Annotated in this window: 50 protein-coding genes, 1 tRNA gene and 1 pseudogene (1 of these 52 cut by a window edge); 22 read left to right on the top strand and 30 right to left on the bottom strand. The window is 70.2% G+C overall.

What is annotated here, in order from left to right:
• On the bottom strand, window positions 1-560 hold the 5' portion of the coding sequence (locus tag AC060L_RS33190; protein ID WP_483802694.1) for a TetR/AcrR family transcriptional regulator. Its footprint begins 25 nt before the window's first position; 560 of the gene's 585 nt are visible here — the first part of the coding sequence; the start codon lies at window positions 558-560; its stop codon lies off the left edge, out of view.
• Window positions 561-676: 116 nt separating this feature from the next.
• Between AC060L_RS33190 and AC060L_RS33185 the strand changes: the two genes are divergently transcribed.
• Window positions 677-1,120: a hypothetical protein gene (locus AC060L_RS33185; protein ID WP_483802693.1), complete on the top strand. Its 444-nt coding sequence runs from the start codon at window positions 677-679 to the stop codon at window positions 1,118-1,120.
• 85 nt (window positions 1,121-1,205) lie between these two features.
• On the opposite strand, the gene AC060L_RS33180 is transcribed toward AC060L_RS33185, so the two are convergent.
• A complete protein-coding gene (locus AC060L_RS33180; RefSeq protein ID WP_483802692.1) occupies window positions 1,206-1,850 on the bottom strand; it encodes a response regulator transcription factor in 645 nt (214 codons plus the stop codon).
• Complete coding sequence (locus tag AC060L_RS33175) at window positions 1,814-3,169, bottom strand: sensor histidine kinase (protein ID WP_483802691.1); 1,356 nt, start codon at window positions 3,167-3,169, stop codon at window positions 1,814-1,816. Before AC060L_RS33175 ends, AC060L_RS33180 begins: the two co-directional genes overlap by 37 nt.
• Window positions 3,170-3,391: 222 nt before the next feature.
• On the opposite strand from AC060L_RS33175, the gene AC060L_RS33170 reads away from it, so the two are divergent.
• Together AC060L_RS33170 and AC060L_RS33165 are read left to right on the top strand one after the other, a co-directional pair.
• Complete coding sequence (locus tag AC060L_RS33170; protein WP_483802690.1) at window positions 3,392-4,084, top strand: ABC transporter ATP-binding protein; 693 nt, start codon at window positions 3,392-3,394, stop codon at window positions 4,082-4,084.
• Window positions 4,081-6,456, top strand: a complete 2,376-nt coding sequence (locus AC060L_RS33165) for an ABC transporter permease (protein ID WP_483802689.1) — start codon at window positions 4,081-4,083, stop codon at window positions 6,454-6,456. Before AC060L_RS33170 ends, AC060L_RS33165 begins: the two co-directional genes overlap by 4 nt.
• Window positions 6,457-6,464: 8 nt before the next feature.
• On the opposite strand, the gene AC060L_RS33160 is transcribed toward AC060L_RS33165, so the two are convergent.
• Complete coding sequence (locus AC060L_RS33160; RefSeq protein WP_483802688.1) at window positions 6,465-7,553, bottom strand: alpha/beta fold hydrolase; 1,089 nt, start codon at window positions 7,551-7,553, stop codon at window positions 6,465-6,467.
• Between the two features lie 109 nt (window positions 7,554-7,662).
• On the opposite strand from AC060L_RS33160, the gene AC060L_RS33155 reads away from it, so the two are divergent.
• Window positions 7,663-8,397 carry a TetR/AcrR family transcriptional regulator gene (locus tag AC060L_RS33155; protein WP_483802687.1) on the top strand — a complete coding sequence of 245 codons (735 nt, stop codon included), beginning with the start codon at window positions 7,663-7,665 and terminating at the stop codon, window positions 8,395-8,397.
• A 56-nt stretch (window positions 8,398-8,453) separates the two neighbouring features.
• Here AC060L_RS33155 and AC060L_RS33150 read toward each other — a convergent pair whose 3' ends face one another.
• Window positions 8,454-9,713: an MFS transporter gene (locus AC060L_RS33150; RefSeq protein ID WP_483802686.1), complete on the bottom strand. Its 1,260-nt coding sequence runs from the start codon at window positions 9,711-9,713 to the stop codon at window positions 8,454-8,456.
• Window positions 9,714-9,852: 139 nt separating this feature from the next.
• On the opposite strand from AC060L_RS33150, the gene AC060L_RS33145 reads away from it, so the two are divergent.
• A complete protein-coding gene (locus tag AC060L_RS33145; protein WP_483802685.1) occupies window positions 9,853-10,788 on the top strand; it encodes a LysR family transcriptional regulator in 936 nt (311 codons plus the stop codon).
• A 34-nt stretch (window positions 10,789-10,822) separates the two neighbouring features.
• Here AC060L_RS33145 and AC060L_RS33140 read toward each other — a convergent pair whose 3' ends face one another.
• The 3 genes from AC060L_RS33140 to AC060L_RS33130 all read right to left on the bottom strand — a co-directional run bounded on the left by AC060L_RS33140 (window position 10,823) and on the right by AC060L_RS33130 (window position 15,721).
• Entirely contained in the window at window positions 10,823-11,953 is a 1,131-nt protein-coding gene (locus tag AC060L_RS33140) for a metallophosphoesterase (RefSeq protein WP_483802684.1), read from the bottom strand.
• 317 nt (window positions 11,954-12,270) lie between these two features.
• Window positions 12,271-14,523, bottom strand: a complete 2,253-nt coding sequence (locus AC060L_RS33135; protein WP_483802683.1) for a multicopper oxidase family protein — start codon at window positions 14,521-14,523, stop codon at window positions 12,271-12,273.
• Between the two features lie 355 nt (window positions 14,524-14,878).
• Window positions 14,879-15,721: an isocitrate lyase/PEP mutase family protein gene (locus AC060L_RS33130; protein WP_483802682.1), complete on the bottom strand. Its 843-nt coding sequence runs from the start codon at window positions 15,719-15,721 to the stop codon at window positions 14,879-14,881.
• Between the two features lie 180 nt (window positions 15,722-15,901).
• On the opposite strand from AC060L_RS33130, the gene AC060L_RS33125 reads away from it, so the two are divergent.
• The gene (locus AC060L_RS33125) at window positions 15,902-16,915 is read left to right on the top strand and encodes an ArsR/SmtB family transcription factor (RefSeq protein ID WP_483802681.1); all 1,014 of its coding nucleotides are present in this window, start codon (window positions 15,902-15,904) and stop codon (window positions 16,913-16,915) included.
• A gap of 63 nt (window positions 16,916-16,978) precedes the next feature.
• Here the strand turns inward: AC060L_RS33125 and AC060L_RS33120 are convergent, their stop codons facing one another.
• A complete protein-coding gene (locus AC060L_RS33120; RefSeq protein ID WP_483802680.1) occupies window positions 16,979-17,395 on the bottom strand; it encodes an SRPBCC family protein in 417 nt (138 codons plus the stop codon).
• Between the two features lie 153 nt (window positions 17,396-17,548).
• On the opposite strand from AC060L_RS33120, the gene AC060L_RS33115 reads away from it, so the two are divergent.
• A complete protein-coding gene (locus tag AC060L_RS33115; protein ID WP_483802679.1) occupies window positions 17,549-18,364 on the top strand; it encodes a helix-turn-helix domain-containing protein in 816 nt (271 codons plus the stop codon).
• A gap of 63 nt (window positions 18,365-18,427) precedes the next feature.
• On the opposite strand, the gene AC060L_RS33110 is transcribed toward AC060L_RS33115, so the two are convergent.
• Together AC060L_RS33110 and AC060L_RS33105 are read right to left on the bottom strand one after the other, a co-directional pair.
• A complete protein-coding gene (locus tag AC060L_RS33110) occupies window positions 18,428-19,534 on the bottom strand; it encodes a winged helix DNA-binding domain-containing protein (protein WP_483802678.1) in 1,107 nt (368 codons plus the stop codon).
• Between the two features lie 53 nt (window positions 19,535-19,587).
• Entirely contained in the window at window positions 19,588-20,745 is a 1,158-nt protein-coding gene (locus AC060L_RS33105; RefSeq protein WP_483802677.1) for an epoxide hydrolase family protein, read from the bottom strand.
• Between the two features lie 371 nt (window positions 20,746-21,116).
• Here AC060L_RS33105 and AC060L_RS33100 point away from each other — a divergent pair, with 371 nt between their 5' ends.
• On the top strand, window positions 21,117-22,478 hold the full coding sequence (locus AC060L_RS33100) for an erythromycin esterase family protein (RefSeq protein WP_483802676.1): 1,362 nt from the start codon (window positions 21,117-21,119) through the stop codon (window positions 22,476-22,478).
• 56 nt (window positions 22,479-22,534) lie between these two features.
• Here the strand turns inward: AC060L_RS33100 and AC060L_RS33095 are convergent, their stop codons facing one another.
• Window positions 22,535-24,067 carry an MFS transporter gene (locus AC060L_RS33095; RefSeq protein ID WP_483802675.1) on the bottom strand — a complete coding sequence of 511 codons (1,533 nt, stop codon included), beginning with the start codon at window positions 24,065-24,067 and terminating at the stop codon, window positions 22,535-22,537.
• Window positions 24,068-24,230: 163 nt separating this feature from the next.
• Between AC060L_RS33095 and AC060L_RS33090 the strand changes: the two genes are divergently transcribed.
• Window positions 24,231-27,140 carry a helix-turn-helix transcriptional regulator gene (locus AC060L_RS33090; protein ID WP_483802674.1) on the top strand — a complete coding sequence of 970 codons (2,910 nt, stop codon included), beginning with the start codon at window positions 24,231-24,233 and terminating at the stop codon, window positions 27,138-27,140.
• A 21-nt stretch (window positions 27,141-27,161) separates the two neighbouring features.
• Here AC060L_RS33090 and AC060L_RS33085 read toward each other — a convergent pair whose 3' ends face one another.
• Window positions 27,162-28,700 (bottom strand): FAD-dependent monooxygenase, encoded by a 1,539-nt coding sequence (locus AC060L_RS33085; RefSeq protein WP_483802673.1) that lies wholly within the window; start codon window positions 28,698-28,700, stop codon window positions 27,162-27,164.
• Between the two features lie 279 nt (window positions 28,701-28,979).
• Between AC060L_RS33085 and AC060L_RS33080 the strand changes: the two genes are divergently transcribed.
• The gene (locus tag AC060L_RS33080) at window positions 28,980-29,441 is read left to right on the top strand and encodes an SRPBCC family protein (RefSeq protein ID WP_483802672.1); all 462 of its coding nucleotides are present in this window, start codon (window positions 28,980-28,982) and stop codon (window positions 29,439-29,441) included.
• A gap of 280 nt (window positions 29,442-29,721) precedes the next feature.
• Here the strand turns inward: AC060L_RS33080 and AC060L_RS33075 are convergent, their stop codons facing one another.
• The 4 genes and pseudogenes from AC060L_RS33075 to AC060L_RS33060 form a co-directional block, all read right to left on the bottom strand.
• On the bottom strand, window positions 29,722-30,990 hold the full coding sequence (locus AC060L_RS33075; protein WP_483802671.1) for an ATP-binding protein: 1,269 nt from the start codon (window positions 30,988-30,990) through the stop codon (window positions 29,722-29,724).
• A 144-nt stretch (window positions 30,991-31,134) separates the two neighbouring features.
• Window positions 31,135-31,360 (bottom strand): annotated as a pseudogene (locus AC060L_RS33070) (PIN domain-containing protein); the annotation flags it as partial.
• A gap of 52 nt (window positions 31,361-31,412) precedes the next feature.
• Window positions 31,413-31,826 carry a MarR family winged helix-turn-helix transcriptional regulator gene (locus tag AC060L_RS33065; RefSeq protein WP_483802670.1) on the bottom strand — a complete coding sequence of 138 codons (414 nt, stop codon included), beginning with the start codon at window positions 31,824-31,826 and terminating at the stop codon, window positions 31,413-31,415.
• A gap of 62 nt (window positions 31,827-31,888) precedes the next feature.
• A complete protein-coding gene (locus AC060L_RS33060; protein ID WP_483802669.1) occupies window positions 31,889-32,731 on the bottom strand; it encodes an NAD(P)H-binding protein in 843 nt (280 codons plus the stop codon).
• A gap of 104 nt (window positions 32,732-32,835) precedes the next feature.
• On the opposite strand from AC060L_RS33060, the gene AC060L_RS33055 reads away from it, so the two are divergent.
• Window positions 32,836-33,360, top strand: coding sequence for a MarR family winged helix-turn-helix transcriptional regulator (locus AC060L_RS33055; RefSeq protein WP_483802668.1), 525 nt, complete (start codon window positions 32,836-32,838; stop codon window positions 33,358-33,360).
• Between the two features lie 1,858 nt (window positions 33,361-35,218).
• Here AC060L_RS33055 and AC060L_RS33050 read toward each other — a convergent pair.
• The 5 genes from AC060L_RS33050 to AC060L_RS33030 form a co-directional block, all read right to left on the bottom strand.
• A complete protein-coding gene (locus tag AC060L_RS33050; protein WP_483802667.1) occupies window positions 35,219-35,359 on the bottom strand; it encodes a hypothetical protein in 141 nt (46 codons plus the stop codon).
• 44 nt (window positions 35,360-35,403) lie between these two features.
• Entirely contained in the window at window positions 35,404-35,586 is a 183-nt protein-coding gene (locus AC060L_RS33045) for a hypothetical protein (RefSeq protein WP_483802666.1), read from the bottom strand.
• Between the two features lie 211 nt (window positions 35,587-35,797).
• Window positions 35,798-36,631, bottom strand: coding sequence for a hypothetical protein (locus AC060L_RS33040; RefSeq protein WP_483802665.1), 834 nt, complete (start codon window positions 36,629-36,631; stop codon window positions 35,798-35,800).
• Window positions 36,632-37,152: 521 nt separating this feature from the next.
• Window positions 37,153-37,267: transfer RNA gene (locus AC060L_RS33035), tRNA-OTHER, on the bottom strand.
• Window positions 37,268-37,362: 95 nt separating this feature from the next.
• Window positions 37,363-37,713: a DoxX family protein gene (locus tag AC060L_RS33030; protein WP_483802664.1), complete on the bottom strand. Its 351-nt coding sequence runs from the start codon at window positions 37,711-37,713 to the stop codon at window positions 37,363-37,365.
• A 95-nt stretch (window positions 37,714-37,808) separates the two neighbouring features.
• Between AC060L_RS33030 and AC060L_RS33025 the strand changes: the two genes are divergently transcribed.
• The 3 genes from AC060L_RS33025 to AC060L_RS33015 all read left to right on the top strand — a co-directional run bounded on the left by AC060L_RS33025 (window position 37,809) and on the right by AC060L_RS33015 (window position 41,339).
• Window positions 37,809-38,240 (top strand): winged helix-turn-helix transcriptional regulator, encoded by a 432-nt coding sequence (locus AC060L_RS33025; protein ID WP_483802663.1) that lies wholly within the window; start codon window positions 37,809-37,811, stop codon window positions 38,238-38,240.
• A gap of 743 nt (window positions 38,241-38,983) precedes the next feature.
• Window positions 38,984-39,391: a hypothetical protein gene (locus AC060L_RS33020; RefSeq protein ID WP_483802662.1), complete on the top strand. Its 408-nt coding sequence runs from the start codon at window positions 38,984-38,986 to the stop codon at window positions 39,389-39,391.
• Entirely contained in the window at window positions 39,384-41,339 is a 1,956-nt protein-coding gene (locus AC060L_RS33015) for a hypothetical protein (protein ID WP_483802661.1), read from the top strand. Before AC060L_RS33020 ends, AC060L_RS33015 begins: the two co-directional genes overlap by 8 nt.
• A gap of 109 nt (window positions 41,340-41,448) precedes the next feature.
• Here AC060L_RS33015 and AC060L_RS33010 read toward each other — a convergent pair whose 3' ends face one another.
• The 3 genes from AC060L_RS33010 to AC060L_RS33000 form a co-directional block, all read right to left on the bottom strand.
• Window positions 41,449-42,087, bottom strand: coding sequence for a peptide deformylase (locus tag AC060L_RS33010; RefSeq protein ID WP_483802660.1), 639 nt, complete (start codon window positions 42,085-42,087; stop codon window positions 41,449-41,451).
• Window positions 42,088-42,180: 93 nt separating this feature from the next.
• The gene (locus AC060L_RS33005) at window positions 42,181-43,539 is read right to left on the bottom strand and encodes a hypothetical protein (protein ID WP_483802659.1); all 1,359 of its coding nucleotides are present in this window, start codon (window positions 43,537-43,539) and stop codon (window positions 42,181-42,183) included.
• An 11-nt stretch (window positions 43,540-43,550) separates the two neighbouring features.
• Window positions 43,551-44,351 (bottom strand): hypothetical protein, encoded by an 801-nt coding sequence (locus tag AC060L_RS33000; RefSeq protein ID WP_483802658.1) that lies wholly within the window; start codon window positions 44,349-44,351, stop codon window positions 43,551-43,553.
• 22 nt (window positions 44,352-44,373) lie between these two features.
• Between AC060L_RS33000 and AC060L_RS32995 the strand changes: the two genes are divergently transcribed.
• Complete coding sequence (locus AC060L_RS32995) at window positions 44,374-45,204, top strand: glycosyltransferase family 2 protein (protein WP_483802704.1); 831 nt, start codon at window positions 44,374-44,376, stop codon at window positions 45,202-45,204.
• Here AC060L_RS32995 and AC060L_RS32990 read toward each other — a convergent pair.
• From AC060L_RS32990 to AC060L_RS32975, 4 genes are all read right to left on the bottom strand, one after another.
• Window positions 45,201-46,223, bottom strand: coding sequence for an NAD-dependent epimerase/dehydratase family protein (locus tag AC060L_RS32990; protein ID WP_483802657.1), 1,023 nt, complete (start codon window positions 46,221-46,223; stop codon window positions 45,201-45,203). The genes AC060L_RS32995 and AC060L_RS32990 overlap by 4 nt on opposite strands.
• Before the next feature lie 85 nt (window positions 46,224-46,308).
• On the bottom strand, window positions 46,309-46,512 hold the full coding sequence (locus tag AC060L_RS32985) for a hypothetical protein (RefSeq protein WP_483802656.1): 204 nt from the start codon (window positions 46,510-46,512) through the stop codon (window positions 46,309-46,311).
• Window positions 46,509-46,658, bottom strand: a complete 150-nt coding sequence (locus AC060L_RS32980; RefSeq protein WP_483802655.1) for a hypothetical protein — start codon at window positions 46,656-46,658, stop codon at window positions 46,509-46,511. The genes AC060L_RS32985 and AC060L_RS32980 overlap by 4 nt, the downstream gene beginning before the upstream one ends.
• Window positions 46,655-46,891 (bottom strand): hypothetical protein, encoded by a 237-nt coding sequence (locus AC060L_RS32975; protein WP_483802654.1) that lies wholly within the window; start codon window positions 46,889-46,891, stop codon window positions 46,655-46,657. Before AC060L_RS32975 ends, AC060L_RS32980 begins: the two co-directional genes overlap by 4 nt.
• A gap of 217 nt (window positions 46,892-47,108) precedes the next feature.
• On the opposite strand from AC060L_RS32975, the gene AC060L_RS32970 reads away from it, so the two are divergent.
• Together AC060L_RS32970 and AC060L_RS32965 are read left to right on the top strand one after the other, a co-directional pair.
• The gene (locus AC060L_RS32970; RefSeq protein ID WP_483802653.1) at window positions 47,109-48,491 is read left to right on the top strand and encodes an NsdA family TPR-like regulatory protein; all 1,383 of its coding nucleotides are present in this window, start codon (window positions 47,109-47,111) and stop codon (window positions 48,489-48,491) included.
• A 13-nt stretch (window positions 48,492-48,504) separates the two neighbouring features.
• Window positions 48,505-48,996: a TrmO family methyltransferase domain-containing protein gene (locus tag AC060L_RS32965; protein ID WP_483802652.1), complete on the top strand. Its 492-nt coding sequence runs from the start codon at window positions 48,505-48,507 to the stop codon at window positions 48,994-48,996.
• Between the two features lie 743 nt (window positions 48,997-49,739).
• Here AC060L_RS32965 and AC060L_RS32960 read toward each other — a convergent pair.
• Window positions 49,740-51,302, bottom strand: a complete 1,563-nt coding sequence (locus tag AC060L_RS32960) for a DnaB-like helicase N-terminal domain-containing protein (protein ID WP_483802651.1) — start codon at window positions 51,300-51,302, stop codon at window positions 49,740-49,742.
• Window positions 51,303-51,507: 205 nt separating this feature from the next.
• Here AC060L_RS32960 and AC060L_RS32955 point away from each other — a divergent pair, with 205 nt between their 5' ends.
• From AC060L_RS32955 to istB, 5 genes are all read left to right on the top strand, one after another.
• A complete protein-coding gene (locus tag AC060L_RS32955) occupies window positions 51,508-52,080 on the top strand; it encodes a helix-turn-helix domain-containing protein (protein WP_483802650.1) in 573 nt (190 codons plus the stop codon).
• A 315-nt stretch (window positions 52,081-52,395) separates the two neighbouring features.
• Entirely contained in the window at window positions 52,396-52,695 is a 300-nt protein-coding gene (locus AC060L_RS32950; protein WP_483802649.1) for a helix-turn-helix domain-containing protein, read from the top strand.
• 11 nt (window positions 52,696-52,706) lie between these two features.
• Window positions 52,707-53,930 (top strand): tyrosine-type recombinase/integrase, encoded by a 1,224-nt coding sequence (locus AC060L_RS32945; RefSeq protein ID WP_483802648.1) that lies wholly within the window; start codon window positions 52,707-52,709, stop codon window positions 53,928-53,930.
• Window positions 53,931-54,453: 523 nt separating this feature from the next.
• Window positions 54,454-55,929 (top strand): IS21 family transposase, encoded by a 1,476-nt coding sequence (istA, locus tag AC060L_RS32940; protein ID WP_483799923.1) that lies wholly within the window; start codon window positions 54,454-54,456, stop codon window positions 55,927-55,929.
• Window positions 55,930-55,989: 60 nt separating this feature from the next.
• Window positions 55,990-56,763, top strand: a complete 774-nt coding sequence (gene istB / locus AC060L_RS32935) for an IS21-like element helper ATPase IstB (protein ID WP_483799922.1) — start codon at window positions 55,990-55,992, stop codon at window positions 56,761-56,763.
• Window positions 56,764-56,866 lie beyond the last annotated feature (103 nt).

Here is a 56,866-nt window from a genome sequence, read left to right as displayed (position 1 = left end):
TAGCGGCCGCGCAGGAGTTGGACGGCCATCCGCGCGGCCTGGTCGAAAGGCTCGATGCTGCCTGCGGCGCGGCACAGCACATGGGCGCCCTGCAGCAGTGTGATCAGCGTCGTGGCCAGGTCCGCGGCCTCGTCGGGTGCGAGGCCGCCGGTGCCGAGCCGCTCGGCGAGCTGCTCGTTCCAGGAGGCGAACGCGGTGGCGACGACCTGCTTGAGCGTCTCGTCCGCCTCGTCGGTGCCGACGGTCGCGGCCGCGACGGCGCAGCCGCCACCACCGGCCGACTCCTCGACGACGGGCCGCACGCCCGCCAGGAAGGCCTCGACGACGCGCTGCGGGCTCCCGTCCGGCAGTTCGGCGAGCCGGGCGCGGACGTCGTGCCCGTAGCGCTCGGCGGCTTCCGCGACCAGCTGGGCCTTGCCGCCGGGGAAGTGGTGGTAGATCGCCCCGCGCGCGGCGCCGCTGTTGCGCAGCACCTCGGTGAACGACATGCCGGCGACGCCGTGGTGGCGCAGTGCCTCCACCGTCGCCTCGATCATCCGGGTCCGCGTGTCGCCCGACATTCCGAAGCCTCCCACCTTGACTAGTACGGGCATCCTACTGCACGCTGGAGTCAGCACTAGTACGGACGTACTAGCTAGTTGTTGACCGCAGCATCGCTCGCTGAAGGGAAACTCCCATGCCGATCACCGTCACCGCCCCGCGTGGCGTCCTCACCGCCACCGGAGAGCGCGAGATCCTGCCGCAGCTGACCGCAGCGCTGATCGAGGCCGGCGGACTCACCGGCAACAGCTTCTTCACCGCGGCCGTCGGCGGCACCGTCCACGTCCTGGCGCCCGAGGACGTCTACGCCGGCGGGGTGAAGCGACCCGTCGTCATGGTCGAACTGAAGCTGCCCAACATCGGCCTGAACACGATCCAGGCCCGCGCCGCCTTCATCGCCGCCGCGACCGACATCGTCGACGCGCTGACCGTCGCCGGACACGACCGGCAGAACACCTGGGTCAACATCTTCAACGCACCGGACGGCGGCTGGGGCCTCGGCGGCATCGCCTACACCGGCGAGGACCTGATCGCCGCGATCACCGCCGCGGCCGGAAGCGCGGCCGGAACCGGGGCTTGAGCCGAGGCCGAGGCCGGAGTCGGGGCCGGAGTCGGAGCTGGGGCCGACGCCCGCGGCCCGCGGTCGTAGGCCCCGCCCGGCCCGCTCAGCGGTTGAGGTAGGCGAGCACCGCGAGCACCCGCCGGTTGTCGTCGTCCGAGGGCTGCAGGCCCAGCCGCAGGAAGATCGAGGCGGTGTGCTTCGCCACCGCCCGCTCGGTGATCACCAGTTGCTGGGCTACCGCGGCATTGGAACGGCCCTCCGCCATCAGCCCGAGCACCTCGCGCTCCCGCGGGCTGAGCGAAGTCACCGCGCCGTTGCCGGAGTTGTGGGTGAGCAAGCGGGCGATCACCTCCGGGTCCATCGCGGTGCCGCCGGCCGCCACCCGGCGCACGGCGTCGACGAACTGCGTGCTGTCCATCACCCGGTCCTTCAGCAGGTACCCGATCCCGCCGCTGCCGTCGGCCAGCAACTCCCGTGCGTACAGCTGCTCCACGTACTGCGAGAGGACCAGGACCGGCAGGCCGGGCACGCTCCGGCGGGCCTCCAGCGCAGCTCGCAGGCCCTCGTCCGTGAAGGTCGGCGGCAGCCGGACGTCCACGATCAGGACGTCCGGCTGCCCGGTGGCCACCGCGTCGAGCAACTCCGCTCCGGTCTCGACGGCCTGAATCACCGTCATGCCGTGGGCCTGGAGCAGTCGGGTCAGGCCGTCCCTCAGGAGGAAGAGGTCTTCGGCGATGACAACGCGCACGGGATCTCCAGTGAGGTGATGGTCGGACCGCCGGGCGGGCTGCTGAGGGCGAGTACGCCGTCGAACGGGGCGAGCCGCCGGTCGATGCCGCGCAGTCCGGTGCCGCGGGAGGGGTCGGCGCCACCGCGGCCGTCGTCGGTGACACTGACCCTGAGCACCTCGCCAGTATGGCGGATCTCGATCCAGACCCTCGCGGCGCCCGCGTGCTTGGAGACGTTGGTCAGCAGCTCGCTGACGGCGAAGTAGGCCGCCGACTCCACCGGCATCGGCGGGCGGGCCGGCAGGGTGCCGTCCACCTGGGTGGGCAGCGGCAGGTCCAGCGCCAGCGCGCGCACCGCGTCTACCAGGCCGCGGTCGGCCAGCACGGGCGGATGGATTCCGCGGACCAGGTCGCGTAGTTCGGCCAGTGCCTTGACCGAGGACTCCTTGGCCTCGGTCAGCAGCGCCAGGGCCGCCTGCGGGCTGGAGTCGAAGAGCTGCTCGGCGGCGTTCAGCGTCATGCCCATCGCCACCAGCCGGGCCTGGGCGCCGTCGTGCAGGTCGCGTTCGATCCGGCGCATCTCGGCCGCGCCGCTGTCGATGGTGGCGGACCGCGTCTCCGCCAGGTGATTGACTCGCCAGGCGAGTTGGGCCTCCCGCGTGGGCCCGAGCAGGAGGCCTGCCAGTCGGCCGTAGCCCGTCAGCAGCCGCGGCGCGGCCCACAGCACTGTGGCCGATGCCAGCAGGAGCAGCAGGACGGTCACGCTGAACACCACCCGGTCCGAGTGCAACAGGCCGTACATCGGCCCGATCGACGGACCGCCCGAGCGCGTGAGCAACAGGTAGCCGCGGGCGTGGACCGCCAGCATCCCGACGGGCACCAGCACCAGGAGGAACCCGCCGACCGCGTTGAGCCCGGTCCACAGCAGGTCCCGCCACGTCGCCGGATCACCCAGCACCCAGCCGGCCCGCCGCCACCGGCTGACCTGATCACCCGTCGGCGCGGGTCGGTACGGTTCGGCGATCGCCACTGCGCACCACCTCCCGACCAACCGCCTCGTGTGCCGCATCAACCACCGCGTGCGCCCCAGCGTCAGGCTGAGCATGACCAGGGCCAGCACGCCCCAGATGTGGTACGGCCCGTGCATGGTGACGCTTCTGGTGCCGTCGTTCAGGAGGGCGTGCACCGCGCTGAGCATCGCCGCCAGGGGGATGGTGCCCGCCGACGCCAGCGCGCAGAGCGCCGACCCGCGCCCGAGCGCGGACACCCCCGCGCCGACCCAGCCGAACGGCCGCTGCCGTCGGGCCCGGCCGGCCAGTGCCGTCCTGCTACCGCTCACCGCTGGTTCTCCTCCCTTGGGTTTCCATCGCTGCCGGTGCCAGTCTTCCGGGTCGCCCGGCGGACGCACAGGGCGCTGGACCCCGTTTCCGGGGGTGTACGTAGATACACCCCGAGACACCGCCCAGCCATCTGTCCCCGCGCACCGCTCGCTACCTAGCGTGATCACTGTTCGTCAGACCGATTCCCAGACTGATTCCCAGGCCGATCCGTGGAGGACACCGTGACCGCGCCGATCATCGAGATCCGCGATGTGAGCAAGACCTACGACAGTGGCCGCCCGGCGCTGTCCGCGCTGAATCTCGAGGTCCGGGCCGGTGAGGCGCTGGCGGTGCTCGGCCGCTCGGGCAGCGGCAAGTCCACGCTGCTCAACCTGATCGCGGGGCTGGACCGGCCGACCGAGGGCACGGTCACGGTGGACGGCCTGCGGATCGATCGGCTGACCGAGGCCGGCTCCGCGAAGTACCGGCGGGAGCGGATCGGCATGGTCTTCCAGTTCTTCAACCTGCTGGACGACCTGACGGTCCAGGACAACGTGCTGCTTCCCGCCCAGCTCGCCGGGATGCCGGCCGGCCAGGCCCGCAGCCGGGCGGCCGAACTGCTGGAGCAGCTCGGGATCGCCCGGCACGCCCGCGCCTTCCCCGGCCGGCTCTCCGGTGGCGAGCGCCAACGCGTGGCGGTGGCGAGGGCGTTGATGAACCGCCCGCCCCTGCTGCTGGCCGACGAGCCGACCGGCGCGCTGGACACCGCCTCGGCGGCAGACGTGCGCGAGCTGCTCATCGAGCTCAATGCCGCCGGCCAGACCATCCTGCTGGTCACCCATGACACCTCGCTCGCCGAGGCCTGCGCCGGCCGCGTCATCGAGCTCGCCGACGGCCGGATCGCCCGCGATGTCACCGTGGCGGTGGCCCGATGAGCAGTCTCGGCAAGGTGGTTCGGGCCGGCGTCGGCCGTCGCCGGGTGCAGAGCCTGGTCATGATGCTCACCACGATGATGGCCGTCACCGCCGCACTGCTGGGCGGCGGGCTGCTGGTGTCCGCGCACGCCTCCTTCGATCAGGGCTTCGCCGCACAGCGCGGCGCCCAGCTGACCGGCCGCTTCGACTCCACGCGGGTCGGTGCCGCTCAACTGGCCGATACCGCCCACGTCTCCGGCGTCACGGCGGTGGCCGGCCCGTACCCGATCGCCTCGCTCGGCTCCGCGATCGAGTCCGACAGCGCCGGACTGCCGGCCGGCCTGGCGAATCCGCCGCTCGACGTCGTCGGCCGGACCGATCCCGGCGGCCCGGTGGACGATCTGACGGTCACCGCCGGCCACTGGTCCACCCGGCCGGGAGAGATCGTGTTGAGCGACTTCAACACTCCGCTGGGCGTGGGTGACAAGCTTCGCTTCCCGGCCGCGCCGGGGCAGCCGGTGCTCACCGTCGTCGGCCTGGCGCGGTCCGCGGGGCACAGCGCCGACGCCTGGGTCTCCCCCGAGCAACTGGCCGCGCTGACCACCCCGGCCACCGCGGCCGGCTACCAGGAGCTGTACCGCTTCGCCCGCGCCGGTGACGACGCCCAGCTGAACGCGGACCGCACCGCGCTGGCCGCCGCCGTCCCACCGGGGTCGATGATCGGCGCCGCCTCCTACCTGACGATCAAGGTGGCCGCGGACAAGAACACCGCCACCTTCGTACCGTTCGTGGTCGCCTTCGCGGTGATCGGCCTGGTCATGTCGGTGCTGATCATCGGCATCGTGGTGAGCGGATCGGTCGGCGCCGCGACCCGGCGGATCGGCATCCTCAAGGCGGTCGGTTTCACCCCGGCTCAGGTGGTCCGCGCGTATCTCGGGCAGGCGCTGATCCCGGCCGGCGTCGGCATCGCGCTCGGCGTGCTGCTCGGCAACCTGGCCGCGGTGCCGGTGCTGGCGAAGGCGGGCCGGGCGTTCGGCAACGGTGCGGGGCAACTGATCGCGCCCTGGCTCGACCTCGTCGTCGCCGTCGGCGGGCTGGCCGTGGTGGCCGTCGCCGCGCTGGTGCCGGCGCTGCGGGCCGGCCGGCTGCAGACCGTCGAGGCGCTCGCGGTCGGCCGCACGCCGAGCGCGGGGCGTGGTCGCGGGGTCCGCCGGGTGCTCGGTCGGCTCCCGCTGCCACGGCCGGTCAGTCTGGGTCTGGCCACTCCCTTCGCCAAGCCGGGGCGGTCCGCCGTCATGGTCGCCGCCGTGGTGCTCGGCACCGTCGGGGTGACCTTCGGGCTGGGCCTGGCGATCTCGTTGAACTCCATCACGGACGGCATGGGCCGGGAACGGCCCGGCGCGGTCGCGGCCATGCCGCTGCCGGACTTCGGCCCCGCCGCTACCAGTCATCAGCCGCAGGCCGCCGAACTGCCCGCCATCGCGGCGGCGATCGCCGGCTGCCCCGGCACCCAGCGGTACTTCCGCACCGACCGGGCCACCCTCACCGTGGTCGGCCTGGCCGGCCCGACCACGGTCGTCCGCTACGACGGCGACGCCTCCTGGGGCGCCTACCAGATGGTCACCGGCAGCTGGTTCCACCACCCGGGCGAGGCCGTCGTCCCCTCCGCCTTCCTGCAGGCCACCGGGACGAAGGTCGGCGACACGCTCACCCTGACCAACGGCGGCGGCCGGCTGGCCTCGGTCCGGATCGTCGGTGAGGCCTTCGACATGTCGGAGTCCGGCATGGTGATCCGCACCGAGGCGGCCTCGCTCGCCGCACTGGACGCCCCGGTCGATCCGCAGAGCGTCGACTACGAGATCGGCCTGAAGCACGGCAGCACCGTGCCGGACGCCATGGACCGGCTGGACGCCGCACTGAAGCCCTACGGCTTCGGCCCGGACGACCTCCATCCGCTCTTCAACCCGACCATCCTCTCGATGGACGCGCTGGCCGCGATGCTCACCGCCATGCTGGTGGCGGTGGCCGGTCTCGGGGTCCTCAACACCGTCCTGCTCGACACCCGCGAACGCGTCCATGACCTGGGCGTCTGCAAGGCCCTCGGGATGTCCCCAAAGCAGACCGTCGCGATGGTCCTCACATCGGTCAGCGGCATCGGCCTGCTGGCCGGCCTGATAGGCACCCCGCTCGGCGTCGCCCTGCACCACGCCGTCATCCCCGCCATGGGCCGCGCCGCCGGAACCCGCCTGCCCGCCGCCGACCTCGCGGCCTACCACCTCGGCACACTCGTCCCGCTGGCTCTGGGCGGCCTCGTGATCGCCATCCTGGGCGCCTTGCTGCCGGCGAGCTGGGCCGCCCGCACCAGTACCGCGACCGCTCTGCGCACCGAATAGCGCCGGCTTCAGCGGGCCATCGCCGGCCGGCCGGTGACGGCCGGGCGGACCTTGGTGAGCAGCAGGTCGAGGAACCGGTCGGGGTGGCGGAAGGCGGCGAAGTGGGAGGCGTCCTCGATGAGCGCGAAGTCCTTGACCGGGGCGGTGACGTCGTCGAAGAACCGCTTGGCCGGCTCGGGCGGGGTCATCACGTCGTGCTCGCCCTGGAAGACGAAGAACGGGAGGTGGAACGTGGTGCCCTCGGCCCACTCGTCGATCGCCACGGCCCCGGGCGCGACGCGCTCGGAGAAGGTCATGCCCTTGAGGTAGCCGCGCAGCTCGCGCAGCGTGTGCAGCGGCGAGAACCAGAGCGAGCGGATCACGACGGTCTTCATCGTGTCGTAGGTCAGCGGGTCGGAGGTGACCACGAGCTTGTTGTACTGCGTCCACTGTTCGGCGCTCCAAGCCGACGCGTCGCCGCCCATCGCGGTGGCGGCGGCCAGCTCCTTGCGCTTGCCCGCCTTGCGGAGCCGCTCCAGCAGCGCCTGGTAGGCCGAGTTGTCGCCGCCACCGCCGCCGTTGATGTTCTGGTCGGTGCCGACGTAGGCGCTGTACAGCTCGGGGTGGTTGCGGGCCAGCCGCAGCCCGAGGACCGTGCCGAAGGAGTTGGCGACCAGCAGGACCTTCTCGACGCCGAGCCGGGCGCGGACGTGCTCGGTGACCTCGAGGGCGTCGCGCTGGAGCTGCTCCAGGTCCATCTCACCCTGTCCGTCCGGACCGGTGCGGCCGAAGGTCCGGTCGGCGCCGCGCATGTCCCAGCGCACGATGGTGAAGTGCCGCTCCCAGGCGCGGGTGCGCGGGATGAAGATGCGGTTGGCGGCGCCGGGGCCACCGTGGATCTCCAGGATCACCGGGTTGCTGCGGTCCTCGCCGCGGATCGAGATCCACTGGTCGATGCCGCCGATGCGGACGAAGCCGGCCTGGTCGATGCCGTTCGGCGTGCTGATCCGGAGCTTCCTGGCGTTGGCGGTGCGCTTGAGCTGCCGGTAGCCCAGCAGGCCGGCCACGGGCGCGGCGGCGACGACTGCGGCGGAGGCGGTGACGATGGTGCCGAGCATGAGCTTCTCCCCTAAACTGTTTATTCCGTAAGCGGCTGTGTTTAAGGTATACACAGTTAGTGGGGGTGTCAACGCCCTCGCGTCGCAAGCACCGGAGAGGGAGGACCACATGGCCAAGGAGAAGACGCGGGACCTGCGCGCGAGCGTCGCCCTGCTGTGGGGCGAACAGGAGCAGCCCACCCGCGGCCCCAAGCCCAGCCTCACCCCCGCGCGGATCGCCGAGGCCGCCGTGCTCCTCGCCGATGCCGAAGGCCTGGACGCCGTCTCGATGACCAAGGTCGGCGCCGAGTTCGGCGTCTCGGCGATGGCGCTGTACCGCTATGTGCCCGGCAAGGCGGAGCTCGTCGAGCTGATGGTCGAGGCCGTTCTGGCCGAGCGCCCCGACCTCACGGCCGTCGGTCCCGCCTGGCAGGCCCGGATCGCCGCGTGGGCCCGCTGCTCGCTCGCCGTTTACCAGGCCCACCCCTGGCTCCTCGCGGCCACCGCGATGCGCCGCCAGGCCATGGGTCCGGGGCAGCTCGGCTGGCTGGACGCCGCACTCGCCATCATGGAACCGACCGGACTGACGGCCGCCGAGCGCCACCAGGTCTTCCTGCTGATCGTCGGGCTGGTGCGCAACCTCGCCCAGCAGCTGACCGACTTCGACGAGGACCACGACCGCGAGTGGAACCGGCTCACCGGCGAACTGCTCCACCGCCACGCCGACCGCTTCCCCGCCCTCACCAAGGCCATCGCGGCGGGTGCGTTCGAGCCGTCCGCGATCGACCCGCTCGACTTCGGCCTCGCCCGCATTCTCGACGGGGTCCAGGCACTCATCGACCGTGGCGACGAGAGTCCGTCCTGAGCGGTCCGTCCGGGGGTGTCCGTCCTGACCTGCGACGCCCGGTCTACGGAACGAGCCTACGGAGCGGTCCCGGCCGGTGCGGCGACGTCCGGCAGCGGCGGCGGGGCGGAGGTCTCGCCGCGCCGCGGGAGCAGCAGCGGGGTGGCCAGGATGAGCAGCCCGGCGACCGTGAGGGCGGTGCGGGGGCCGGTGTGGTCGGCGAGCAGCCCGCCGAGCGCGGTGAAGACGGCGATGGACGCCTGCTGCCCGATCGACCAGGCCGACAGGGCGCGGGCGACGAGGTGCTTGGGCGTGCGTTCGAGCCGGTAGGTGGCGACCACCGGGGCGTACAGGCTCATGTTGATGATGATCGCCAGCTCGACGGCCATCACGGTGAGCAGGCCGACGACGCCGGGCCGGACGAAGGCCAGGCCGATCAGCCAGACGACACGCAGCGTGCCGACGGTCCGGAAGACCCGGTCCCGGCCGTAGCGGGTCACGAACCGCCGGGCCAGCCGGGAGCCGATGAGTCCGCCGAGGCAGGGCACGGCGAAGGCGAGCCCGTACTGCCAGGGCGGGAACCCGAGCTGGCGCAGCAGCAGCACGGCCAGCACCGGCTCGGTCGCCATGATCAGACCGCCGACGAGCATGTTGTTGAGGTAGAGCGCCCGCAGGCCGGGGTCGCCCATGATGTGGCGCCAGCCGTCGAGCAGGGCGCCCGCCCGGAGCGGGCTCCGATCGGTGGCTTGCGGCGCCTCCTCGCGGCCGCGGATCGCGGTGATGCCCAGCGCGGAGAGCAGGTAGCTGAGCGCGTCGGCCAGCACGGTGGTGACCGGCCCGAACATGACGATCGCCGCCCCGCCCAGCGGCGGCCCGATCGCGATGGAGCTCCAGTTCGTGGACTCGAACCGTGCGTTGGCCACGAGCAGGTCGTCCGGGCGGACCAGGGCCTTGAGGTAGGCGCCGCTGGCCGCGTTGAACGCGATCTTGGCCGCTGCGACCACGGCCGAGATCACGAGCAGCTGGACGAAACCGAGCCGGCCGAAGGCATAGGCGACCGGGATCGTCGCCATGGCGGCGAACCGGGTCAGGTCCATCGCGATCATGACCCGCCGCTTGCGCCGGAACTCCACCCACGGCGCGAGCGGCACCGCGATCAGCGCGCCCACCGCCGGCCCCACCGCGGAGAGCGCGGACACCTCGGCAGGGCCGGCGTGCAGCACCAGCACGGCGATCAGCGGCAGGGCCCCGAACCCCAGCCCTGACCCGTAGGCGCTCACCGCGTACGCCGCCCACAGCCAGCCGAACTGCCGGCCCAACGGCCTCCTGCCAACCATGCCCGGCGCGCTCCCTCGAAGATCCGGCTGCACAAACCAGCGTTGACCGGGGAGAGCTAACCGGGCGGCACAAGGGCAGGTCAAACAACTGCCCTGCCGTCCACCCACAACCACCGGTTGTTCACTAAGGTGGATCGCCGTGGACCTCGAAGCCGTACGCACCTATGTCGCCGTCGCGGATGCGGGCCAGTTCCAGAAGGCCGCCGCCGACCTGTCGGTCACCCAGCAGGCCGTCTCCAAGCGCATCGCCGCGCTGGAGCGCGACCTCGGGGTGCGGTTGTTCACCCGCACCCCGCGCGGCGCCGAGCTCACCATCGACGGGCAGGCGTTCCTGTCCCACGCGCGCGAGCTGCTGCGCGTCGCCGAGCGGGCCGCCGCCTCCGTGCACGCCGGCCGCCGTCCACTGCGGGTGGACGTGATCAACTCGCGCGGCGCGACGTCGGGCCTGATGCGCGGCTTCCACCGCGCGCACCCGGAGATCGCCCTCGACGTGGTGATGCTGTTCGACGTCGAGGCGGCCGTCGGCGCCATCCGCTCGGGCGCGATCGACGCGTCCTTCCGCGCCGTCGCGATGCCCGGCCGGCCGCTTCCCGAGGACATCGAGTCCGTCCGGGTGCTCGACGAGGCGCTCCAGCTCCTCACCGGCCCGGCCCACGCGCTGGCGGGCGCCCGGTCGGTGACCGTCGCCCAGCTCGTCGGGCACCGGATCTGGATGCCCGGCATCGTCCCCGGCACCGAGTGGGCGGCCTACTACGACGACCTCGTCGCCGAGTTCGGCCTCACCATCGAGGCGACCGGCCCCAACTTCGGCTCCGACGCGCTCCTCGACACCGTTGCCGACACCCCGGCCCTGGCCACCTTCATGAGCGAGCAGACCAGGCTCGTCTGGCCCGCCGGCCACGGCCTGCGCCGCATCCCGGTGACCGACCCGACCCCCGTCTACCCGCACTCGCTCCTGTGGCACCGGGACAACCCCCACCCGGCGCTGGCCACCCTCCGCGCCCACCTCGCCGCCACCACGGCCGGCCACGCCGCCGCCGGGACCTGGGCGCCGGACTGGGTGATCCCGCGCTGAGGGAGATCCCGGGCCTGGTGGCGGCCTCGCCACGCTACGCGCTGGGTGACGGGCCGCCCGAGCGCAGCGTCAGCAGCGTGATCTCGCTCGGTGCGAAGACCCGGAATGGCGGCCCCCAGAAGCCGGTGCCCCGGCTGGTGTAGAGCTGGGTCCGCTCCCCGTGCCGGCTCAGGCCGTGCACCACCGGCTGGTCCAGTCGGACGAGGAAGTTGAACGGCCAGATCTGGCCGCCGTGGGTGTGCCCCGAGATCTGCAGGTCGATCCCGGCGGCAGCGGCCTGGGGGACGTACTTGGGCTGGTGGGCGACGAGCAGCACAGGTCGGTCCGGGTCCGCCCCCGCCAGCGCGCCGTCCAGGTTCGCGCGGTGCCCGGCCAGGCCGGAGGACTCCGCGGTCACGTCGTCCACGCCCGCGAGCACCAGGGCGTCCCCGCCGCGCTCCACCACGACATGGCGGTTGTGCAGCGGGTCCCAGCCCAGCTCCGCCATGCGGTCCAGCCAGCCCTGGGCCTCGCTGCCGTACTCGTGGTTGCCCGTGACGTAGACCTTGGCCAGCCGCGCGCGGATCGTGCCGAGCGGCGCCGACTGCTCCCGGCGCTGGGTGGGGGTGCCGTCGGCGATGTCGCCGGCGTGGACCACGACGTCCGCGTCGAGCGCGTTGACCGCCTCGGTCACCCGCGCGGACCAGGCCGCCCGGTCGATCGGCCCGTAGTGAGTGTCGGCCAGCACCACGACCCTGGTCCCGTCCAGGCCACCGCCGAGCCGCGGGAGGTGGACGTCCAGCCGCTTCACCCGGGGCACGCGCATCGCCTCGTGGTGTCCCCAGGCCAGCAGCCCGGCCGAGATCACCGCGACGGCCACGGCGACGATCCTGGCCCGGCCGGCGCCGCCGACGTCGAGCCCGGCCAGCACGAGGTCCACCAGGCCGCCCAGCACCGACCAGGTGAACAGCACCCAGATCATGCCGAGGCTGGTGTCCGCGACGCGGGCGGCCCGGTCGTTCCGCCGGCGCCCGTGGCCGGCGACCATCAGGAAGGGGAAGGAGACCAGCCAGACGGCGAGGACGGCCGTGCCGACCGGGAGCACCGGGGACGGCCAGTCGGCACCGGCGGCGAACAGCGTCCACCAGGGCGGCAGGCACAGCAGCAGGAGGATGAGCACGACCACGGCCAGCCGCCGCCACAGGGACCGCCGAGGCCTCGCGCGCTCACCCGGCTCCGTACCGGGCGCTGCCCCGCCCTCAGGCCGGGTGACGGCCGGGACGGCCTCCGGCCCCCCATGGTCCAACCGAAGGTCCGACTCCGACCCGACGGATCCGCTGTCTGTCACCACGTCGCCCCTCACGTCTGCTGACCCCATCATCCGCCAGACGGTGGCCGTTGCCGACGCCCGGGTCCCGCCGACGCCCGGGCCCCGGCCTCAGGGCGGCTCGGGCGTCAGCGCGTACAGCCGTCAGCGTGTACGGATGTCAGCGCGCACGGGCGTCAGCGCGTCGGTGCGTACGGGCGCATCATCTCGTTGTCCTCGTGGTCGATGATGTGGCAGTGCCAGACGTAGCCCGGTCCTTCGGTGGGGTCGAAGGGGAAGCGGTTCTCGCCCGGTGCCACGCCGTCCAGCCGCGTCGTGCTGGGCGCCCAGCGGGCGATCACCCGGGTCACCTGTCCCGGACCGGCGTTGACGGTGTCCTTCCAGCCCGCCTCGCTCGGGTCCGGCGGGATCACCGGGCCGGTCAGGAACCGGCTGAAGGCGGGGTTGCCGCCGAGCGCGCCGTCGGCGTTCGGGGCGAGGTAGTCGCGGGGCGGTCCGTAGCCGGGGATGACCGTGCCGGGGTCGTAGTCGACCTCGCCCAGGGTGCCGTCGCAGAGCTGTCCCTCGTAGCGGCCACCCGGGAACTCCGCGGCCCAGGCGGCGAGATAGTCGTCGACCTTGACGCACTGCCGGTTGAGGAGCTGGAAGCCGACCAGGTGGATGTGCATCGGGTGGGCGAAGGTCGAGGTGTTGAGGATCTCCCAGACCTCGGTGCTCCCGACGCGCGGCAGTTCGGTCAGCCAGAGGCCCTGGCCGTACCGGTCACGCCGGGAGCCCTCGATCGGCGTGCTGCTACCGGCGCGCAGGCCGGTCCACATGCTGTTGTTGACCAGCGCGATGAGCGTCCCGCGGGCCTCGGGCGGCGCTGCGCAGGGCACCGTGTCCGGTTCGTTGAGCACGAGTTGGCGGTGGGCGTGCACGGTCACCCCGGGCGCGACCCGGCCGTTGCCGGGGTCGGCGAGCCGGACGATCGGGGCCGGTCGCCCGGGACCGCCGCGAAGCGGTGCACCGGTCGCCGGGTCGTACGTGGTGTCCCGGCCGGAGAGCGGGAGGGTCACGTCGATGCGCAGCAGCTGACCGTCCACGGACGGGTCCGGCGCCGGGCCGAGGGGGAACGAGTGGACCGCCGTGTTGGTCAGGATCAGCGAGCTGCCGGCGAGTCCGGAGAAGTCGATGATGACGTCGGCACGCTCCGCCGGTGCGAGATTGAGCCGGAGTGCATCCGCCTGGCCGGGCGTGTTGAGCTCCACGGGGGTGTCGAGCAGTCCGACGTCGGTGCCGATCTGCCAGAGCGCCACCGCGGAGGGTGCGTTGGGCCGGGCCGCGTTCGGCGCGTCGGTGAGGCTCATCGACAGGTAGCGCGCGTTGCACCCGTTGAGGAAGCGGAAGCGGTAGCGGCGCGGCTCGACGGTGAGCACCGGCCAGGTGCGGCCGTTGACCACCATCGCGTCGCCGAGGTAGGTCGAGATCCAGAACGGGTGCGCGGCCGGGTTCTGTGGCGGGATCACCAGCTCCGCGGCCGGATTCGAGCCGTCCGGGAAGAGTAGCTGCCCGTTGGTGTCGAACTGCCGGTCCTGGATCGCGAGTTCGATCTCGTACGGGTCGGCCGGCAGCCCGAGCGGGTTGTCCGCTCGGCCGGTGTCGTACCGGTCGCGGACGAGGTAGAAGGCGGCGAGCCCGGCGAACACGTTGAGCCGGGTGACGCCGAGGGCGTGGTCGTGGAACCACAGCGTGGACGCCGGCTGCGCGTTCGGGTAGCGGTAGACGGCCTCGTCCGGCGCCGCCGGGTCGCTGGTGGCGTAGCCGGAGCCGCGCTGGCCGGCGGAGGTGAACCAGGCCTGCGGCCCACCGTCGACCGTGGAGGGCACCTCGCCGCCGTGCAGGTGCGCGACGGCCGGGATCGGGCCGCGGTACGGCTCGCAGGAGCCCATCTGGTTCAGCGGGTCGGCCCAGTGCAGGGTCTGATCGACCGTGAGCAGCGGCGCCACGCGTGATCCGGCGTCAACCCCCGGCAGCTTGTTGACGTAGCGGACGGTGGTGGGGCGCCCCTCCCACGCCTCGACGGTGCACCCCGGCCAACTCGCGGGCCGGTCGGCGACCTGGTACCCCCACACCCAGGTGCCGTCGGCGTACGCGTCCGGATACATCGAGGGCGGCAGCACGTGTTGGGCGAACTCGACGAACGAGGTCGTCATCGAGGACGCGCCGACCCGCTGCCCGCCGAACGTCGGCAGCGCGGTGACGTACTTCGGAATCCTCGCGCCCGGCAGCGGAGTCTGCGGCTGCAGCACCGACGCCGCGGCCCGCTGGGCGAAGACCAGTCCGTTGAGGGTGGTGACGGACGCGGCGCCGAGGCATCCCGCGAGGAGCAGCCGTCGCCGGCTCAGCCGTTCCGAGCCGGCCGGGTCACCGCTTTCTTTCTCCGACATGGCAGGCCTTTCTGAAGGCTGTCCCGATAACTCGCCTGAAAGCTGGTCGGGCTCATGATTCGCCGATGATCTGTATCGTTTTATCTGAATTTTCAGGGCGCCGCTCGAATGCGACGAACCAGGAAAATGGCAGACATCGCAGAGGGCTCCGCTGGTGACTCCCTTGCGGCATAAGAATTCTGACTGCGCAGAGCATGTATATCGCGGCTCTTCGCCCAAGGCGCCGCCACGCTGCCCGCCGGCCGCTCGGTTTCCCCCGTTTGTCCGCGCGGAACGGGGTCACGAAAGGCCCGGCAAAGAGCATCCGAAGATCGGCGGGTGTGGCGATTCCATGAATCCCGGATTCGGCCTGGGATCAGGCTCCGAAGAGTCCGTTCAGTTCGCCGTACGGCAGAGCGCCGTCCAGGGCGCCGAGCGTGCCCGGCCCGAGGAGCTCGGCGGCGGCGCGGTGCGCCGCGGCGTACGCGGACTGGGCGAGCGCCGTGCCGGCGCTGATGCGACGGACGCCGGCCGCGGAGAGCGCCTGGACGGTGGGGCCGCCCGCCACCAGCATCGCGTTCACCGGCAGCGGTGATACGGCGCACAGCTCGCGCAGGACGTCGAGATCGAGCAGCCCCGGTACGAAGATGCCGTCCGCGCCCGCCGCCGCGTAGGCCTGCGCGCGCTCGACGACGTCCGTGAGTCGCCCCTGCGGCTCGCCGATGCCGAAGAGGACGACGTCCGTGCGCGCGTTGATCCAGAACTCCGGCAGGCCCGCAGCCGCCGCGGCCTCGCGCCCCGCGCGCAGCCGTGCGGCCTGTTCCTGCGCGGAGAAGAGCGGGCCGCCCGGCGCGTGCGAGTCCTCCAGGTTCAGGCCGACGGCGCCCGCCGCGATCAGTGCCGTGACGGTCGCCGCCACCGCCTCGGGTTCCGCGCCGTAGCCGCCCTCCGCATCGACGGTCACCGGCACCTCGACGGACGCCACGACGCGGCGCGCTGCCTCGACCATCGCCTCCCGGCTTGCTCGCTGGCCGTCGCCATGGCCGAGCGACCAGGACACACCGCCGCTCGTCGTCGCGATGGCGCGGGCGCCGGCCGAGGCGATCACCGCAGCGCTGCCCGCGTCCCACGCGTTCGGCAGCACCAGTACGGACGAGTCCGCCAGGGCGCGCAGACGCAGCGCCTTCGAGCGGGTTTCGGGAGCAACGAGCACAGACATGGAACAACCGCCTTCGCATCAGGAGTGGTGGTGCACGCTCATGGTGGGACCAACGAGGCTGTCTGCTCCATGAATTAGGCTGCTGCCGAATCCTGGCCCGTTCCTCGGCCCTCGTTCCCTGTTCCTCGTTCTCTGTTCCTCGTTCTCTGTTCCCCGTTCCCCAGTGCCTCGGAGGCGACCGTGCAGGCAGACCTGGTGTTCTCGACGGGGGATCTCGCCCAGACCCGCTTCGCGATCTCCCCACTCTGGGAGATCGTCACCGGCCTGCGCTCCCTGGCCGCTGATCCCGCCCACACGCCGCTGTTGCACCGCCGTTGGGCCGCACAGGTGCGCCCCCGGCTCGCCTCCTCGGGCCCGGACCGCGGGCGACTGGCCGAACTCGTCCCGGCCGACGGCTACTTGCCGGACTTCCTGACCCCCACGCCGGCCTCGCCCGCACCCACCCTGGCCGAGGAGCTGTCGGTGCTCCTGGCCACGCCCGCCGAAGAGGTCCACCGCGATCTCGACCGCCTCGCCGAGTGCCACGGCGGCCGGCTGCCCGCCGGAGCCCGCGCCCTGCGCCGCGACCCCGAGGCCGGACTGGCCCGGCTGGCGAAGGAGATCGAGACCTACTGGCAGCTCGCCGTCGCGCCCTACTGGGCCAGGATCCGTGCGTTGTTGGAGACGGACATCGCCCGCCGGGCCCGGCTCGCCGCCGCGCACGGTACCGGTCGCGTGCTCGACGAACTGCATCCGGCGCTGAGCTGGAAGGACGACACGCTCACCCTCAGCAGCCGGACCTGCGTCGTCACCCGCACCGGAACCGGCCCGGGTCTGCTGCTGATCCCCTCGGCCTTCGCCTGGCCCTGCCTGCTGACCCGGGCGGTTCCCGAAGCTCCGCCGCAGATCGCCTACCCGGCGGACGGGATCGCCACCCTGTGGGAGCGTCCCGTCCGGGATGAGGAACGCGGCTCGGCCATCGCCGGGGTGCTGGGCCGGACCCGGGCCCGGCTGCTCGCGGATCTCGACGCTCCGGCGTCCACCACCGAACTCGCGGTCCGCACCGGCCTCTCCGCGCCCAGCGTCTCCGAGCACCTGACAGCGCTGCGCACGGCAGGCCTGGCCACCGCCCACCGAGCGGGCCGTTCCGTCCTGTACGCCCGCACCCCGCTCGCGGACGCCCTGCTGACCGGTCCGCACGCCGAGCCGGCCTGATCAGGACGGTCCCCGCGTATGGTCCCGGTGCAGAACTGCACAACCTGCTCGGCAGGCTGACGATCAGTGGGGCGGGACGGCTTGGTGATCAAGGGTGCGCTTGATCACCCGGAGTCCCTGGTCGACCATCTCGGCGATGGGTTCCCCGAGGCTGTCCGGCGTCACGTCGATGATCCAGACGAAGTGACTGCGGTTCTCGGCGTCGCTGGTGATCTGCATGGACGCATGGTGGTGCTTGGGTTCCAGGGAACCGCCGACCACCGCGTAGGCGATGCGTCGGGCCTCGTCGTCGATGTCCACGATCAGCTCGTGCACGACGGTGCCGCTCGCGAAGGTCACGATCCTGATGTCGCCCTCGACGCGGGTATCGGTGACGAAGCCGGGCGCGAGGCGTTCGTGGACCTCACCGAAGTCGCGGACGGCCGCCCAGACGTTGTCGGGAGTGTCGTCGATCAGGATGTCCCGGTGGATGGATGCCATGGGTCGGCCCTCTCTCTGCAAGTCAGTGGGTCTGAGGTGCGACGGGACACGAAGGGAACGGCCCCTTGCACTCCGTCAGCGTGCTTCCCGCGGCAGGCTGCTGTCTTGAACATCCTTGCGCCGCTGTCAGACCGGGCACGTAGCGTTCGAAAGGTGCTCACCGCCGTTCCTGTCGTCACCCGTCCCGACTTCGGCATCAGTGCCGTGACCTGCCGCGACGACCACACTCGCTGGTCGGCGCCGGAAGTCCGCGGTGACTACCGCCTGGTGCTCGTGCGCCGTGGGCGGTTCCGCAGGATGGCGGCCGGCGTGCCCGCCGACATCGACGCGACGCTGGCCTACCTGGGTGTCCCGGGCGAGGAGGAGAGCTTCGCCCACCCCGAGGGCGGTGACGTCTGCACGGCGATCAGCGTGACGCCGAAGCTGTGGCGCTCCCTGGCCGGGGACGTTGCGGGGGCACCCGTGCAGACGGTGTACGTGGACCCGAGCCTCGACCTGGCCCACCGTCGCGTTCTCGCGGCCGCCGGCTCGGGCGATGTCGACTACGCGCTCTCCGAGGAGCTGCTGGGCCTGCTCTCCACGGCGGTCAGCCGGACCGTGACCGGTCCGACCCCGCTCGGCGGCACGCCGGCCGCACGCGGCAGGAGCCTCGTAGCAGCCGCCCGCGAGGCGATCACCGATGGACACCCCGCCTCGGACACGCTGTTCTCGCTCGCCGAGTTGCTCGGTGTCTCCCCGTACCTCCTGAGCCGTGCGTTCCCGCGCGAGCTCGGCGTTTCGGTGACCCACTACCGCCAGCGCGTTCGCATCGGCCGCGCCCTCGACCGCCTGGAGGCCGGCGAGCGGAGCCTCGGTGCCGTCGCGGCCGACCTCGGCTACGCCGACCAGGCCCACCTGACCCGGACCATGCGCCGGCACCTCGGCCACACGCCGGCGGTGCTCCGACGCCTCCTGGCGCCCCCGCGCTGACCGCGGCCGACTCGAACAGCTTCACGGCTCAGGTCGCTGCGGAAGCCTCTGGGGGCCCGGCCCTCAGCCCGGCTGCGGTGGCCCGAACACGACGTCCCGGACCGTCGCCTTCGCCGCCGTGAAGGCGAGCAGACGGGTGCCCTCCGCGGCGATGTCCTGCTGCTCGGCAGCCGTCAGCCGCCGGAACGGGCGCACCGTCAACGTCGCCGTGTCGCGTTGCGTGACCACCCTCCAGGTCGCCGCGACGAAGCCGTCGACGAGCACCGCGCGGGGCATCTCCATGGTTCCGGCGAAGCCCTGGTCGGCGAAGCTCACCGTCAGGACACGGCTGCGGTCGGCGTGCGAGAGCAGCAGGTTGTCGAAGTCGTAGAGGAAGCGCACCGGGGCGGGGGTGTCCGGGTGCGGGCGTGGCGCGTCGGGCAGGTCGTAGAGCTCACGGCCCTGTTCGTCCTGGAAGGTCAGGAGCTGCGGCCGGAGTTCGTCGATGACCTCCGCCAGCCGGGTCAGCCCGCACCACTGCTGGACGTCGCGGACGGTCGCGGGCCCGAACGCAGCCAGGTAGCGGAGCACCAACTGCCGTACGTCGGACGCCGTTTCGACGGGGCGCCCGAGCCAGGCCTCCACCGGGGTGTGCGCCGCCTTCCCGCTGCGGCCCCACAGCCCACGCGGCGGGACCTGGACCAGCGGCACGGACGCGCGGACCGCCTGAGCCAGCGCGGCCGGGTCGCGGTCCGGCCACCGCGGGGCCAGCGCCCGGCCCAACTCGCTGAAGGTCAGCGGCTTGTCGCCGAGTAGCTCGCGGCCGGCGCCGGCCAGCTCCGTACGGTCCAGGCCGGCCAGGTCGCGGCCGAAGGAGCCCATCGTGCTGCGCTCGATGACCGGCTCCACCAGGGGCCGCAGCCACAGGCAGTCGGCGGCGGTCACCAGGTGGATGGTCGAGCGCATCAGCGCCATGCGCACCACGCCGGCTTCGCGGAGCAGATCCGCGGTGGGCTCGGGCCTGTAGTCGGCCAGGCGGGTCCAGAGCCCGACGTACCAGGTGTGCGGTGTCTGCGCCTGGAGCCCGACCAGGCGTTCCAGGGCCTGCGGCACGGTCAGTTCCCAGCGGCGGAGCAGCAACTGGCGTTCGAGAGTGGCGCGGTTGAGGGCTCTGGCGCGCAGCAGCGTCATGTCCTGCCTTCGTGGGAGTGGATCGCTCGGGGGCTCGGACGGCGGTCAGGCGGTCAGCGCAGTGGACCGAAGAACTTCCGTACGTCGGCGACGAGGAGGTCAGGTGCTTCGAGCGCGGCGAAGTGGCCGCCGCGCTCGAACTCCGACCAGTGGGTGATGTTGTTGCCGTACTCGGCGTAGCGGCGGATCGCGACGTCCTCGGCGAACACCGCGACGCCGGTGGGCGTGGTGGCGGGCGAGGAGTGCCAGCTGCCGGAGTGCATGTTCTCGTAGTACATGTGCGCCGCCGAGCCGGCGGTGCCGGTGAGCCAGTAGAGCATCACGTTGGTGAGCAGCAGGTCGCGGTCGATGGCGCTCTCGGGCAGTTCGGCTGCGGGGAACGTCCATTCCTTGAACTTCTCGACGATCCAGGCGAGTTGCCCGACCGGGGAGTCGTGCAGCCCGTACGCGACGGTCTGCGGCCGGGTGGCCTGGATCTGGAAGTAGCCGCCGCCGTCGTCCAGGTAGCGCTTGAGGCGTTCCAGCCTCGCCCGCTCCGCGTCGCTGAAGGTGGCCCGCTCCTCCTCCGCCACCTCGCCGAACGGGATGAACCCGAAGGTCGCGGCGTTGACATGCACCCCGACGACCCGGTCGGTGGCGGCGCGGCCCAACTCCGGTGCGACGAACGCGCCCAGGTCGCCGCCCTGGGCGCCGTACCGCTCATAGCCGAGGCGGCTCATCAACTCGGCCCAGGCGGCCGCGACCCGGCCGGTGTTCCACCCGGTCTCGCGGGTCGGCCCGGAGAAGCCGAACCCGGGCAGCGAGGGGATCACCAGGTGGAAGGCGTCCGCCGCGTCGCCGCCGTGTGCGACGGGGTCGGTGAGCGGGCCGATGACCTCGAGGAACTCCACGACCGACCCCGGCCAGCCATGGGTGAGGACCAGCGGCATGGCGTCCGGCTCGGGCGAACGCACGTGCAGGAAGTGCACGTTCTGCCCGTCGATCTCCGTGGTGAACTGCGGTATCGCGTTCAGCTCGGCCTCGTGCCGGCGCCAGTCGTACGAGGTGCGCCAGTACTCGACCAGCTCCTTGAGGTAGCCCAGCGGCACACCGCGGCTCCACCCGACCCCGGGCAGCTCGGCCGGCCAGCGCACGGCGGCCAGCCGAGCCGACAGGTCGTCAAGGTCGGCCTGGGGGATGTCGATCCGGAAGGGAGTGATCGTTTCGCTCATGAGAAGAAGCTATCGGCACAAGCGGACACCTTCTGTCCTATAGGGCGGATCAGAGTCGAACGCGATGGGGGCAGCCGGCGTTCTGGCCCGTCCGAGGGAGGCGCACCCTGTGACGGCCTGGTGCCGGGGCCTCTTCCGGTTGTCCGCCTGGCTGTCCACCTGGCTGTCCGGCCGCGACCGCAGGTGTCGTGACCTGGGAGCCTGCTCCTGAGCCGGACACCCGTGGTGGACCCGGATCCCATGCGTGTTCTCGTCCTGTGCTCGGACGAGGACGCATGCGCCGGGTGATGAGCTGGATCCACCGGGAATTCCCGGGAGTTCGCGCCGGCGGCGCCGGCTGTTCGAGACGAGGGGTGACCGGGGTGACCGGGATGACCGAGAAGACGGCGACGGGGCGACGGGCGATTCTGATGGCCGCGGCGGCCGTGACGGGGGCACTGCTGGCTCCCACAGCGGCCTTCGCGGCAGGGAAGGCCCCGGTGAACGAGCCGGCGAATCCGGCGGGCCAGGACCCGGTCCGCGCATTGGAGCAGGCGGCCCACCCGCTGCGGTCGGCCGAGCCGGGGCCGGGCACGGCCGATCTGCGACCGTTGGGGGCGATGATCGGCGGCGCCGCGGTCGTGGGCCTGGGTGAGGCCACGCACGGGTCGCACGAGTTCTTCACCCTGAAGGAGCGGGTCTTCCGGTACCTCGTCGAGGAGAAGGGTTTCACCACGTTCGCCCTGGAGATCGGCTGGCCTTCGGGCCTGCGGCTCGACGAGTACATCCAGGGCGGCCGGGGCGACGCGCGCCAGATCGTGAAGGAGGAGCTTGGCGGATCGCCCTTCGAGCGCGGGGAGTTCCTGCACCTGATCGAGTGGATGCGTGATCACAACCGGCGCAGTCCCGGCCATCGGGTCCACTTCATGGGCGACGACGTCGGATTCCCCAGGATCGGCGACGACTTCTTCGAGCGGGTGACGGGCTACGTCGGCCGCCGGCACCCGCAGTTGCTGGCGCGCTTCACCGAGCTCTACGCCGGTCTGCGCCCCTTGGACGACGGCTTCGCGTACATCAAGGGGCCGCTGGCGGAGCGGCAGCGGCTGGCGGCCAACGCCCAGCAGGCCCTGGAACTCCTGGCGGGCCAACGGGGCGCGGGCGGTGAGGAGTTCGAGTGGACGGTGCAGCACGCCCGGTCCATCGCGCAGACCGCCGCGGTTGTCGCCTGTGACTTCGACGACCCCAAGGCGGTGACCGCCATGGAGCTTTACCGTGACCGGTTGATGGCCGAGAACATCGTCTGGTGGCAGCGTCGGACCGGTCACCGGATGCTGCTGTCGGCACACGACGGGCACGTGGCGTACGTGACCGACGAGCCCGAGATGTATCCGAAGGTGCAGGGCGAGTTCCTGCGCGAGGCGCTCGGGAGGGGCTACGTGTCGATCGGCACCACCTTCGACCAGGGCTCCTTCCTCTCCCAGGATCAGAGTCTGGTCGGTCCGTGGAAGACGTTCACGGTGGATGCGGCCGCGCCCGGCAGCAACGAGTACACCCTCGACCAGGTCCGCCACCCCGCCTACTACCTCGACCTCCGCACCGTCCCGACTGCGGCCCGCGCCTGGCTGGACGTCGCCCGCCCCACGCGCCACATCGGCACCGACTACCCCTGTCCGCTCGACAACGTCGCGATCGGCCGGTCCTACGACCTGCTGGTCCATCTCCACCGCGTACGCGAGGCCGACGTGCTGCGGTGAACTCGCCTCAAGAGTGACCGGCTCCGCCCCACCGTCCGTGCGCCGGGCGCATGGCGTCAGACCCGGCGGTCCAGCAGTGGTTCGCGATGGTCGATCCGGCAGGTCGGCTGGGCGGGCGGGACGGTGAGCACCGCCTTGCCGCGCAGCTCGCGCCGGGCCTGGGCTTCCTGGCCGACCGACGCAGGGGCGGCGGCCGGCCGGGGGAGCAGCGTGACGAGGACGGTCGCGATGGCGAGCAGCAGGACGCCGATCCAGGCCGTCAGCTCGGCGGCGGAGGCGAAGTCGGCCGGGCCGGGGCGAGCACCGAGTGCGGTGAAGAACACCGCGCCGAGGGCGGCGACGCCGGCCGCGGTCGAGAACTGCTGGGTGGTCGTGAGGATGCCGGATGCGGCGCCCGCCTGCGCCGGACGGATTCCGCCGAGCACCGCGCCCATCAGCGAGGGCATCGTCAGGCCGCTGCCCAGGCCGAGCAGCGCCAACGGGACGATCAGCAGCGGGGCGTCGATCCCGGCCCCTGCCAGCTGGAGTTCGAGGGCGAAGGTCAGCATGGCGAGGGTGCTGATCGCGCTGCCCGCGAGGAGCACCCTGACCCCGTACCGGGCGACCAGCCGCCGGCCGAGCAGCGAGGCGGCCATCGTCGCCGCGCCCATCGGCAGGAACGCCAACCCGGCGTGCAGCGCGTCCAGTCCGAGGCCGGACTGCAGCAGCAGGGTCATCACCAGGATCAGGCTGCCGAAGGAGGCCATGACCACCACGTTGATCAGCAGGCCGATCGAGAAGGACCGGGCACGGAACAGCGTGAGATCGAGCAGCGGTCCGGCGCCGCGCCGGGCCAGTCGGCGCTCCCAGCGCAGGGTGGCGGCCAGCGCCGGAACGGAGGCGGCGAGCGAGATCCAGCTCCACAGCGGCCAGCCCTGTTCCCGCCCGATCACCAGCGGCACCAGCGCCAGCGCGAGGGAAGCCGAGACGCCGAGCGCGCCGACCGGATCCAGCTCGGGGCGGGCGACGGGCACGCGCTGCGGCAGCAGCCGGGCCGCCACGGAGACGGCGGCGATGCCCACCGGCACGTTGACCAGGAAGATCACCCGCCAGCCGAGCCCGAGCGGGTCCGCCTGGAGCAGGAGTCCGCCGAGCACCTGCCCCGCGATGGCGCCGACGCCGAGGGTCACGCCGAACCAGGACAGCGCACGCGGCCGCTCCTCGGCCGGGAACGACCTGGTGATCAGCGCCAGTACCTGGGGAGCCATCGCGGCCGCCGCCAGGCCCTGCAGCAGCCGCGCGCCGACCAGCTCGGTGGGGGACTGCGCCAGCCCGCACAGCAGCGAGGCCAGGGTGAAACCGGCCATGCCCAGCAGGAACATCCGGCGGTGGCCGAAGAGGTCGCCGAGCTTGCCGCCGGTGACCATGCCACTGGCGTACGTGAACCCGTAGCCGCCGACGACCAGTTCCAGCGCTGCCTGGCCGGCGTGCAGGTCGAGCGCGAGCGACGGCGCTGCGACGTTCACGACCATGTAGTCGAACGAGGCCATGAAGGTGGCCAGCAGAATCACCGGAAGCGTCCGCCACCGGCGTGGATCGAAGGTGCTCATTCTCGGGCCCTCTCGGTTCTGTGCTGCGCGGTGCCGATCACCGCCTGAAGAGGTTCGCGCGGAAGGCCCTTCGGCCACATGGGGCGGATTGCCTAGATGCCTCTTCAGATCGGGCACGAGATCGCCCTGCCTGATCGCCTCTGCCTGATTAGGATTCAGGCTGATGATCAGCCAATCCTTCCCATCACCCATGCTCGCCCGGGAGGCGGAGCTCTCCGCCCTGGCCGACGCGTACGGGCGCGCCGTCGCCGCCGGGCCGGTCATGGTCCTCATCGGCGGCGAAGCCGGCATCGGCAAGTCCCGGCTGGTCAGCGAGTTCACCGCAGGGCTGCCGGCCCGCACGCTGCTCGGCGGCTGCCTCGCGCTCGGCGCGGACGCCCTGCCGTACGCGCCCTTCGTTGCCCTACTGCGCAGTCTGGTAAGGGAGTTCGGGGTGGAGCGGGCGGCCGGCCTGCTGCCCGGTGGCGGACGGTACGGGCTGGCGCACTGGCTGCCGGAGTTGGGCGAGCCCGCAGCGGCGCCGGACGCCTACGGCCGGGCACGGCTCTTCGAGGAGGTGCTGACGCTGATCGAGGCGGCGGCGGGCGAACAGCCGCTGGTGCTCGCCGTGGAGGACCTGCACTGGGCCGACGCCTCCAGCCGTGAGCTGCTGCTCTTCCTGGTGCGCAACCTGAGCCGCCCCGGCGTTCTGCTGCTGGGCACCCACCGGTCCACCGGTCTCGACGAAGCCCATCCGCTGCGGTCGCTGCTCACCTCACTGAGCCGACTCGACCGGACCCGCCGGGTGGACCCGGGGCCGCTGCGGAAGGCCGATGTCGTCGAGTGGCTGACGGCTCGTCGGCACGATCCGGCGCGAGCCGGCGAGATCCATCGGCGCAGCCAGGGGAACCCGCTCTTCGTCGAGGCGCTGGCGGAGTCCGAGGGCCCGGCCACCCCCACCCCACTGCGCGACCTGCTCCTCTCCGGGCTGCGCGAACTGCCCGAGCAGGGCCGCCGGGTGGTCCGTGCGGCCTCAGCCGCGGACGGCGCCGTCGGGCACTCGCTGCTCGCGGCGGTCGCCAGGCTGGACGGACTGGACGAACCGGCGCTGGAGGACGGGCTGCGCCCGGCCGTCGAGCGACGGCTGCTGATACCGGTCGGTGACGGGTACGCCTTCCGGCACGCGCTCATCCGCGCAGCCGTCTACGAGGACCTGCTGCCCGGCGAGCGAGCCCGGCTGCACGCGAGGTACGCGCGGGCGCTCGCGGCCGACCCGGCGCCGGCCGGGCAGGCGGCTGTGGCGCTGGCGGCCCACTGGAATGCCGCCGCTGACCGTCCCCGGGCCCTCGCTGCCGCCTGGCGCGCCGCCGCCGTCACCCGCGACGGGCATGCCTACGCCGAGCAGTTCAGACTGCTCGAGCGCGTCCTGGAGCTGTGGGCACCCGACACGGCGTCCGGGATCGGCGTGGGCCGGGACGCCGTCCTGACGGCGGCTGCGCGAGCCGCCCTCGACGCGGGCGAGGCGGAGCGCGGCATCGCGGTCGCCACGGCGGCGCTCGCTGAGACCCGCGAAGCCGAGCGGGCGGCGCTGCTGCTGGAGACCCGCAGCCTGCTCAAGCACCGCAGCGGCCGGGACGGACTGGACGACCTCCGGGAGGCCGTGCGCCTCGTCCCTGCCACGGCGGTCGTCCTGCGCGGGCGGGTGCTCGCGACCCTCGCCAGCCGCCTGTGCGTGCTCTCCCGGGATCGGGAGGCCCTCGAACATGCCGAAGCCGCGCTCCAATTGGGTCGCTCCGCCGAGGATCCCGGCGTACAGGCGCTGGCGCTTGCCACCCTCGCGGCTCTCGCCTCGCGCGCCGGTGATCCTGCGGCCGCCCGTGCCCACTGCGAAGCTGCGACCCGGATGGCCACCGAGGCCGGTGACGACGACACGGTCGTGCTCGCCGCCGTCGTGGAGTCGCTGGCGCTCAAGGCGGCCGGTGCGTACGCCGAGGCCGCGGCGGTGGCCCGAAACGGGCTCGACAGCGCCCGCCGAGTCGGCCTCGCCGGCAACCGGGGTGCCGTCCTTGCCGCGGTTCTCGCCGACTCGCTGTTCTGTCTCGGCCGCTGGCGCGAAGCGCGCGAGACGGTCCAGGACGCGCTCGCCCAGGAACCGCCACCGCTCTACCAAGCCGTCCTTCTGACCAACCTCGGCGCTCTCGCCCTCGCCGAGGGCGACGCCGCCGTTGCCGCCACGGCCGCCGCCGACGCAGACCGGCTGATCGCGCCGGAGTACACCGGGCTGGAGTTCCTGCTCCCACTGCGCGACCTGCAGTGCCAGACGGCTCTCGCGGGCGGCGACCACGAGGAAGCCGACCGGCTGCTCGGCCGGGTGCTCGCCGACCCCGAAGCCGGCCATCAGCCCGCGCTCGTCTGGCCGCTGATCCACACCGGCCTGCGGATCGCCGAGGTGCGGCATGCCAGCGGTGCGGCCGACCAGCGGCTGCGCTCAGCGGCAGCGGAGTTGCTGACGCGGCTGGGCGAGATCGGTGACGGGCTCGGCACGACCGGGCCGGTGCAGGAGGCCCAGCGAGCCTCCTACCGCGCCTGCATCGGAGGCGACCGGGCCGACCACGAGACGGCCCTCGCCGCCTGGCGTGCTCTGGGGCACCCCTACCCGCTCGCGCAGGCCCTGCTGAAGGCCGCCGAGGCCGAACTGAGGTCCGGCGCCCGGCCGGTCGCCGAGGCATATCTCCGCGAGGCGGGCGCCACCGCTTCCGCGCTCGGCGCGACCCCGCTGCGGCGCGAGGTCGAACTCCTCGCCGCCCGGGGCCGCGTCTCCCTCCCCACCCCGGAGCCCGACCACTTCGACCGGCTCGCCCACCCCGGCCGGCTCGACCGCCCCGACCGCCCCGACCGGCTCGGCCTGACGCCCCGCGAGACGGAGGTGCTGCGGCTGGTCGCGGAGGGACACAGCAACCGGCGCATTGCCGACGACCTGTTCATCTCCGCCAAGACCGCCGGTGTGCACGTCTCCAACATCCTGGCGAAGCTGGCAGTCACCTCCCGCACGGAGGCCGCCGCCCTGGCCCACCGACTCCGCCTGTTCGAGTGACGGGACGTCATGCCAGTGGTGTCATGCCAGCAGCAGCGCCCCGTAGGTGTGCAGCGGCGAGTCCTCGTCCAGCGGGGCGATCGCGGCGATGTAACCGTCCGGGCGGACCATGATCCGGCCGCCGTGCGGGAGACCGTAGCGGGTGGCCGTCTGGCCGTCGGGGTCCGCGAACACCGCGTCGTAGCCGCTCGGGGCGGTGTCGGCGGCACCGACGAGCAGTTGTCGGACCGTCACATCGGCCACCGGCGCCGGTGCGGCTGCCACGTCGTTGCCTGCCACGGTGATCAGCACGTGCTCGCGCGCTCCGGCGAGCGCCGCCCGCAGCTCCGGGCCGGCCACCGAGAGGTGGTCGCCGGCGTGTAGCTCGCCGCTACCCCGGCCCTGGACCACGATCGGGCTCTTCCGGTACGCGATCGCGGTCTCCTCGGTGCGGTCGGCCATCGCGTGGCGGACCGGGGCGAGACTGGTGAGCAGATGCGTCCCCTCGTTGCGCAGCTTCTGCGCGATCGGGTTGACGAGCGTGCCGACCCGGGTGAGCGTGCTGGCGAACTGGATCACCTCGGCGCCGACCGGGTGGCGCTCGGCCTGGTAGCTGTCCAGCAGGGCCGGGCCGCCCTGGCCGGTGCCGACCAGGGCGAGCTTCCACGCCAGGTTGTGGGCGTCCTGGATGCCGGTGTTCATGCCCTGGGCCCCGGCCGGGCTGTGGACGTGCGCCGCATCGCCGGCCAGCAGCACCCGGCCGACCCGGTACTCGGGCACCTGGGCGTGGTGCACCTCGAAAACGGTGAGCCAGCGCGAGTCCCGGATCCGGATCGGCCGCTCGGCGCGCTCGTCCACCACCTGCTGCAGCCACTCCTGGGTCGCGGTGCGCTCGTCGTCCGTGGCGATGTTCGCGATCAGCCGCAGCCGGCTGCCCTCCATCGGGAAGACCAGCAGCGGGCCGTCGTGCGGCGCGAAGAAGGTGTACATGCTGTGCGGATCGAGGTCGTGGTCGGCGTCCACGTCGCCCATCAGGAACCGCTCGCCCTTGAACTTGCCGACCAGCGTGCTGCCGACCAGCTTGCGCGCCTGGCTGTGCGCGCCGTCGGCGCCCACCAACCAGCCGGTGTTCACGGTCTCCTCGCGCCCGTCGGCGTGCTCCAGCACCGCCCGGACGGCGTGCTCGTCCTGGGTCAGCCCCGTCAGGGTCACCTCGCGCTCCACGGTGACACCGTGCCCGGCGAGCGCCTCGGTGAGGATGCGCTCGGTCTCGGTCTGCGCGATGGTCACCGAGAACGGGAACGGGCTGTCCACCAGGTCGAGTCCGATCCTGGCCACCACCTCGCCGTCGGAGTGCATCTCCATCGCAGTGGTCCGGACCCCGGCCCCGATCAGCCGGTCCACCAGGCCCAGCCGCTCGAACATCTCCAGGCTGCGAGCGTGAACGACGATGGCACGCGATTCCGTCGTGGGCTCGGCCAGCCGGTCCACGATCCGCACCGGCACCCCGCGCCGCGCCAGCTCCAACGCAACGGTCAGCCCCACCGGGCCCGCACCTACGACGATGATCGGGTCGCTCACCAGCAGTCCTCAAGTTCGTGCCGACGGAGAATCACCAGACTGGCGGCCAACTAGGTGCATGCCAGCCCGATCAGTGAGCAGCCTATCGATCACCGGCGTTCCGCGGATCCGGTCACCGCCCCGCGCCCGCGGCGGCAGGGCAGTTGATAGGCCCCAGCTGCCGTGGCCGGGGGCAGCTTCCCGCGACAGCCTGGCGGAGCGGGCCGGATGGTGCGATCATCCACCGATCATTCCTGGCCCACGACGACGGCGGACCCGGACCGGACAGGGGAGTTGGACGTGCCCAGCACCGAACTGAGCCTCAGCTACGACATCGCGGCGATGCCCGCCGCCGTGCTTGCCCACCTGGCGGAGCCCGAGAACTACATCGGGCTCTCCCCACTGCTCGTGGACGTGCGCGACGTGCGGCGCGAGGGCGGGGTTACGCACTACGTGGCCGTCGAGCGGTTCCGGTTCCTCGGACTGGTCCGGCACGACAACGTCATCCGGGTCAGCCTGCGCACCGAGGACGCCCGGCTGCCGGGTGAGGCGACGGTCAGCGGTGAGGTGGTCAGTCCTGGTGGTGTGCGGATGGACTACCGCTTCGCCGTCGCCGCCCGAGCCGACGGCGGCTCCCTGGTGGTCGACAGACTGCGGCTGCACGCGCCGTTCGGCCTGCTCCGCTACGCGGCCGCCAAGGCCGGAGCAGTGCAGGCCGAGCGCGGCCGCGTGTTGGCCCGTCGGCTGGGCGGCGGCAACTGAGGCGGGCGGGCCCACGGACGTCGCCGAGCGGGTGGGTGGTCTCAACCGGCAGGTGGCCAGGAGCGTCGAGGAGGACGGGCTCGTTGGCAGCCCGGGGCCGCGCAGGCGGGCGACCGGTGCGGGGCAGCGTGACCAGGGGGCGTGACGCGCCACTGTCGGGCGTAACCTTCGGTGCCACTCGGGTTGCTCTCGGTCGGCCTGGCCCCCGGCTTGGTGGCGCCGGCCGGGTTCGCTGCCCCGCGCCTCGGGACGGGCACAGCGGAATGTCGACCTCGGCCCCTCAGACGCGCCCGTAGCGGACCACCTGGTCGGCGAACTCCTGGGCCATCTCCGCGGACACGGTCGGACGTGTGCGGTGAATGGCGTCCAGATAGTCCTGAGTGCTGGGTTCGGTCCGTTCCCCGGTGTCGAGTGTGCGTTCGAAGGCGCTCTGGGCGACCGCCATGGCGACCTGCCTGATGTCGGCGGGAGTGAAGCCCTCGCTCGCCTCGGCGAGGACTGCCGTGTCGGCGGTGGTACCCGTTTTCGCCGTACAGCCGGCCCACAGCGCGTCGCGCGCCCCGCGGTCGGGCGGCCCGACCGGCAGGACGTAGTCGAACCGGCCGTGGCGCAGGAACGCCGGGTCCAGTGCGGCCACCGAGTTGGTGGCGCAGACGAGGAGCCGGCCGTCGCGGTCACGGAACCGCACGATCGACTTGAGGAGTTCGTTGGCCACGCCGACGGACGCCGGGGCGGCGAGACTGCGCGTGCCGGCGACCTCCTCGACCTCGTCGATGAAGAGCAGCACGTTGTCGAGCTGCGCCACCTCCTCGAACCGGCGGCTGAGTCCGGTGGCCAGCCCGTCCTCCGAGGCGAGTCGGGAGGGGAGGAGCTCGACGAACGGCCAGCCGAGCCGACCGGCCACGGCCTTGGCGAACGTGCTCTTGCCGGTGCCCGGTGGACCGAACAGCACGACCGCGCGGGGTGGTTCCACTCCGTGGGCGTCCGCCAGCTCGGGATTCGCCAAGGGCAGTACCAGGCGCCTTTCGATGAGCCGCTTCTCGGCGGTCATACCCGTGAGCTGCTCCCAGAGGCGGGCTTCGGGCAAGACCGCACCCAGCATGGCCAGGACCGTCGCGCCCTGGGCGCTGACGGCCTCCGACTTCTCGAAGTACGTGAGCCCCCGGCGGGGGCGGAACCCGGAGTTGACCAGTGCGGTGGCGCCGGTCTCCTCGTCGGGCAGCAGTGCCGCGACGATCCTGGCGCCGGCGTCCCGCAGGCGGTGCTCCAATGCGGACAGCAGCGCGCTACCCATGCCCAGGTCCCGCCAGGCGGGGTGCAGCGCGATGCGCAACACCCACGCCCGGTCCCCGTCCACTCGGCCCACCGCCGCGCCCACGAGATGCCCGTCGGCCACCACGACGACGCTCGGATTCCGCGCCTGCAACGCGGCGACGACATCGGAGAGGCGGAAGACGGCAGGGATGTCCGTTGTGGCGCTCTCGGCGTCGAGCCGGACCACCGCTTCGAGGTCGTCCGATGTGAAGTCCCGCACATGCCATACAGCCATACGCCGCTCTCGAACGTTGCGCGCCCCCGGACTTCCATCATCGGTCGGCCACCGGGTGCCCGCCTGCCAGGAAGAGAACGACCTGACCGGTCCGTGCAGTCCGGGCCTTCGAGCAAGGCGGAGGATGCGAGATTCGAACGGCGTTCACTTGCCTGCTTCCGGCCCGTACCACTGGGCCTGTCCGGTGACGTTCGCGATGCACTCGAAGTCGTGGTCGGTGCAGGAGGGTCAGGCCCTGCAGTTCGGCTGTGGCGGCGATGATCAGGTCGACGGCTCCGGCGCTGCGATGCCGGCCTCGTCCGGTCAGCAGGTCCTGGACCTGCCAGGCGCGGTCGTAGGCGCGATCGTCGACCGGTACCCAGCCGAACAGCCCCGTCGTCAGGATGTCGGCCACCGATGGTGAGGCCTCGGCTTGGCTGAACTCACTGTTCTGCTCCGCTCTCCAGGTTGTGGGTCATTCGTTCCAGGACGGTGACGGCGATCCGGTACTCCTCGCGGGTGATGCCGGCCGTCGACAGCTCGCGGAAGGCATCGACGTGTTCGGCGACCTCGGCGAGGTGGGCGCGACCGTCGTGGGTCAGGGCGAGGCGGTCCGGCTCGGGGCGGAAGACCCAGCCGTCGGCGACGACCGTCTCGATGGCGCCGGTCAGGACGGCGACATCCGCGTTGGCAGCCAGGACGGTCAGTACGTCGGTGTCGGTGGCCTGTGGATCGTCCTCGACGACGTTGAGGACCTGCCAGGCGACCCGGCTGAGACCGAACTCGGCCAGCATGGAGTTCATGTACCCGGTGAGGGCCTGGTCGGTGCGGTTGAGCCAGTAACCGATGGGCTTCATGTCGTGCTCCTCGGAGGGTCAGTGGTGCAGGGGGGCAGGCCTTTGGGGTGGGCCGATCCGGATCAGTGCGGGGTGAAGGCGGCGACGTTCTCGTCGGCCCACTGGCGGAAGGTGCGGGCGGGACGGCCGAGGAGGGTCTGGGTGGTGTCGGCGATGGCTGCGGGACCGTGGTTGGCGGCCTCCCACAGGTCGAGCAGCGAGGAGACCATCGGCGCGGGCATGTAGGTGCCCATCTGCTGCTCGGCCTCGGCGCGGGTGATCTGCTCGACCGGGATCTCACGGCCGAGGGTGTCGCCGAGGACCGCGAGCTGCTCGCGGAAGGTGAGCGACTCGGGGCCGGTCAGGGTGACCGAGCGGCCGGTGAGGGAGGTGCCAGTCAGGGCCTCGACGGCGATGTCGGCGATGTCCTCGGGGTGGATGGGCGCGATGTGCGCGTCCGGGTAGGCGAGCTGGATCGGCATCGACCGGCCGATGAAGTGGGCCCAGCCGAGGGAGTTGCTGGCGAAGGCGTCCGGGCGCAGGAGCGTGCAGGTGAGCTCGGAGGCGGCGAGGGCGCGCTCGACCTGGAGGCTGTGGCCGGCGAGCGGGTCGTTCTCGGCGTCCGGGCCGAGGACGGAGGACGAGGACAGCAGGACCACGTGCTCGACGCCGGCGGCCTCTGCGGCCTTGGTCAGCTCGTGGACGCCGGCGGGTTGGGGATAGAGGAAGACCTGGCGGACGCCGCGGAGCGCGGCGTCGAAGGTCTCGGGCCGGTCGAGGGCGAGCTCGACGGTCTCGACGCCCGACGGGACGGTCAGTTCGGCGGGGCTGGCGCTGGCGGCGCGGACGGTGCGACCGGCGGAGTGCAGGCGGCTGATGACGGCCTGGCCGACCTTGCCGCGGGCGCCGGTGATGAGGGTGGTCATGGGGGGCTCCGTTCACTGCTAGCAATACATGCATGTTTGCATGCATGTATTTGCCAGTCAACACATTCCTTCATGGAGTCATCCATGTCTGTACGATGGCGGTCATGACGAAGCGCGAGCCGAAGACGGCGGACGAGCTGCTGGACGCCGTGGGCCCGGCCTTCGGGAAGCTGCGACGCTCCTCGCTCCTGGAGGTCGAGGACCCGATCTCCCAGAAGGACCTCAGTCGCACGCTGGTGCTCAGAATCGTCCTGGAGGCCGAGCAGAACGCCCCGGAGAACGGGCCCGCCGGGCAGCCCGGTGCCGGCGAGATCACCGTCGGCGCGGTCGCGCGGCACCTGGGCGTGGACCCCTCGGTGGCCAGCCGCATGGTCTCCGACTGCATCTCGGCCGGCTATCTGATCCGTGCCGCCTCCCAGCAGGACGGCCGCCGCACCGTCCTCCAACTGAGCCCCGACGGACGTGAGCTGATGGCCCGCTTCGGCCGCCACCAGCGCTCGGCCTTCGAGTACATCACGGCCGACTGGACCGAGCAGGAGCGCCTGGAGTTCGCCCGCCTCATGCTCAAGTACGTCGACTCCCAGGACGCCCTCCGCCACCGACTCCCCGGTGAGGACGCTCCGCGCTGAGCTGTCCCGGCGGCTCGTGCCGGTGAAATCGCGGGAACGACGAAGGCCCCGACCATGATGCGGTCGGGGCCTTCAACTGCCCAGCTGGGCAAAGGCGGAGGATACGAGATTCGAACTCGTGAGGGGTTACTCCCAATACGCTTTCCAATTCTCCCGAACGCTGTCCGCTGGGGTTCACCGGCGTCCTGATCTGCAGTGGAGTGAACCGCCGAGCAGTGGCCGGATCTGGATGGATGGGGGTGAACGTGACCAGAACTGAGACCAGTTTTGCCGGGGGCCGGTGAAAGCGAAGCCGACGGTTCCTGTCGTGGCTAGCGCTGCTCCGGCAGCGCGTTTGATCTCGCGGTGACTACTCTCGCCTGGAGGTAGGCGTACGTCTCCGGAGCTCACGGATGAGGTGGTCTATCTGTGCTTCGGTCAGATGCCTGGCTGGGGAACTCCAGCTTGATGAGAAATCCTTGATCGCGATGTGAGGGCCAGGATGGTTCAAGGGCATCGCGCAGCCATTCTTGCTGCAGAAGGGGAGGGCTGTGACCCTGAGCCAGTCCAGGTCGTACCAAAGGTACTGCTGCGGCCGCTCAATTTCAGATGATCCTGCGGGCAACAGGGCCCTATGAGGACCTTTGTGGGCGCGGAACAGCACGCACAGCGCGTCTGGACGTCGTGGCGCGAATGCCCACCCGCATCGGGAGGGCAAGCGGGGTACAGGCAGAGGCGGGAGTTCGGGAGGTGAGGCCACTGCCTGATTGGCTACTGGCTGTTTCGCAGCACGGGAGCGGTGGGCACTGTCCTTGCACCGGCGTTCGATGCAGTACTGCCGTGGCCGGCCATTGTTGGTCGATAGAGTGGGTAGCAACCTGCCACAGACGATGCATGACCTGACGTAGGCACGGTTCACTTCCTCGACCCAGAGGCTGATCACTCTGCTACGGCTGAACTCCGGCGCATCACCGAGGTCTCGGGATTTTGCTCTTCTGATTCGCTGCACGCTACGGCGCACAGTGGTCTCGCAAACGCGTAGCTGGGCGGCTGCCTGCCGGCAGCTGAGTCCCGCAGCGTCCACGAGTAGCCACATCAGGCGGTATTCAGGCCAAAGATGTTCGTAGCTCAATGATCCAGCAATGTCCGGGGAAGGTGGGCAGAGCAGGAGCTCGGTGAACCGGGCGTCGCTGCTCCTGTCAAACGTAGGGTCGCTGGATGGATTCATCTTCGATTCGCCTCCTACCCGCCGGTGTGGCCGTTCGTCCCGGGTGGCAGACCACCCAGCACGGCGGATGCTGCGGAGCTCGGGCTATTGCTGCCTGTCGTGCAGCTCGGCTCACAGGGATCAATAGCGTGAAGCAAGGCGGGAAGGCGTTCCAGGTTCGCAGAGAGCCTGCTGGCGGTGGATGCCTTGAGGACCTCCAACACGATGCGCAGCTTGGTCCTGAGCGTAACCAAGTTGACGGTAAGCCAGCACAACGTGCCAGTAAGAGCCAGGACACCCGGCAAGACAACAGCGAGAGACAACGTTGCTCCTAGGGGCGCACATGAAAAAGGCCCCGTCCTCATCGAGGACGGGGCCCATGGAGCGGAACGCGTGAAGGGCACCCCGACTGTTGGCGGGGGCGCCCTTCACGATGGCGGCTGCAAACACAGCTGTGCCACGGAGCGAGGTTGGCACTTTCAGGGCTTGAGCGCCAGCGGCACCGCGTGCCGCCTACTCTCTTGCCTCCATTTCCCCAGATCAGAAAGCATGCGAGCCGCTGCGGATAAATGGCGCAGTTTCGACGCACAGTGGCTGGGCCTTCGGTGCCGCGCCTCGGCGGGGGGCTCCTACGGCGCGTGCCCTGCCGGATTCGAGCGAGGTCAGACGGCCTCACTTCTCCTCGCTCACCGAGTAGGCGTACTCGATCCAGACCTCTTCGCCTGGGTTGAGCGGGAAGCAGCCGTGCTCGTTCTCGAAGAGCAGCCACACTTCCTTGAACGCGCCGCGGTCGTGCTTGGCTTGCCAGCGCATCGCCTCCCCGTGGCAGGTCGCGGTGAGCGCGTACTCGTCCCAGGTCAGCGGGTGTTCGCGGTAGTGAGCGCTGGATCGCTCGGGCTCTCGACGCTGATGCGGATCAGGTAGCAGGTGATCGGCTCGCTGCCGGTGTTACGCAGGAGTCGACGCATCGTCAGTCGGTACTGGGAGCCGCCGAAGTCCAGGTGGGCGCCGTCGTGGGCCATGATGATTGCCGATCCCATTGCCTAGGGCTGCTTGGGGCGGCATGGGGCCGGCGGAGTGGTGGCCGGAGCAATGCGGGACTTGGCGGCCTCGTAGTCCAGCCAGCGCCTCCAGATGGCTGAGGGTCTCCTCAGGTCTGCGGGCGAAGTTCTCGGTGGGTTTGTCCCGGCCGGACTCCACGTGGCTCAGGTAGGTCGGGTCGAAGCACATCTTGCGGGCCAGTTCCCGCTTTTACTGCGCGGCTGGAGAGTGCGCTTCGGTCGATGGTGCCTCGCCATTGGCATTCGGAGGGGTGCTCTGACTCGCGGCGGCAGCGGGCTGCTCGGGACCCGACTTGAGGCGAGCGAAGAGCGACAATCCGCGGTCGATGCCGAAGAAGAGTACGAACGATAAGGCCGGAGCCATCGCGATGCTGAACGCCTGCGCTACGCCGGAGAGGTGCGCACTGATCCACCACACGGCGGCTGCCGCACTTGCCACTGCTCCGACCACGCGAAGGCGCTCGTCCTGCAACAAGTTTGATGCTACTGGGAGTTCGCCAGCAGGAAGAAGAGTGCGCGTATTCCCAGCGCTGTAGTTCTCAGCGATGGTGGCAAGCGCCTCGGCGAGTCTCCGCAGAGCCTCCTTCGGATCGGCATCCAGCTCGGACTCCAGTTCGAAGAGGCGCTTGCGCACACGCGACGCATGCTTGCGTACTTCCCGGTTACGAGGGGAGAAGCGAGAACGTGAGCCGTCGCGCGCGTCGATCATCCGCAGCTCGTTCCCGACCTTCCGGCACCTCGTTTCCACAGCGCGCAGCCGTGCCGCGCGTTGTATGGCCGGCGCATTGAAGGCATCGCCGCACGCGCTGACAGCGCGCACGATGATGTGCACAAGGCGGAAGCTCTGCCCGCTGAACCTGCCTGCGTACCACAAGGAGATGATCTCGGGGGCAAGGCAGATAGCGTCGATGAGCAGCTGGACTCTGCTGGGTGTTGCTGACGAGCCCGCGCCGCCCGCCCAAACGCGCCCATGATCCCCTAGAAGGCCCAGAAGAATCAGCGACAGTACGGAGCCGAGCGCCACGGCCGGGCCGCCCCGGAGCCGAGCACGATGGTGCTCCCGTAGAAAGCCGGCTGCCTCGGCAGTCTGGACCTGTATCCCGAGTGTCCGAAGCGCGCTGTCCAGGGCGGCGACAGCGAGCTCGCCTTGCCGCGCCCCTCGACGCCGCCAAGCCTCGTAGAGCTGTAACGGGCTAGGGACAGTGAGCAGTTGCATGAGCCCCCCTCAGAACTATTGCCGTCCGACGATACTGCTCCGGAACGTCATCGTTAACCCGGAGTGAGCCGTTGCCCGATCGGATGATCGAGCGGCGGCGTGCAAGTGATCTCGACGCCTACGGTTGAAGGTGCGCCTCTCCTGCTGCGTCGTCGTTCGAGCAGCGGCGGACGGCGTCGGTGAAGGGTTGGTGACAAGTCCCGAAGGATCTTGGTGACGCGAGGCTGCGCGAGGGCCAGATCGCAACTGAGGCCAAACTGAGACCACGCGACGACGAAGGCCCCGACCGCAGTGCGGTCGGGGCCTTTGTTTGCCCAGCGGGGCAGTGATGGAGGATACGAGATTCGAACTCGTGAGGGGTTGCCCCCAACACGCTTTCCAATTCTCCTCGGTGCCGTCCGCCGGGGTCCGTGCCGGTTGTGGGCCTGTCACCACTGGCCTACCGTCACGCCCACGACGCACCGGAGCTGATGGCGGCCGGTGGCCACCCGGCCGAGCACCGGACAGCCGTGCCGGACCGGCCCGGCGCTCTCGGCGGATCAGAGGGTGGCGGCGCGCAGTGCGATCAGGGCGATGGAGGCCATGGTGAGGATCACCGCCGGAGGCGCGCCCTTGCGGTCGCCGACTCGCAGGTGGGAGGCGACCGCCCCGGCGAAATAGAGCGTCAGGCCGATCGCGGCGGCGATTCCGACGGATCCCCACCAGAGTCCGGCGAGCACACCGGCCGCGCCCGCGACCTGAGTGCCGATCAGGAAAGCCATCATGCTTTGCGGCACTCCGAGGGTGGACATCTGCTCGGTGATGTGCCGCGTCCGCAGAGACTTGGCCCCGGCTGATACCAGGAGAACGGCCGACATGAACACACTGACGACGGGAAGGGAGACGAACACGGCTGAAACCTCAATCGTGCGAGAGGCGAGCAAGGGACGTGCGCACCTCGACGACGATAGGCAGTCGATAGGTACCTCAAGGTAACCTTCGGGGCATGAGCCAGCGACCCGGAATCGCCTTCCTTGCCGACTGCCCCGCTCTCCTGGCCATGGAGATCATCGCCAGCAAGTGGTCCATGGTCACGCTCTTTGCGCTCACCGACGGCCCGGTGCGCCACGGCGAGCTGGTCGAGCTGAGCGGTGGCATCTCACGCAAGGTACTGACGCAGACGCTGCGCCGACTCCAAGCCAACGGGCTCGTCGAGCGGCACGCGTACGCCGAGGCGCCGCCGCGCGTGGAATACAGCCTGACCGATTTGGGACGAACCCTGGAGGAGCCCATCAGGATGCTCACCGCCTGGGCGCGGGAGAACGGCGAGGCGGTCGTCACCTTCCGGGAAGCAGCCGACGCGGCCACAACCACCGAGGTGGACCAGGCGACCCCGGTGAAGATCCCTCCTGTCGATGAGAACCTGAACCGCTTCTGATCAACAGGTGCCGAAGGGGCTTCGCGGCGGGATCGTTCGGTCCGGCCGCGTCGGTTCCCGCCACGACAGCGCCGCAACGGAGAGCTGGTTCGCCCTGTTCCAGGCCCGGACCACCGGCCCGTCCCAGCAGACGACGATGGCCCGGACCGCTGAGCGGTCCGGGCCATCTGCCGGCGGAGGATACGAGATTCGAACTCGTGAGGGGTTGCCCCCAACACGCTTTCCAACTGTTCGTCCGGGTGTCCGGGGGTGCCCGTGAGCGTCCTGGCCTGCGGCGGAATGGGCCGCTAGCTGGCCTCTGAACGGCCCTGGATGGGGGTGAACGCAACCAAAACTGCAACCGCGTCGCGGCGGAGCTCTGCCTGACTACCCACGTGATTGATGCTGATACCGGAAGGCGATTGCACGCAGCGTGAGGATGTCGCTACGCTCCATGCGGGCGACTTGTTCGATGTCCCCGCATCACGCGACATGGCTCCTTGGCCGGGTGCTTTTTGGCGAGCCGAGCAGTCGTGTAGCTCGCCGTGCTCCCTGGGGTGTTGGGGCCTGTGTCCCGTCCCTTCGGGCTGGATGGTGTGCGGCTCGGGCAGCATCAGAGGTTCCGGAGGCAACGCGCTCCGAGGATCGACACGGGTGGAGGTCGGCGGCAGTCATGTCCGCGCTCTCGCTTCGCCTCGCGCGCATGCGCTTGGTGGCAGGACGTAGACCTATTCGAATCTGCCGACTTTCACGGAGTGCTGCTCGTGCTCAGCGACGACGCCACGACCATCCGGCTTCATCTGGACCAAGACGAGGTTGCCCTCGTCACGGCCATTCTTCAGCACGCGGCCGACGAGTGTCGCGCGGTCGCCTCGCCGGAGACCGCGGCGGGTCGGGGCGCCGGGGTGACCCTCGGGCGGCTGGCCGTCCACTGGGCCGACATTGCCGAGCGGGAACTGCACTGCTCAGTCGTCAACATGAACGGCGAGCGGTTGTTCACAGTCCCGCTGACCCTGGAGGGGTGGTACCAGGTCCGCGCGGCGCTCAGCGAGTCTGCTGCGCAGCTCTCCCGCGCTGTGGATGACGGGGAAGCAGCCGTCAGGGCGAACCGGGAGCGGGCGCGAAGGGCGCTCTTCCTGGCGGACAGGATCGCGGAGGCTACGAGTGAATGAGAATCAGGCCGTTGAGGCCGATGGGGGCTGGCAGCCATCCTGGTGGGCACTTCCGCGCGCAGCTGCCGTGGACAACCTCTTTGACACGCTGGCTGGGAGAGGATTCACGGAAAGCGCGGCTCGAGGATTGGCACGAGCGGCCGTGCGCCCGGATGAAGCGCGTCGGAAACTAGCAGATGTCTCCGAACTGCGCGTGCAGGGCGGCACTTTGTCGATCGTAGAGACCCGGCTGTGGTCTGCTTCAGTGGTGCCTCACCCGGCCAACCCGAGAGAATACGGGCGTCGAAGCTATGCCCTAGGTGGTGCAGGAACTGGCCTGGTTATGCCCGATCCTGTCTCGGGCTCGGGTGGCTGCGCGGAGCTGGAGATTCGGGTGGATAACCCGAACGTTCTTGCGCAGCGCTTGGAGGACACCAAAGGGCGGCTGGTCAAGGAGAATCCCCTTCGCGAGGACATCGCAGTGGAAGGCGTCCTCCAGCCCTTGACTGTCGTGTCAATGACAGTGCATCACCACAACGGGCGCCCACCTGAGACGATGCTGATCGCCGCCGACGGTTCGAGTCGTATTAGTGCGGTGCACGACATGCTCGGCTATGCGCCAGCGAAGGTTGCCTACGAGTGGGGAAAGGATGAGCGAAAGTTCCGAAAGGAAGTCAACTCGCTGATTCGTTTGGTTCAGAAGGTCGGCTGGGACAACCTTGGCAGTGCCGAGAAGGCAAAGGTGCGTGTTCTCACCATCCCTGCGCGCGTAGTCGTCGGGTTTATGTCTGATGCTCGGGCGCAGCTCCGCTTCCATACGGCTGTGCGAAACTTCATCGGCCTTACACACATCCGTCCTCCCAAGCCGTATAGCCCAGCTGTAGAGAGCGAGGCGAAAGCTGATGCCGTGCTCGACTCCTTGGCTGAGCCCACTCGTACTCGATCAGCCCGCATCACCGTGGTTGAGAAACACTGGTTTGCCGGAACCATCACCGAGCGGGAAGCCATGGACGAAGGCTGTAGCCGAGATCGCGATGTGCGGGCTGGGGAGATCGTCCGAGCTGTGCTGGGCGGAGGTATCGGTACGGCACGTCGCGTCAATGATGGCATTCGCTCGCTGACGGCGAAGCAGCAACCCACGAGAGAGGATCGGGTGGACATTGCCGTCGAGCTGATCCTCCGCCCGGTCAGGACTGAGAGGAATGATGACCTCCACTTCGTCCGATCGCGACGTGCTGTGCTCCAACGTGCCTACCGACTTCCGGAGATTGAGGTCCTTTCGGCAGATGCCCCGTTGGAGGGCGCGGCTGAGGCCGGTAGGTCTCTGGAGGACCTGCGCGACGATGCCTTGGAGGAGGTGAGCAACGGGCTTGGCGACAGCGGACGGTTGGGTGTTGCACAGACGGAACTCGCGGTCAAAGCCGCCTACTACATGGCTCTCGCCGAGCCGATGGCTCTGCAACGTGAAGTCTTCGGAGGACCAGACGACAGCGACGACCGCAGCGCGGCCGCTGTGCTGCGTGCCATGCTCTCGCGTCGACGCGGTGTGCTCCAGGCATACGAGGTCGTAAAGGCCGGGCGGCTGGGGGCGAAGCTGTATGAGGTGGACGAGGGTGGCCTCGTTGTACATACCGCGGAAGGTCCCCGTGAGCTGACCAACATCCTGGTCCGCCACACCTACAACGGTGAGACGCTGGAAGAAGCGGCCGCGGGCTTCAAGGCCGCGAGTTTGCGCTGGGCCGATGTGATCACGAACGCCGACAAGCTGAAAGGGGCTGTGGCTGCCTTGAAAGCCGTCCCCATCGATGACGGCGGCGCCAGCCTTGTGAAACGCGATGGATGGGACTCCAAGGAGATCGCGAGCCTGCGCTCAAAGCTCGACCGCATCTCTCGCACGCTCGCCGACTGGGCGGACCGGTATGACGAGCGCGCCGAAGTCGACATCCCGGAGTCCGAACTAGGGACTTAGCGCGCGACGTGGGCGGCGATGCCATGTGCGCGATCGGATAAGTATCCGAAGTCGCGTGCCCCAGCGTTGTCCGTCGCGTACTGGGCATTTGTGCCTTGCCTGCGGGTGCTTACTGCTCGTAGGTCCACGCTTGCCCTGTCTGGCGGTACTGCTCGACGGGGATTGGGCTAACGTCGGACAGCATGCGGGCGGTGTAGAGCATGCCGTCCAGGTGGTCGATCTCGTGATGGATCAGCCGGGCGAGTCCGCGTTCGTAGGAGTTGGTGGCCAATTGGCCGTCCAGCGTGGTGGTCTCCACAGTGATCCACAGCGGGCGGGGGACCATGCCGCGGACGTCGAAGAAGGAGAGGCAGCCTTCGAACTGCTCGTCAGTCTCGATGGAGCGGTCCGTGATACGGGGGTTGAGTAGGACGATCGCTGGCGCTCCGGGCTCGGCTGGCTGGACGATGGCTGCGGCCCGACCGATGCCGATCTGCGGTGCCGCGATCCCCATGCCCTTGGCGAAGGGATGGACCTGTCCGATGCGCTCCATCGCGGTGAAGAGCTTCTCGATGACCTGCTCGGCGGCTTCGCGCTCGGCCGGCAGGGCGAAGGAGCGGGCAGGTTCGGCGAGGACAGGGGCACCTTGCTGTACGACGCCGAGGTCACGCATCTGCTCGCTGGGCCGCACCTGGATCACCTGAACTCCCCTTGAGTAGTTTCGCATTCGGGTCTGCCCGGAATCGCCATTCCAGACGGTGCCGGGCATGGAGTGCTGGTGTGGACGTGCTCCAGGAGAAGACGCGCGTTCCGTCCCCCTCGCGCCGGCCCGGGGCGGTTCGCAGCGGTGCCGCCTCGGCGGTCATGGATGCTTCGGCGCCTCACACCGCAGGGTCGAGCTCGGCTGGTGTCCTGCGGCTCTTCCTGTGTCGTCCCTCCGCATGGCCGTCATGGACAGCTCGGCGAGGCGGGGAGCGAGGGTCACGTCGAGACGCTCGACCGGGTGCAGCAAGCCGCGTTCGCAGGTCTCTGCCGTCCACACCGTGTAGCCAGCTCGCGGGTAGGCCGTGTTAATGCCGATCTCGCCCTTCGGGATCGTGCCGTTGAACGGGGTCGGGATGCCTTCGGTGTTCCAGTAGGCCCACGCCTCAAGGGCCTTGGCCTGCTCCAAGGCGAGGTAGAGCTGTGGGTAGCGGTTGACGATGCGCATCTCGCGGAAGATGAGCTGGCCGAGCAGGTGCGGTGCGGTCGCGGCGAGGGCGTCGAAGTCTGCGTCGCGGAAGGTGAAGGACGCCGCGTTCTGGCTGGACGCGAGCGCCACGGTGGCGAACAGATGCGACAGGCGCCGCCTGGTGAAGCGGGCCACCCCCGGGGTCAGGCCAGCTTCGATCTGTCCGATGAGCCGGAGGAGGCGTTCGTGTCCCGGGTTGAAGCGGGAAAGGTCGAAGAGCTGGTCCATGCCCTGGACCGCCGAGAACGCCAGCTGCTTGTAGAGGCGGTTGTTCATCTCTCCGAGCTGGGCGTACGCCTTGGTCTCGGGGATCGTGGAGTGGAGCAGCAGGTACTCGGAAAGCACCTCGAAGTAGAGGTAGCCGAGGAAGGGGAAGGCCGGCACGGTGGCGGCGAGCTGGTCGATGAACTCAGCGTCCGGCGCTGGTGTTCCGGTGGCGTTGGCGAGGAGGGCATCGAGGAAGGGGGCCGCGGCCTGGACTCGCTGCAGGACGGTGTGGCGGAGCTGGATGTCTTCGTGCTCGGTGAGGAAACTGCGGTGGGTGAGGTAGGTCCGCAGGTGGATGGCTCCGAGTCGGAGGTAGTCGACGCCCTTGGGAGGGACGGGGGCGTCGGGGGTGATCTCGAAGACGAGGGTTCGGGTGTGCTTCTTGGTCTCCAGGAGGTAGGAGCCGAGGTTGTGGGGGCGCAGGCCGGAGGGTTCCGGGGTGAGGGGCGCGCAATAAAGGGCGGCGACCAGGCAGCCGGTGGAGGCGTATAGGTGGCCGCTCGCGCGGATAGCGTCGAGAGCCACCGTGGTGTGCATCAGGTGGATGGGGCGGCCGGAGGCCAGCGTCTCGGTCATGGCGTTTCCGCGAAGCAGCCAGCCGTTGGGGGTCGCGCATTCGAGGTGGGACCGCCAGTCGGCTTCGGTCTCGGTGAGACCGGAAGGGCCTGGACGGGTCGGGCTGGCGATGTGGTTGGTGTGGGCGTTTTCCCATTCGGCGTGCATAGGGTGGCCTCCTACTGCGCGGGGTTGAGGAGCTGGCTGGCGTGGATCAGTGCTCCGTGGTTGGTGGCGCCGTCGAGCCGGGACTGTTCGCTTCGGAGGACCAGGTCGAAGGCGACGGGGTGGAGCCATGTGGGGATGACGATGCGCAGGTGGGAGGGGTCAGGCCACCAGCGGTTGAGGGGAAGCCGGTAGCGGTCCAAGCAGTCAGCCGCCTTGAGTAGGTCGATCAGGTGGGGCGCGCGCTGGTAGGCGCGGTTCTGCTGCGGGGCGAAGTCCACGTACGGGACGTCGTGGAGGCCGATCGCGGTGGCTGCCTGCTGGGAGAGGCCAGGAGGAAGCTCCCGGCCGAGCATGCTGGTCACGGCGTGCTGGTTGCGTGTGAACCAGGACGCTGCCCGTCGGCCGTGCCCGGGATCGTCGCGGTCGTCGCGCCGCCGACAGTCGTGAACCGCAGCGGCGGCGCACAGCGCGGCCGTGTGATCGCGGTCGAGTCCGTACTCCTGGGCGAGGAGACCGGCGAGCAGGGAGACGCGAGCGTTGTGCCGGATGCCGTGGATGGAGTCGACGAGCTGAGGGTGCGCGAACCAGGTGACGGCCGGTACCAGCATGAGCGGCGGATGTGGCAGGGTGGGCGGCGCGGCTGAGGCTTCGGGCCGGTTCCTGGCGATCCAGGCGAGTGTGTCCTGGTCCATGACCTGATGGGCGGGAAGGCTCCGGTTCTCGGCGAGTTCGCGGAGCGACGCGGCACCCGGCTTCGGCGTTCGTGAGGTCATCTCTGGTTCCTCGAAGGGAAGAGGTTCGGTGGGCGTCAAGCTGGGCGTGGCGGTCCTGACCATGGGCACGCGGCCGAAGGAACTGGCCGAGCTGCTGGCCTCGGTGGAGATGCAGACGGTCAATGCCGCGAAGGTCGTGGTGGTCGGCAACGGGTGCGTACTGCCGGAACTGCCCGCCGGGGTGGAGGGCGTGGAGCTCGCGGACAACCTCGGGGTGACTGGCGGGCGGAACGTCGCGCTGGAGCACCTGCGGGACGTGGACGTGGTGATCGACCTGGACGACGACGGTCTGCTGGTCGCCGACGACGTCCTCGCCCGGATTACCGCCCTATACGAGGCCGACCCGCAGCTGGGCATCGTGAGCTTCCGGATCGCCGACGAGACCGGCCTCACCCAGCGGCGCCACGTCCCCCGGCTGCGGGCCGGCGACCCGATGCGTGGCGGTGAGGTGACCAGCTTCCTTGGCGGCGGCCACGCGCTGTCCTCGAAGATGCTGCAGCAGGTCGGCGACTGGCCGGAATCCTTCTTCTTCGCGCACGAGGAGACCGACATGGCCTGGCGGGCGCTGGATGCCGGCTGGCGGGTGCTGTACGTCCCTGAGCTGCTGCTCCAGCACCCGCGAACCAGCCCGACCCGGCACTCCTTCTTCTACCGGGTGAACGCGCGCAACCGCGTGTACCTGGCGCGCCGGCACTTGCCGGCCCTGCTGGTGCCGGTCTACCTCGGTGTGTGGATGGCGCTCACCATTGCCCGGACCCGGGACGTGGCTGGGTTGAAGGCGTGGTTCGCGGGCTTCGCCGAGGGCTGGCGCACACCGTGCGGACGGCGCAAGCCGATGCGCTGGCGCACGGTGTGGACCATGACCCGGCTGGGGCGGCCGCCGATCATCTAGGCGGCTGCCGCCTGGCGCATCCAGTCGGGGATGGCGGCGGGGGTGGCCTTCAGCCAGGCCACGTAGCGGGCGACTCCTTCCGCCAGCGTGATGCTCGGCCGCCAGCCCAGCAGCTCTTCCATCCGCTGGATGGAGGCGTATCCGCCCTCGGGGTCGCCGGGCGGCATGGGCGTCTCGACCAACGGCACGTCCGGGTAGTGGCTGCGGACGAGTTCGGCGACTTGCCGGATCGAAGTACCGGTTCCGGTGCCGATGTTGATGGTCTCGTCGTGCGCGCGAGGTGCGACCAGCGCCCACAGGGTGCCGGTGGCGATGTCGTCCACGTGGACCATGTCGCGGATCTGGTGGCCGCCGCCGTTGAGGTGCAGGGGCAGGCCCAGTGCGGCCCGCATGGCGAACCAGGCGACCACCCAGGAGTGGCTCCGCTCCTTGACGACCTGCGGTTCGCCGTAGACCGAGAAGTACCGCACCACGGCGTACGAGATGCCGGCGTCGCCGAGGACGGCGGCCGTTTGGTACTCGCCCCACGCCTTGCTGTTGCCGTACACCGACACCGGCTGGACCGCCGTGTCCTCGATGAACTGCGTGGGATGGCTGGTGTGTTCGCCGTTGCCGTAGACGCTGGCGGAGGAGACGAACACCATCCTGCGGACCCGGTCGGAGGCGGCGACGGCGTCCAGGACGCGCTGCGTGCCGGTGATGTTGGTGTCGATGGCGTCCAGCGGTCGGCGGGTGCAGGCCGCCACGTCGGCCAGGGCGGCGGCGTGGATCACGTAGTCGCAGCCGGAGATCACCTTGCGCATCAGGTCCGGCTCGGCGATGTCGCCGACGATGAAGTCCGGGTCGCTGGTGTCGATGCCGAACCGCTCGCGGTACACCTCGTGCGGGTAGGCGTCGAGCTTGCACACCGAGATGGGGCGGGCGCCGAGCTGGCGGAGCTGGGACGTGATGCGGCTGCCGATGAGACCACCGGCACCGGTGACCAGCACGGTCTTTCCTGAGAGCTGTTCGAGTGACAAGGGACGTTCTTCCTCTCATGCGCGGGGTGGGCGGTGCAGCAGGGACGTGCTGGTCGGCCCGGCGGCCTGCCGGCGACGGGCCGGGTCAGCCGTCGCGGTGCTGCGGGCAGCGGCAGGCGGGCCAGGGGGCCGAGGGGTGGTAGGCGTAGGCGTCGGGTTCCGATTCCACACTGATGACGCCGGAGTCGTCGTACCGGGTGCCGTCGGCCGCGAGCTTGAACGTACGGATGTACAGGCCCTGTCGACGGTCCTCGGGGAGCTTGAAATCCGGGGAGTTCGCGGTGCTCACGAGACCAAATCCCGGTGGTGCTTGCGGCGGCGACGGCCGGCAGCGAGCTGACGCAGGACCAGGGCACGTCGCCGGGCGCGTTCCCGGTTCGGGATGAAGATGACGGTCCGGTCGTCGGCCTGGATGTGGAGCTCGGCGCTGTTCACACGACGCTCCCCGAACGGATGCTCCTGGTCACGTCGCAGGGCCAGGGGCTCTCGCACCGGACGCACTCTCCGCTCTCGCTGCGGTGCTCGTCCAGCAGCATGCGCTTGCTGGTAGCCGAAGTGCTCTCCTGCGTCGGACTCGTGGACCGGCGCGGGACCGCCGGGTTGGGGTCCACCAGCGTGGAGGAGCTGTTGAGGCTCCAGGGGTGAGGTGTGCGGTCGGTAGTCGTCATCAGCGTCTCCGGGGTCGCGAGTTGGCGGGGCGGCCCTTGATGCCGATGTCTGGCTGGAGCCGCCGCAGGCCACCGCTCCGCAGGCTGCCAGGTGCCGAATCGGCTCCACCCTGCACAGTGGCATGCAGTTAGTGAACCGCCCAATCGCTACTGGGAGTACGGTGTTGGGCACGCAATGCGGTTTAAGCGGTTTAACGGCCCGTGAGGGAGGTGCCCATTGGCGTCGACGAGGGAGCCGAACGAACGGCTGCGGGCGGCCATCGGGGAGACGAAGCTCTCCGGCGATGCGATCGCGCGCCTGGTCAGGCGGGTGGCGGCCGAGCACGGCGAGCTCTTGGAGACCAACAAGTCGAGCATCACGCACTGGAAGAACGGCGGTCAGCCGGCTGGGAACGTCGGTGCCTTCCTGGCCGAGGCGTTAGGTCGCGCGCTCGGTGGACGGGTCGTGACGCTGGAGGAGATCGGCCTGATCGCGCCCGCCCCCCAAATTCCCGACTGGGACGCGGATACGCTGAGCGCGCTGGCCGAACTCGGGAGAACCGACGTGGACGTGGAACGCAGGCGGGCCCTGGGGGTGGCGGTCTACTCGGTGGCCGCACTCTCCCTGCCCGGCGAAGACTGGTGGCAGCGCATGGCCGAGCGGGGCAGTGCGCGCAGTTCAGCCGCGACGCGGCGGGTCGGCCCTGGCGACCTGGCAGCCGTCCGCGACATGACCACCCTGTTCTCGCAGGTCGATCAGCGGCGGGGCGGTGGCCACGCCTGGACATCCGTGGTGCAGTACCTGGCGACCGACGTCACCGCCTACCTGCGGGGGAAGTTCACCGACGAGCGTGTCCGTCGTGATCTCTTCTCCGCCGCCAGTGAACTTGCCTACCTGGCTGGCTGGATGGCGTTCGATGGCGGCCAGCATGCGACAGCGCAGCGGTACTTCGCCGAAGCCGTGAAGCTCGCGGCCGAGGCCGGCGATCCGCCGATGGCCGCTCACGTGCTGCGGGCGATGGCGCACCAGGCCATCGACCTCGGACACCACCAGCAGGCACTCAATCTCGCTGCCGCCTCCGTCGACGGCGACCGGTATGCGCTCGCCTCCCCACGGGAGCAGGCTCTCCTCGGCGTCGTCCACGCCCGGAGCCTTGCCTCCGCCGGCCGCAAGAACGCCGCCGCCAAGGCGCTGCTGCGGGCCGAAGACGACCTGTCCGCCGCGAGCGACGACATCGCTGAGCCGGACCGGGTCTTCTTCTTCGGTGAGGCGAGCCTGGCCCACGAGACCGCGTGCGCCCTGCGCGACATAGGAGACCTTGACGGTTCGGTGCGCGAGTTCCACCACAGCGTCCGCACCCGCAAGGCGACGAAGTTCACCCGCACTCACGCGGTGACGCTGGGATATCTCGGCTCCGTGTACGCGCAGATGAACAACATCGACCGGGCCTGCGCCACCTGGTCGCAGGCGCTCGACGCGATGGACGGCGTGCGGTCCGGCCGCACCCGCCAGGCCGCCGCCGACATGCGTACCCTGCTCTCCCCTTACCGACGTCGCGGTACCGCGGCGATCAGTGAGATCGACGCCCGCGCCGCCGCGTACTTGTCCGAAACAGCCTGATGAGGAGTCACTGATGGCAGACCATGAGACGTTTGAGGTCGAGGCCCTCGGCCACGTGGTCGGTGGACGGATTGAACCGACCGACGACTTCTGGGGCGGTACCCGGGCGATCATCCGGCTGGATGGATCCCTCTTCACCGCCGACGCGACCAAGGGGCTTGAGGACTTCTCGCACCTGGAGATCGTCTTCCGTTTCCACCTCACCGACCCGACCGACCTGAACCTCGGAGCCCGCCGGCCTCGGGACAACCCGGAGTGGCCGGAGGTCGGGATCTTCGGGCACCGCAACATGCGGCGCCTGAACTGGCTCGGGGTCTCACGCTGTCGCCTGCTCAAGGTCGACGGCCTGGACCTCCACGTCGAAGACCTCGACGCCGTCGACGGCACGCCGGTCCTGGACGTGAAGCCGTGGTTCGGTGAGATGGGACCTCGCGGAGAGCAACACCAGGCGGAATGGACGACTGTCATGCTCCGCGACTACTTCGCGCCCACGGCCAATGACTGACGGACTCTGACTGTCCGAGAGCGAGCGGCGATGGCTCTGTGCCTACGCGCTGCCGCTGGTTCCGGGTTAGCCCTCGCACCCCTGGGCGAGGGCGAGAGCGTTGGGTGGCCCGTTGGGATATCCAATGCGACAACTTGCTCCGCCAGGAGCGGGGCGGGGTAAGGAGTCCTTACCCCATAACTTGCTCCGGCTTCCGGCGGTCTGAGTCAGGATTCGGATCAAGGCGATCTCTTGTTGCTGGGTCTACCTGGTTACAGCGGGCGGCGGCTTGGAGTCTCCTCGGAGGTGGGACGTTCACGGTAGGGCGTACACGCGAGCCCCCTTCTAAAGGGGGGCTCGCGCGTGAACGCTGGGTCGCGTGGACGGCGTGTACGCCTCCGTGATCGCTCTACCTGCGGTTTCTTTGCTCCGCGTGGACGGTGTGAACGGCTCTCGCTGGGCCCTTCGCGGTAGGGGCGCGTGTACGGCCCCGTGAACGATCCGCACCCGGTTGTCGGTGCCTGGTTGGGCTGGTGATCCGCCCACTGACCGGCTGCCCGGTGGTCTTGGTGGGTGCCGTCCGTTGGTCGTTCGACGGGCCGGTCAGCAGGCGGGCTGCTGGCCTGCGTGGCACTCTGGTCAGTTCGGCCGGTCGGACTGACCGGCTGACCGGAACCCCGGTCACTGGGGTCGGTCAGTACGACGGACTGACCGGGAGCGCGGTCACTGCGTTGCCCCGGTCAGTCCGGTCACCGTGGTGGTGGTTACGAGACAGCGGTGATGTGCCGGGCGGAGGGGCGGTAGCGGGCCTGCTGGCCGCCTCCGGCGCCTCCGGTGGTGCCGTCCGTCTTGACCGCGAGTCCGGTCTTGACGAGGCGGTCGAGGTGGCGGCGGGCCTTCTCGATGTCGGCGCGGTCGGGGTTGGTCTCGCCGGTCAAGGCGGTCGCCAGGTCACGGGTGGTCAGGCCGTCCGGGGCGGCGCGCAGGAGGGTGACCGGGTCGAGGGTGGGCTCGACGTAGGTGGTGCCGCGCTGGTGATCGTGGACGACCGGCAGCGGACCGATCTCGCCGGTCACGGTCTTGAGGTGGTGGATGGTGACCGCCGGGTCGCCGGCCTCTCCGGCGATGAACAGGACGCTGCCCGCTCCGGCGGTCAGCCAGGTCGAGCCGTACACCCGGTCCAGGGTCGGTCGCATCCCGCGTGGCGCGTCGGCGGCGGCCTTGCGTTGGTGGTGGAGCTCCATGATCTCCACGCCCGCGCGCAGGGCGCGCATGCGGGCGTTGTTGAAAGCGACAGCCAGGGAGTCGTCGACGAGGGTGCTGACCGCGTCCTTGAGGCTGTCGATGACGATGGTGTCGGCGCGGTGGGCGGCGGCGAGTTCGGCGAGGAGGTCGGGTTCCTTGTCGAGGGTGGAGGGAAGCGGGCCCTGCCACACGGCGAGCCGGTCACGCAGGTGCGCCTCGTCAGCGGGGGTGATGCGGCGGGCCATGGCGCGGGCGATCTGCTGGGGGCGGTCCATGGCGAGGTAGAGGACGCGTTCTCCCTGGGCGACGGGCAGGTCGAGGACGGAGGCTTGCAGGCCGAGGCGGGCGAGGACGACCTGGTGGGCGAGGGTGGTCTTGCCGACGCCGGGTGCGCCGACGATCATCAGGCTTTCGCCGGAGGCCCAGGCGGTCTGTTCGCGGGTGCCCCACAGGGGTTCCTTGTCCGCGCCGGTCTTGGTGACGAAGTCCCAGCCGTTGACGATGTAGCGGGACAGGCGGCTGCTGCCAGAGGCCAGGGCGCGTTCACGTTCGGCACGGATCTCCGTCTCGATGGCCGTGCGGATCTCGTCCGGGTCGGCTCCCGGGGTCAGCACGTGGTGGACGGTGCGGATGCCGGTCGTGTGCAGGGTCCGCAGTTGGGCGTCGCGGCGCACGATCTGCGCGTAGTAGTCGGCGTTGTCCGTCGAGGGCGGCGCGACGGCGACCAGCGTGTGGAGGTAGGACGAGCCCCCGACGCGGGAGAGATCTCCCTTGCTCTGCAGGTGGTCCGCGAGGGCGATGGGGTCGGTCGGGGCGTCCTCTGCGCGCAGGGCGAGGATCGCGCGCCAGATGGTCTCGTGGGCGGGCCGGTAGAAGTCGCCCGCGTCCAGCGTCCCCCGGACCTGATCAACCGCCTGGTGCTTCAGCATGCACGCGCCGAGGACCGCCTGTTCGGCGTCGATGTTGTGCGGCGGTTCCCCGGAAGTGGTGTCGACGAGCGCGGGGTGGGGCTCCGACGCGCGGTGTTCCCGTCGCCGGTCGTGGGATGACGGGCCTGGCGGCGGGGCCGTAGGCTTGTCCACAGCGGTGTCCTCACTCGGAGGATTCGGGCGGCTACCCGGTTCCTCCGTTGTCGACTGTTCCAGGGATGGGCGGTTTTCGAGGTTCTGCGTTTGGCCTCCGGCGTTCGTAGCGTCGGGGGCCTTTTTCGTTGTCCTGCCGGTGACTGGCCCGGCTCGCCGATGCGGTTCGGCTCAGTTGCGTTTCATCTTGCATCACGTTAACGTCGTGCTCGACGCATTGCAAATGGGCTTGATGACGATGCATGGAGGGTTGACTATGGCTGACGAGGACCGGCAACAACGGCTGGAGGGGGAGGAGAACGTCGCGCGGCGCATCAAGATGGAGCGCGAGGCGCGCGGGTGGAGTACAGCCACGCTCGCCGAGCGCCTGACCGAGGCCGGCTACCCGCTCAACCAGTCGGCGGTGTGGCGCATCGAGAGCGGCGAACCACGTCGCAGGGTCAACCTGGACGAGGCCATCGGCTTCGCCAAAGTCTTCGACATCTCCCTGGACAACCTGGTCGGACCACCCGAGATCGCCGCGAACGCCCACGTGAAACGGCTGCTGGCCGAGTTTGCCGAGAGCTGGCAGAAGTCCGTGGCCGCCCGCAAGGACATGGACCGGGCCCGTGAGGCGCTCGACGCCTACGGCCGCGCCCACCCGAATCTCGAAGAGCTCATCAGAGCGATGATCACCCGAGTCGTGGCGGACGCGGCCGGTGACGACTACCGCTCGCCGAGGTTCCCGTCCGGCTCGCCCGAGGCGGAGGGTCTCGGCGACCCGGGAACCGAGGCATAGCCAGAGCATCCGAGGGCATCTGTTGCACTCCGCTGGTTCCGCATGTCAGCCCCCGTCGCCGATCCGATGATGACCGGCATCATGCCGGGCGTCCGACGGTTTGGTGCGGCCGGAATCTCCGGCTAACGTCCCGTCCCGCCGGTCCGACCACGGGCTTCGCCAGCCCGTGAACCCTCGACCAGCCATGCCCTCCGCAGCCCCTCGGCGCTACGAACGCCGGGGGGCGTCATGCGGCCCCGAATAACCCAATCGCCCGTCCCTGGAACATCGACAACGGCGGCGCATAGCCGAAAGCGCCGTCGGGATAGGACACCCATGTCCGAAATGCCATTCGAGCTCTCCCGAGTGGCCCACGCCCTCGGTACCACCGAGGGCGTGCTCCTCCGCCTGATCGCTGATCAGGACGGCCCCGAAGCTGACCCGACGCTGGTCGCACTCACCGTCGAAGAGGCTGCCCGTCTGCTCGGTATCGGGCGCACGAAGATGTACGAGTTCGTCGTCTCCGGCGAGATCCCCTCCGTGAAGATTGGCAGCCTCCGCCGGATACCTGCTGAGGCGGTTGGCGCGTTCCTCGCCAAGCGCCTCAGCGCTGCCGACCTCGCCACTGCGGCCTGAGGAACGCGAAGATGGCAACCTCACGTCAGCCCAACGGTGCATCGTCCATCTACCAGGCCAAGGACGGTCGTTGGCACGGCTACGTCACTGTCGGCGTCAAAGACGACGGTCGTCCTGACCGCCGCCACGTCACCCGCAAGACCCGGGCCGACGTCACCAAGGCGGTTCGCGAGCTGGAACGGCAGCGCGACTCCGGCGCGGTGCGGAAGGCTGGCCAGACATGGACGGTCAAGACCTGGCTCACCCACTGGGTCGAGAACATCGCTGCTCCGTACGTCTCCGAGAACACGATCGACGGCTACCGCGTCGCCGTGTACCACCACCTCATCCCCGGCCTCGGCGCTCACCGCTTGGAGAAGTTGGAGCCGGAGCACCTGGAGCGCTTATACAAGAAGATGCGGGACAGCGGCAGCGCCGCCGGCACCGCGCACCAGGTCCACCGCACGGTGCGAGCGGCGCTCAACGAGGCGAAGCGCCGTCGGCATATCACCGAGAACCCGGCGACGGTCGCCAAGGCCCCGCGATTGGAGGAAGAGGAAGTCGAGCCGTACTCGGTTGAGGAGGTGCAGCGGCTTCTCCTCGAAGCCGAGCGGCAGCGGAACACCGCCCGTTGGGTGATTGCCCTGGCCCTCGGCCTGCGGCAAGGCGAGGTGCTGGGCCTGCAATGGACCGACGTCGACTTCGAAGCCAGCGTCATCCGCGTGCGGCGTGGACGGTTGCGGCCCCGCTACCAGCATGGTTGCGGTGATCGATGCGGGCGCAAGCCGGGCTATTGCCCGCAGAAGATCAGCGTCCGTCGCGAGACCAAGGACACCAAGTCCCGGGCGGGCAGGCGCCCGATCGGTGTCCCCGACGAGCTGATGAACCTGCTTGCGCGGCACAAGGTTGAGCAGGACCGCGAACGGCGGCTTGCCCGCGACCTGTGGGAGGAGAAGGGGTACGTCTTCACCTCTCCGACCGGCCAGCCGCTGAACCCCAACACCGACTACCACCGGTGGAAGGACCTGCTGAAGGCGGCGAATGTTCGCGATGGTCGGCTCCACGATGCCCGCCACACTGCCGCGACCGTCCTGCTGATCCTGGGCGTTCCGGATGCGGTGGTCGACGCGATCATGGGGTGGGAACCTGGCAAGTCCGCTCGGATGCGCCGGCGGTACCAGCACCTGACGGGTCCTGTCCTCAAGGACACTGCCGACAAGATCGGCGGACTGCTCTGGGGGACGACTTCAGACTGATTCGCGCGCCCGTGAGGGCGAGGGCACGGCTGTCTGGCTGTGCTCTCGCCCTCACTTGCAGGGTCCAGCGGGTCACGCTGCTGAGCTGCAGACTTCATGCAGGCTCACCGCCTAAGAAGCCGCGGGCGGTTACTCACTCATCATCAATGAGGCAGGGTAGTAGCAACTGCCTGTGTCATTAGCGTGACGCTTCTTGCGCCCCAGCAGTTCGTCGAGTGTGATGAACCCGTCCAAGACTGCAAAGAGGTCGACGCCCTCCAGCGTGATGAAGCATGTCCCGTTGGCGTAGCGTGCCTTGGCACCCTGCGTGAACCCATTGTCGGCGGCCGTGGCAAAGTCCAGGTGTGTGGCCAGCCGGGTCCAGGCTGATGGCCACCGGAATTCCAGGTGGATGGCCGTCTGACCTGTGGTGTTCCTGATCGCTTCCTTATCGAAGGAGACCCCTCCGTCCGGTTTGCTGGTGTTTGCGAAGCATCAGCGAACCGGTCGGAGAGGTCCTGTGACGAAGTCTGACAGAGAGATCATGGAAATCCTTGAGGCGTACGACCTGACCGGGACGGTCTGGTCGGCGGCGAGCTTGGCGGGGCACGACCCGAAGACGGTCAAGCGGTATGTCGAGGCCCGCGACGGCGGGCGCAATCCTTATGAGCGAGAGCCGCGGCCGAAGATGATCGACGCGTTCCTGGAGAAGGTCGAGGAGTGGGTCGAGCAGTCGAAGGCGACGATCCGCGCCGATGTGGTCCACGAGAAGCTCGTGAAGATGGGCTACCGGGGAAGTGCGCGCTCGACGAGGCGGGCGGTGAACGCGGCGAAGACCGCGTGGAAGACGGGCAAGCGCCGGACGTACCGACCCTGGATTCCCGAGCCGGGCCGGTGGCTGCAGTTCGACTGGGGCGAGGGGCCGCGGATCGGCGGCCGGCGGACCTGGCTGTTCTGCGCGTGGCTGTCCTGGTCGCGGTTCCGGGTCGTGATCCCGGTCTGGGACTGCACGTTGGGCACGCTGGTGGCCTGCCTGGACACCGCGTTGCGGCGGATTGGCGGGGCGCCGACGTATGTACTGACGGACAACGCGAAGACGGTCACCGTCGAGCACATCGCCGGGATCCCGGTACGTCATCCACAGATGGTCGCCGCGGGTCGGCATTACGGCTGCCAGGTGGTCAGTTGCGTGCCCTACGACCCCGAGTCGAAGGGCGGCGCGGAGGCCACGGTCCGTATCGCGAAGGCCGACCTGGTGCCCACGGATGCGAACCTGTTGCCCGCCTACGACTCCTTCGCCGAGCTCACCGATGCCTGCCGCACCTGGTGCGAGCAGGTGAACTCCCGTCGTCACCGGGCGACCGGGCAGATACCCGCGAGCCGCCTGGACGTGGAGCGCACCACCCTGCACGTCCTGCCCATCGAGCCGCTCGCGCTCGCGCTGGGCGAGGAGAGGCTGGTCGGCTCGGACCGCACGATCAGCTTCAACTCGGTGCGCTACTCGACCCCGCCGGGCTATACCGGCGCGAGGGTGTGGTGCCGGGTCGTCGGCGAGGAACTCTCCATCACCGCCCGCACCGAATCCGGGGACCTGTCGGAGATCTGGCGCCACCAGCTGTCCACCCCGGGTGTTCCGCAGATCATCGACGCGCACTATCCCGACCACCCGGACGGCCGCAGCGTTCACCAGCCGCGGCTGCGGCCGCGCTCGGAGGCGGAGATCGCGTTCGTGGGCATCGGGCCCGGGGCCGGGCGCTGGCTCAAGGAGGCCGGACCCGCCGGCGCGATCCGCATCCGCGCCAAGATGGCCCGCGCGGTCGAGCTGGCCACTGTCCTGGGCAACGACAAAGTCGACCAGGCCCTCGGTCTGGCGGCCACGGCCGGGCGCTTCGCCGACGACGACCTGCTCTCGATCCTGGGACACATCGCGGACAGCAAGCCCGCCGGCGAGGTCGTGCGCGCGGACGAGGCCCACTCCGTCCAGAACGGAACCATCGGCTGGCAGGCCCTGGGCCGCTGAGCCAACACGCCGCCCACCACAGCATTCTGACTGCACGTCACCCAAGAGAACGGCACCCCCATGAGCTTTCCCAGCCCGCCCGCCATCCCCGAGGAACTCGACAAACTCATGCGCCGCATGCGCCTGCCCTACATGCGCAAAGCGGCCCCGGACGTCCTGGCCACCGCCCGAGCCCAGCGTTGGGACCCCGCCGAGGTCCTGCGGCTGCTGATAGCCGAGGAGGTCACCGGCCGCGACGCGGCCACCCGGCGCCTTCGCCGCCACTCGGCGAACTTCCCCACCGGCAAAACCCTGGGCTCCTGGCGGGCCGAGGACTCCACCATCCCCGAACCCACCCAGAACTCCCTGATCACCCTGGAGTGGATCGGCCGCGCCGAGAATTTGGTGATCGCCGGCCCGTCGGGGACGGGCAAGAGCCACTTCACCGAGGGCCTGGCCCAGGCCGCGATCGAGAAGGACCTGCGGGTGTCCTGGTTCACCCTGGAGACGCTGAGCGCCGCGATCGGGAAGTCGAAGGTCGACGGGTCCACCGCCCGGACCGTCGCCCGGATCTGCCGCGCGGACCTCATCGTCATCGACGACATCGGCCTGCTGCCGGTCGGCGAGGACGCCGCCGAGGCGTTCTACCGGATCATCGACGCTGCCTACGAACGCCGGTCCATCGCGGTGACCAGCAACATTCACCCCTCAGGCTTCGACACGATCATGCCCAAGACTCTCGCCGGCGCCAGCACCGACCGCCTCATGCACCACGCTCACCTCGTGACCACCACTGGCGACTCACACCGCCTCGCCGAGGCCCTCGCCGGGAAGGGAGTGGTCCCCTTGAACTGACCCCCACCCCAGGAACACCACTGGCCACCCACCTGGGCATCTGATGGCCACCAGCCTGGACACCCAACGGCCACCCACCTGGGCATCTCAATGGCCGTTGACA

Source organism: Kitasatospora sp. NEAU-69, from assembly GCF_057158765.1.
This window is presented reverse-complemented; position numbering and strand designations above follow the sequence as displayed.

Coding starts and splice junctions, on each gene's coding strand:
- AC060L_RS33185 (WP_483802693.1), top strand. CDS start 677: ATGCCGATCACCGTCACCGCCCCGCGTGGCGTCCTCACCGCCACCGGA.
- AC060L_RS33165 (WP_483802689.1), top strand. CDS start 4,081: ATGAGCAGTCTCGGCAAGGTGGTTCGGGCCGGCGTCGGCCGTCGCCGG.
- AC060L_RS33160 (WP_483802688.1), bottom strand. CDS start 7,553: ATGCTCGGCACCATCGTCACCGCCTCCGCCGCAGTCGTCGCCGCCGCG.
- AC060L_RS33155 (WP_483802687.1), top strand. CDS start 7,663: ATGGCCAAGGAGAAGACGCGGGACCTGCGCGCGAGCGTCGCCCTGCTG.
- AC060L_RS33150 (WP_483802686.1), bottom strand. CDS start 9,713: ATGGTTGGCAGGAGGCCGTTGGGCCGGCAGTTCGGCTGGCTGTGGGCG.
- AC060L_RS33135 (WP_483802683.1), bottom strand. CDS start 14,523: ATGTCGGAGAAAGAAAGCGGTGACCCGGCCGGCTCGGAACGGCTGAGC.
- AC060L_RS33130 (WP_483802682.1), bottom strand. CDS start 15,721: ATGTCTGTGCTCGTTGCTCCCGAAACCCGCTCGAAGGCGCTGCGTCTG.
- AC060L_RS33120 (WP_483802680.1), bottom strand. CDS start 17,395: ATGGCATCCATCCACCGGGACATCCTGATCGACGACACTCCCGACAAC.
- AC060L_RS33110 (WP_483802678.1), bottom strand. CDS start 19,534: ATGACGCTGCTGCGCGCCAGAGCCCTCAACCGCGCCACTCTCGAACGC.
- AC060L_RS33105 (WP_483802677.1), bottom strand. CDS start 20,745: ATGAGCGAAACGATCACTCCCTTCCGGATCGACATCCCCCAGGCCGAC.
- AC060L_RS33100 (WP_483802676.1), top strand. CDS start 21,117: ATGACCGAGAAGACGGCGACGGGGCGACGGGCGATTCTGATGGCCGCG.
- AC060L_RS33095 (WP_483802675.1), bottom strand. CDS start 24,067: ATGAGCACCTTCGATCCACGCCGGTGGCGGACGCTTCCGGTGATTCTG.
- AC060L_RS33090 (WP_483802674.1), top strand. CDS start 24,231: ATGATCAGCCAATCCTTCCCATCACCCATGCTCGCCCGGGAGGCGGAG.
- AC060L_RS33075 (WP_483802671.1), bottom strand. CDS start 30,990: ATGGCTGTATGGCATGTGCGGGACTTCACATCGGACGACCTCGAAGCG.
- AC060L_RS33065 (WP_483802670.1), bottom strand. CDS start 31,826: ATGAAGCCCATCGGTTACTGGCTCAACCGCACCGACCAGGCCCTCACC.
- AC060L_RS33060 (WP_483802669.1), bottom strand. CDS start 32,731: ATGACCACCCTCATCACCGGCGCCCGCGGCAAGGTCGGCCAGGCCGTC.
- AC060L_RS33055 (WP_483802668.1), top strand. CDS start 32,836: ATGACGAAGCGCGAGCCGAAGACGGCGGACGAGCTGCTGGACGCCGTG.
- AC060L_RS33050 (WP_483802667.1), bottom strand. CDS start 35,359: ATGCGCTGGCAAGCCAAGCACGACCGCGGCGCGTTCAAGGAAGTGTGG.
- AC060L_RS33045 (WP_483802666.1), bottom strand. CDS start 35,586: ATGGGATCGGCAATCATCATGGCCCACGACGGCGCCCACCTGGACTTC.
- AC060L_RS33025 (WP_483802663.1), top strand. CDS start 37,809: ATGAGCCAGCGACCCGGAATCGCCTTCCTTGCCGACTGCCCCGCTCTC.
- AC060L_RS33010 (WP_483802660.1), bottom strand. CDS start 42,087: ATGCCCGGCACCGTCTGGAATGGCGATTCCGGGCAGACCCGAATGCGA.
- AC060L_RS33005 (WP_483802659.1), bottom strand. CDS start 43,539: ATGCACGCCGAATGGGAAAACGCCCACACCAACCACATCGCCAGCCCG.
- AC060L_RS32995 (WP_483802704.1), top strand. CDS start 44,374: ATGGGCACGCGGCCGAAGGAACTGGCCGAGCTGCTGGCCTCGGTGGAG.
- AC060L_RS32975 (WP_483802654.1), bottom strand. CDS start 46,891: ATGACGACTACCGACCGCACACCTCACCCCTGGAGCCTCAACAGCTCC.
- AC060L_RS32965 (WP_483802652.1), top strand. CDS start 48,505: ATGGCAGACCATGAGACGTTTGAGGTCGAGGCCCTCGGCCACGTGGTC.
- AC060L_RS32950 (WP_483802649.1), top strand. CDS start 52,396: ATGTCCGAAATGCCATTCGAGCTCTCCCGAGTGGCCCACGCCCTCGGT.
- AC060L_RS32945 (WP_483802648.1), top strand. CDS start 52,707: ATGGCAACCTCACGTCAGCCCAACGGTGCATCGTCCATCTACCAGGCC.
- istA (WP_483799923.1), top strand. CDS start 54,454: ATGGAAATCCTTGAGGCGTACGACCTGACCGGGACGGTCTGGTCGGCG.
- istB (WP_483799922.1), top strand. CDS start 55,990: ATGAGCTTTCCCAGCCCGCCCGCCATCCCCGAGGAACTCGACAAACTC.